Annotated in this window: 49 protein-coding genes, 2 tRNA genes, 2 other RNA genes and 1 riboswitch (1 of these 54 running past the window's edge); of the genes, 26 read left to right on the plus strand and 27 right to left on the minus strand. The window is 53.7% G+C overall.

Annotated features, from left to right (window positions below; translation table 11 throughout):
* Positions 1–66 precede the first annotated feature (66 nt).
* The 11 genes from AYI87_RS19295 to AYI87_RS19345 form a co-directional block, all read right to left on the minus strand.
* Positions 67–309 (minus strand): hypothetical protein, encoded by a 243-nt coding sequence (locus tag AYI87_RS19295; protein WP_144204264.1) that lies wholly within the window; start codon positions 307–309, stop codon positions 67–69.
* Positions 310–316: 7 nt separating this feature from the next.
* An RNA gene (locus AYI87_RS19300) (hammerhead ribozyme type II) lies at positions 317–377 on the minus strand.
* 208 nt (positions 378–585) lie between these two features.
* Positions 586–1263, minus strand: coding sequence for a hypothetical protein (locus AYI87_RS19305; protein ID WP_144204265.1), 678 nt, complete (start codon positions 1261–1263; stop codon positions 586–588).
* A gap of 7 nt (positions 1264–1270) precedes the next feature.
* Positions 1271–1342, minus strand: an RNA gene (locus AYI87_RS19310) — hammerhead ribozyme type II.
* 2 nt (positions 1343–1344) lie between these two features.
* Positions 1345–1794, minus strand: coding sequence for a hypothetical protein (locus tag AYI87_RS19315; protein ID WP_144204266.1), 450 nt, complete (start codon positions 1792–1794; stop codon positions 1345–1347).
* On the minus strand, positions 1794–2027 hold the full coding sequence (locus tag AYI87_RS19320; protein WP_186300570.1) for an ANR family transcriptional regulator: 234 nt from the start codon (positions 2025–2027) through the stop codon (positions 1794–1796). The genes AYI87_RS19315 and AYI87_RS19320 overlap by 1 nt, the downstream gene beginning before the upstream one ends.
* A gap of 36 nt (positions 2028–2063) precedes the next feature.
* Entirely contained in the window at positions 2064–2684 is a 621-nt protein-coding gene (locus AYI87_RS19325; RefSeq protein WP_144204267.1) for a DUF3164 family protein, read from the minus strand.
* Positions 2685–2687: 3 nt separating this feature from the next.
* Positions 2688–2903 carry a hypothetical protein gene (locus AYI87_RS19330; RefSeq protein WP_144204268.1) on the minus strand — a complete coding sequence of 72 codons (216 nt, stop codon included), beginning with the start codon at positions 2901–2903 and terminating at the stop codon, positions 2688–2690.
* Entirely contained in the window at positions 2903–3847 is a 945-nt protein-coding gene (locus tag AYI87_RS19335) for an AAA family ATPase (RefSeq protein WP_144204269.1), read from the minus strand. The genes AYI87_RS19330 and AYI87_RS19335 overlap by 1 nt, the downstream gene beginning before the upstream one ends.
* 16 nt (positions 3848–3863) lie before the next feature.
* Positions 3864–5870 carry a transposase domain-containing protein gene (locus AYI87_RS19340; RefSeq protein ID WP_144204270.1) on the minus strand — a complete coding sequence of 669 codons (2007 nt, stop codon included), beginning with the start codon at positions 5868–5870 and terminating at the stop codon, positions 3864–3866.
* Positions 5870–6109: a transcriptional regulator gene (locus AYI87_RS19345; protein ID WP_129978727.1), complete on the minus strand. Its 240-nt coding sequence runs from the start codon at positions 6107–6109 to the stop codon at positions 5870–5872. The genes AYI87_RS19340 and AYI87_RS19345 overlap by 1 nt, the downstream gene beginning before the upstream one ends.
* A 187-nt stretch (positions 6110–6296) precedes the next feature.
* Between AYI87_RS19345 and AYI87_RS19350 the strand changes: the two genes are divergently transcribed.
* The 3 genes from AYI87_RS19350 (at position 6297) to AYI87_RS19360 (ending at position 9883) form a co-directional block, all read left to right on the plus strand.
* Positions 6297–7235, plus strand: coding sequence for a S24 family peptidase (locus AYI87_RS19350; RefSeq protein WP_260865187.1), 939 nt, complete (start codon positions 6297–6299; stop codon positions 7233–7235).
* A 271-nt stretch (positions 7236–7506) separates the two neighbouring features.
* The gene (locus AYI87_RS19355) at positions 7507–8001 is read left to right on the plus strand and encodes a putative 4-hydroxy-4-methyl-2-oxoglutarate aldolase (RefSeq protein ID WP_144204271.1); all 495 of its coding nucleotides are present in this window, start codon (positions 7507–7509) and stop codon (positions 7999–8001) included.
* Between the two features lie 37 nt (positions 8002–8038).
* Positions 8039–9883 (plus strand): AsmA family protein, encoded by a 1845-nt coding sequence (locus AYI87_RS19360; protein WP_144204272.1) that lies wholly within the window; start codon positions 8039–8041, stop codon positions 9881–9883.
* Between the two features lie 157 nt (positions 9884–10040).
* Here the strand turns inward: AYI87_RS19360 and AYI87_RS19365 are convergent, their stop codons facing one another.
* A complete protein-coding gene (locus AYI87_RS19365; protein WP_144204273.1) occupies positions 10041–11576 on the minus strand; it encodes a LysM peptidoglycan-binding domain-containing protein in 1536 nt (511 codons plus the stop codon).
* Between the two features lie 98 nt (positions 11577–11674).
* Positions 11675–12454, minus strand: a complete 780-nt coding sequence (gloB, locus tag AYI87_RS19370) for a hydroxyacylglutathione hydrolase (protein WP_144204274.1) — start codon at positions 12452–12454, stop codon at positions 11675–11677.
* A 137-nt stretch (positions 12455–12591) separates the two neighbouring features.
* Here gloB and AYI87_RS19375 point away from each other — a divergent pair, with 137 nt between their 5' ends.
* Entirely contained in the window at positions 12592–13347 is a 756-nt protein-coding gene (locus AYI87_RS19375) for a methyltransferase domain-containing protein (RefSeq protein WP_144204275.1), read from the plus strand.
* Here the strand turns inward: AYI87_RS19375 and rnhA are convergent.
* A complete protein-coding gene (gene rnhA / locus AYI87_RS19380) occupies positions 13344–13820 on the minus strand; it encodes a ribonuclease HI (protein ID WP_144204276.1) in 477 nt (158 codons plus the stop codon). The genes AYI87_RS19375 and rnhA overlap by 4 nt on opposite strands.
* 68 nt (positions 13821–13888) lie before the next feature.
* Here rnhA and dnaQ point away from each other — a divergent pair, with 68 nt between their 5' ends.
* The 5 genes from dnaQ (at position 13889) to AYI87_RS19405 (ending at position 18451) form a co-directional block, all read left to right on the plus strand.
* Positions 13889–14617: a DNA polymerase III subunit epsilon gene (gene dnaQ / locus AYI87_RS19385; RefSeq protein ID WP_011865909.1), complete on the plus strand. Its 729-nt coding sequence runs from the start codon at positions 13889–13891 to the stop codon at positions 14615–14617.
* Positions 14618–14627: 10 nt separating this feature from the next.
* The gene (locus tag AYI87_RS19390; RefSeq protein WP_144204277.1) at positions 14628–15950 is read left to right on the plus strand and encodes a TIGR03503 family protein; all 1323 of its coding nucleotides are present in this window, start codon (positions 14628–14630) and stop codon (positions 15948–15950) included.
* Between the two features lie 117 nt (positions 15951–16067).
* A tRNA-Asp gene (locus AYI87_RS19395) sits at positions 16068–16144 on the plus strand.
* A gap of 49 nt (positions 16145–16193) precedes the next feature.
* A tRNA-Asp gene (locus tag AYI87_RS19400) sits at positions 16194–16270 on the plus strand.
* Between the two features lie 249 nt (positions 16271–16519).
* Complete coding sequence (locus AYI87_RS19405) at positions 16520–18451, plus strand: cation:proton antiporter (RefSeq protein WP_144204278.1); 1932 nt, start codon at positions 16520–16522, stop codon at positions 18449–18451.
* A gap of 106 nt (positions 18452–18557) precedes the next feature.
* Here AYI87_RS19405 and fadE read toward each other — a convergent pair whose 3' ends face one another.
* A complete protein-coding gene (gene fadE, locus AYI87_RS19410; protein WP_144204279.1) occupies positions 18558–21005 on the minus strand; it encodes an acyl-CoA dehydrogenase FadE in 2448 nt (815 codons plus the stop codon).
* Between the two features lie 240 nt (positions 21006–21245).
* Between fadE and AYI87_RS19415 the strand changes: the two genes are divergently transcribed.
* On the plus strand, positions 21246–22031 hold the full coding sequence (locus AYI87_RS19415) for a class II glutamine amidotransferase (RefSeq protein WP_144204280.1): 786 nt from the start codon (positions 21246–21248) through the stop codon (positions 22029–22031).
* A gap of 214 nt (positions 22032–22245) precedes the next feature.
* Here the strand turns inward: AYI87_RS19415 and AYI87_RS19420 are convergent, their stop codons facing one another.
* From AYI87_RS19420 to AYI87_RS19430, 3 genes are all read right to left on the minus strand, one after another.
* A complete protein-coding gene (locus tag AYI87_RS19420; RefSeq protein ID WP_144204312.1) occupies positions 22246–23049 on the minus strand; it encodes a DUF3108 domain-containing protein in 804 nt (267 codons plus the stop codon).
* A 47-nt stretch (positions 23050–23096) separates the two neighbouring features.
* Positions 23097–23423: an MGMT family protein gene (locus AYI87_RS19425; RefSeq protein WP_186300680.1), complete on the minus strand. Its 327-nt coding sequence runs from the start codon at positions 23421–23423 to the stop codon at positions 23097–23099.
* Positions 23424–23785: 362 nt separating this feature from the next.
* Positions 23786–25507, minus strand: a complete 1722-nt coding sequence (locus AYI87_RS19430) for an MFS transporter (RefSeq protein ID WP_144204282.1) — start codon at positions 25505–25507, stop codon at positions 23786–23788.
* Between the two features lie 179 nt (positions 25508–25686).
* Here AYI87_RS19430 and def point away from each other — a divergent pair, with 179 nt between their 5' ends.
* The 5 genes from def (at position 25687) to AYI87_RS19455 (ending at position 33238) form a co-directional block, all read left to right on the plus strand.
* The gene (gene def / locus AYI87_RS19435; RefSeq protein WP_144204283.1) at positions 25687–26178 is read left to right on the plus strand and encodes a peptide deformylase; all 492 of its coding nucleotides are present in this window, start codon (positions 25687–25689) and stop codon (positions 26176–26178) included.
* A gap of 295 nt (positions 26179–26473) precedes the next feature.
* Positions 26474–27286, plus strand: a complete 813-nt coding sequence (gene imuA / locus AYI87_RS19440) for a translesion DNA synthesis-associated protein ImuA (RefSeq protein WP_144204284.1) — start codon at positions 26474–26476, stop codon at positions 27284–27286.
* The gene (locus AYI87_RS19445) at positions 27287–29257 is read left to right on the plus strand and encodes a Y-family DNA polymerase (RefSeq protein WP_144204285.1); all 1971 of its coding nucleotides are present in this window, start codon (positions 27287–27289) and stop codon (positions 29255–29257) included.
* The gene (locus tag AYI87_RS19450; RefSeq protein ID WP_144204286.1) at positions 29257–32493 is read left to right on the plus strand and encodes an error-prone DNA polymerase; all 3237 of its coding nucleotides are present in this window, start codon (positions 29257–29259) and stop codon (positions 32491–32493) included. The genes AYI87_RS19445 and AYI87_RS19450 overlap by 1 nt, the downstream gene beginning before the upstream one ends.
* A 166-nt stretch (positions 32494–32659) precedes the next feature.
* Positions 32660–33238, plus strand: coding sequence for a DTW domain-containing protein (locus tag AYI87_RS19455; protein ID WP_144204287.1), 579 nt, complete (start codon positions 32660–32662; stop codon positions 33236–33238).
* On the opposite strand, the gene trhA is transcribed toward AYI87_RS19455, so the two are convergent.
* Positions 33212–33907: a PAQR family membrane homeostasis protein TrhA gene (gene trhA / locus AYI87_RS19460; RefSeq protein WP_144204288.1), complete on the minus strand. Its 696-nt coding sequence runs from the start codon at positions 33905–33907 to the stop codon at positions 33212–33214. The two genes, AYI87_RS19455 and trhA, sit on opposite strands and share 27 nt — an antisense overlap.
* Positions 33908–34340: 433 nt before the next feature.
* On the opposite strand from trhA, the gene AYI87_RS19465 reads away from it, so the two are divergent.
* The 9 genes from AYI87_RS19465 to AYI87_RS19505 all read left to right on the plus strand — a co-directional run bounded on the left by AYI87_RS19465 (position 34341) and on the right by AYI87_RS19505 (position 44212).
* Positions 34341–35270: a hypothetical protein gene (locus tag AYI87_RS19465; RefSeq protein WP_144204289.1), complete on the plus strand. Its 930-nt coding sequence runs from the start codon at positions 34341–34343 to the stop codon at positions 35268–35270.
* Positions 35271–35416: 146 nt separating this feature from the next.
* A riboswitch (TPP riboswitch) is annotated at positions 35417–35515 on the plus strand.
* A 180-nt stretch (positions 35516–35695) separates the two neighbouring features.
* Complete coding sequence (gene thiC, locus AYI87_RS19470) at positions 35696–37732, plus strand: phosphomethylpyrimidine synthase ThiC (RefSeq protein ID WP_144204290.1); 2037 nt, start codon at positions 35696–35698, stop codon at positions 37730–37732.
* Between the two features lie 2 nt (positions 37733–37734).
* The gene (locus AYI87_RS19475) at positions 37735–39513 is read left to right on the plus strand and encodes a bifunctional hydroxymethylpyrimidine kinase/phosphomethylpyrimidine kinase (RefSeq protein ID WP_144204291.1); all 1779 of its coding nucleotides are present in this window, start codon (positions 37735–37737) and stop codon (positions 39511–39513) included.
* Complete coding sequence (locus tag AYI87_RS19480; protein WP_144204292.1) at positions 39500–40348, plus strand: HesA/MoeB/ThiF family protein; 849 nt, start codon at positions 39500–39502, stop codon at positions 40346–40348. Before AYI87_RS19475 ends, AYI87_RS19480 begins: the two co-directional genes overlap by 14 nt.
* The gene (gene thiS / locus AYI87_RS19485) at positions 40341–40550 is read left to right on the plus strand and encodes a sulfur carrier protein ThiS (RefSeq protein ID WP_144204293.1); all 210 of its coding nucleotides are present in this window, start codon (positions 40341–40343) and stop codon (positions 40548–40550) included. Before AYI87_RS19480 ends, thiS begins: the two co-directional genes overlap by 8 nt.
* Position 40551: 1 nt before the next feature.
* Positions 40552–41325, plus strand: a complete 774-nt coding sequence (locus tag AYI87_RS19490; RefSeq protein WP_144204294.1) for a thiazole synthase — start codon at positions 40552–40554, stop codon at positions 41323–41325.
* 4 nt (positions 41326–41329) lie between these two features.
* A complete protein-coding gene (thiH, locus tag AYI87_RS19495) occupies positions 41330–42448 on the plus strand; it encodes a 2-iminoacetate synthase ThiH (RefSeq protein WP_144204295.1) in 1119 nt (372 codons plus the stop codon).
* 102 nt (positions 42449–42550) lie between these two features.
* Entirely contained in the window at positions 42551–42820 is a 270-nt protein-coding gene (locus AYI87_RS19500) for a chemotaxis protein (protein WP_144204296.1), read from the plus strand.
* Between the two features lie 423 nt (positions 42821–43243).
* A complete protein-coding gene (locus tag AYI87_RS19505) occupies positions 43244–44212 on the plus strand; it encodes a putative metalloprotease CJM1_0395 family protein (RefSeq protein WP_260865188.1) in 969 nt (322 codons plus the stop codon).
* Here AYI87_RS19505 and AYI87_RS19510 read toward each other — a convergent pair.
* The 8 genes from AYI87_RS19510 to cmoA are packed head-to-tail and all read right to left on the minus strand — an operon-like array spanning position 44189 to position 52949.
* A complete protein-coding gene (locus AYI87_RS19510; RefSeq protein WP_144204298.1) occupies positions 44189–45100 on the minus strand; it encodes a LysR family transcriptional regulator in 912 nt (303 codons plus the stop codon). The two genes, AYI87_RS19505 and AYI87_RS19510, sit on opposite strands and share 24 nt — an antisense overlap.
* 15 nt (positions 45101–45115) lie before the next feature.
* Positions 45116–46267: a DUF3541 domain-containing protein gene (locus AYI87_RS19515; RefSeq protein WP_144204299.1), complete on the minus strand. Its 1152-nt coding sequence runs from the start codon at positions 46265–46267 to the stop codon at positions 45116–45118.
* Complete coding sequence (locus tag AYI87_RS19520; RefSeq protein ID WP_144204300.1) at positions 46242–48023, minus strand: hypothetical protein; 1782 nt, start codon at positions 48021–48023, stop codon at positions 46242–46244. The genes AYI87_RS19515 and AYI87_RS19520 overlap by 26 nt, the downstream gene beginning before the upstream one ends.
* Complete coding sequence (locus AYI87_RS19525; RefSeq protein ID WP_144204301.1) at positions 47986–48942, minus strand: alpha-L-glutamate ligase-like protein; 957 nt, start codon at positions 48940–48942, stop codon at positions 47986–47988. The genes AYI87_RS19520 and AYI87_RS19525 overlap by 38 nt, the downstream gene beginning before the upstream one ends.
* A 2-nt stretch (positions 48943–48944) precedes the next feature.
* Positions 48945–50450 (minus strand): inactive transglutaminase family protein, encoded by a 1506-nt coding sequence (locus tag AYI87_RS19530; protein WP_144204302.1) that lies wholly within the window; start codon positions 50448–50450, stop codon positions 48945–48947.
* A gap of 15 nt (positions 50451–50465) precedes the next feature.
* Positions 50466–51203: an ATP-dependent zinc protease gene (locus AYI87_RS19535; protein WP_144204303.1), complete on the minus strand. Its 738-nt coding sequence runs from the start codon at positions 51201–51203 to the stop codon at positions 50466–50468.
* Between the two features lie 25 nt (positions 51204–51228).
* Positions 51229–52221, minus strand: a complete 993-nt coding sequence (cmoB, locus tag AYI87_RS19540; RefSeq protein ID WP_144204304.1) for a tRNA 5-methoxyuridine(34)/uridine 5-oxyacetic acid(34) synthase CmoB — start codon at positions 52219–52221, stop codon at positions 51229–51231.
* Entirely contained in the window at positions 52218–52949 is a 732-nt protein-coding gene (gene cmoA, locus AYI87_RS19545; RefSeq protein ID WP_144204305.1) for a carboxy-S-adenosyl-L-methionine synthase CmoA, read from the minus strand. Before cmoA ends, cmoB begins: the two co-directional genes overlap by 4 nt.
* Before the next feature lie 366 nt (positions 52950–53315).
* Here cmoA and AYI87_RS19550 point away from each other — a divergent pair, with 366 nt between their 5' ends.
* The gene (locus AYI87_RS19550) at positions 53316–56120 is read left to right on the plus strand and encodes a transporter substrate-binding domain-containing protein (protein WP_144204306.1); all 2805 of its coding nucleotides are present in this window, start codon (positions 53316–53318) and stop codon (positions 56118–56120) included.
* A gap of 169 nt (positions 56121–56289) precedes the next feature.
* Positions 56290–57671: the 5' portion of an aspartate--tRNA ligase gene (gene aspS / locus AYI87_RS19555; protein WP_144204307.1), read on the plus strand. 397 nt of this gene lie beyond the right edge of the window; only the first 1382 of its 1779 coding nucleotides appear in the window; the start codon lies at positions 56290–56292; its stop codon lies beyond the right edge, outside the window.

Raw genomic sequence — 57671 nt, forward strand, 5'->3', positions numbered from 1 at the left:
CGCGGCGGCGCTATCCAGTCCATCACGTACTGCAGCAATTCCCTTTGGCGCTTAGTCTGGCGAGCTCTAGTTTTCATCGACCAACAGATCCTTGTTTTGGGTGATCACCAACTGCACCTGGGTATGATCGAAAACACCACCTGTGAACGAACCAAGCCAAATCGCCTCGTGATCCACCAAATAGATTCTTTTCTTAAAATCCTCACGAAACTGTTCTAGGCCGCCATCAACCAATGCCGCGAACGTGGGCGATTCTTTGGCGATTTGTACCAGCAGTTCGTTGTCGTACTCACTATCACTAAATTCCATAACCGCTCCTTAGCTGCTCATCAGTGCCGAGCCACAACACTCGGCAGACGCCTCACGGCGTTTCGCAAAAGGTGGCGGGGTTGCCCCCGCCTGTTTTCTGCTGCACTGTTAAGCTTCCACACACAACAGAGAGCAAAAAAATGAGTCAATCTATCAAAGACAAAGTCGCCAATATCCTTAACAGACCTGCACAACACATTAAGGAATCTCCTGATAAGTTTGTTAACACGGTGTTCGGCATGGCCTGCGTTGACCTATTACAAAGTGGTCAAGCAATTAATCATCAGTCTCTGGCTGCCTATATTGAGTTGAAGATTGAGGCAAGCCAGAACTCTCCATTACTACCGATGTTCCAATCTGCACTCGACCTGCTGACTTCAGAACATCCTGACTGATGTAATCTGTCGCCATAATCAGCAGATAAAGAAAATCGATTGATTCCATCTTCTCAGACACGGCCTGGATACAACGAAACAGCCCTTGGGCCAGGTTCTCATTGGGATAAGGAATGAACTGCCACTGACCATCTTCTTTGAGTACCCAACCAGGGATCTCACCCAAGGCGGCATGGTCATTGGTATGTTCATCATCCTGCGGAACGCATAAGTATGATTTAGTGACGCTGTCGTAGACCGTTTTGCCTGAAAATGGTATTTCCTCAACAGGCCTTGCACGGCTTGCCAGCTCAATCATTTTTTGCTCATAGCGTGCCTTTGCTTCCTCTGAAAGTTTCATCGTCACCTCCGTTATCCTTGGCTGCTCATCATTTAAAGGTGCTTCGCCGTCAATGGCAGGCCTTACATAACGAGGATAATATCGATCGCATTTATTAGTTGGGTCATACACCGTCTTGCCTGCAAGGGGATGTTTACTGAGTGGCCATCCCTTTTTTTCGACGCTGCTTTTTACGCTATTTGTGGAGTCGCGCTGCACTCCTTCATCAGTTAATTTCATTTCAATTCCTTAGCTGCTCATCAGTGCCCGGCCACTACACCAGGCAGACCAACCGGCACGAATGCCGGTGGTTTCGCTTAATCAACTCACCACGGGTTCGCTAAGACATTGCGCCTTAGTCAGCTCCAGTCCCTCTAATTTTTTAAACTGGCGACAGAGTACTGAGGCTTTAGAAAAATAGGGCACTAAGTATTCAATCCTGCTATGCAGATCTGGATACTCTTTTTTGGCACGGCGCTTACCCCAAATTTTCTCAATATCTACAATGGACTTACGCTTGTAACGCGCCATTGATTTAATAACCCAGACCTTGGGCAAAATAGACGGTGCATCGGCTGGTAGGTCTTTGACCTGACACATCCAAGCACCTTTAATCACCCCATCGAGATACACCGCCAGCACAGTTGTCGACTCATTCCTTCGCTCACGGCGTATTAATAATTCAACCCCTTGGTAGCTAAAGGCGACATTAACCCAGCTACCTGCAAGTTCATCCTCTACCTGCTGCCATTGTGCTTTGCTAATCGCCATTACGCGGCCCTCATTGCTTGTTTGCCAGCCAGTTCAATGCGCCGTCCAAAGTTGCGGCAAAAATCCTCCCTGAGTCTGGCCCAGGCTTGATTTTCAAATGTATTGGCGTTCTGACGCGCCACATTCCAAAACTCAGCCGCTTGTGTGTAGCTCCCCTCACGTTCCAGCTCTGCCGCTTTTGCAGCCGGTTCCTGGTAGCGATGATTCTCTTTAAAAGCATTGGTCTTAAACACGATTTAATTCCCCTTAAAACTATGTTGAACTTGCGATTAAAGGCTGCTGATATCCATTGAGATTTGGACGTACTTGCCATTAGGCTGACGCTCATACAGGCGCAGGTATTCACTGGTGCCGGTGATTTGGATTGCATCAGCAATGGCGTCCATGGCTTGCTTCCAGTTGTCATCATCGATGTCGAGCTGTCGCAAACTGAGCACCTGGTTCACATTGATGCGACCCTGCTGGTCGACGCGAAATGCATGCTCGACCATGGCCATCAAGCGAGTATCAGCCCCACCCGACCAGGAATGGATGCACTCGTCGATTAGGGTCTTAGCGGTTTGGATGCGCTCATCAAAAACGCGATGCTCGCCCACTGCCCGGCGCACCTGATACTGACCGTCGAAACTGGTCAGGGCTACATTGCCTTTTTTACCGCCATACTTGGCCCCATACTCACTGGCTGACAACTCGACGAAGTCCGAGATCTCGCCCATGGTGGCCAACTTAAAATCCAGCATGGCCTGACGAAGCGCTTTAGCCTTAGTGACGACATTACCCACCACTTCGTCGCGCAACTTGTCTACCGGCTTAATGCGTTCTTCTGCCACCAGGTCACCGATGGCGTTACGGCGATAACCAGCAGGGATAGTATTGATTTGGTTGTTCATTGATTACTCCTCGTTCCAGCGCACAGTGACGCCATGAAATTGCACCGCGCCACTGCGACGGCGAATACCTTTAATGTTCTCGATGATGTCTACCGCCATGGCCTTAAGCTCTTTGGTTGGACGGTCAATGTGGATCACCTTGTTTTTACGACTCAGCACCTTCATACCGCGCAGGCGCAGGGCTGTTACCACGTTAAAAGCAGCTTGCTGATGTCTCATTAGGCATCTCCTTCCAATTCACGAAACGCTTGTTTAATCAGCGCCTCATCAATCGCTTTACCTACGCCGTTGGCCATGGTTGCAGCCAGGCGAAGCACTTGGTTGAGGTTACGCAGCGCTCCTGGGCGCTCTGCAATTTTTTGCAGTAAGTTACGGGCGGGTTGGTTATTGATCTGCCACGCATTGGCAATGGCATTGACGTCATTTTGCTTGGCCTTATGAATGCCAACTTTTTTACTTACGCGGCTAAACAGGCGAGCAAAGTCTTCATTACGACGTCCCCCTGTCAGTTGGCTGTATACACGGTTGTTACCGACCAAGACCAAACCTATGCCCGTTTGCTCCTGTAAAATGCGTAAGGCTTCAAGCGATGGATAATCAAGATGGTCTGCTTCATCGACAACCAGCAAGCCACCAGTACCACTAAGACGGCGCTTAATCGCACGAGACAGAGAACCTTTGCGCTTCGGCGCATCGTCCATGCCGAGTTCCAAGGCGATTTCATACAAGCATTCACCAATACCACTGACGGCGGGTGATGCGGTGATCATCCAGCAGTTGTTATTGCTGCTAATGTATTGGCGACAGGTGGTGGACTTACCCACACCGCTGGCACCAAACACCACACTGATAAGCTCTGCAGCATGGGCGTAGTTCAGCGCATTTAAGATTTGCTTAGCGGTTTGAGTTTCCACAAACCCAGGGGCTACAATCTGGCTTTTACGGGCATTGCGCAGCTGCAACCATTTATTTAGCTGTTCTGTAACCTCTGCGACACGACCGGTATAAGTGCCATTTAGGTACTGACTAACCACAGAGCCAGACTTGCCAATCTCTTTGGCTAGTTGAGTTTGATTAATGGTGCCATCATCAAGTAGTGGTTTGAGTTGGTCGATCACCTGTTGTTGGTTCAGTGATTGTTCAATTACAACGACATTATTCATAGGGCGGTTTCCTTCCTTAAAGTTCACGGGCTTTTTTGGCGGCCATGAGTTGAGCAACTCCGGCTGCAAATGCGGTTTCACTATCAAATTGTTCTTCGGTATCAGTGTCTAAGGTCACTTTGCGCACAGTGTTACCTTGGCGCAGGTGAACCAGCTCACTGGCTGCGGGGGCAGGGGTTGTTGGAGTATCAGGCTCCGTTCGGCGCATCAATTCAGCGGCCTCAATGGCGTCCATTTGCAACTGTTTCTTGGCGGCAATTTTTTCCGCTTTGACTTTACCTTTGCGATGGCGATTGAATTCGCGGGCGGCTTCTGCATCGCCAAAGGCGGTGCTATCGATACACTCAGCTTCGCCAATCAGTAAGCCGTTCAACTCGTAGCACACCACGCTGGTGTGCAAGTTGTCTGGGTCAAAACGCACCACCACTTTTTTCCCGATGTGTTGGAATAAGGCGTCACAGTGGTAACGGTTTTTACGGCCTTTGATACTGCCGCCAGCATCGAGCGAGACTTGTGCATGCCGGTCTACACGCACAGCTTCTGCGCTTAACATCAACATGCGCAGTTGCTCAATGTTAGGTTTGCGCACGACGGCGGTGGCATAGCTATTGTTAAAGGCTTCATCAAAGCTCAAGACACCACGACACACTTCGGTTTGGCGTTTCTCGCGCTGGTTGTAGTGCCGTATACCCTCAGCCAATACCTGCATAAACTGTTCAACAGGTATCGCTTTACTGCCGTAGTTATCGGGTTTGGCGTTAGTGTTTTCGCCAGTGTAGGCACCTGCGAGTGCTGGATGCTTATCCACAAACTCGTTTAAACCACCTACACCAAATGAACGTTCTACTGGTTTGGCTTGGCCATGGCCTTTGCCAAAGTAAACAGATGACCAGTGCAGCTTAATACCCATCATCGGGATCAAACCCAGTGGGTCATCTTTCTTCACTTTAAAACGGTAACGGTTACCAACACCGCCAGTCACCCATTTGTTAGCAGCGGCGCGGGTGTTATCGATGGTGATTTCACGCGGAATGCCGTACTCACGCACCACATCCATCAAACTCAAGCGGATAGTGGTGGTGTTTTCACTGATATCCGTACGCCAACCCAAGATCTTGCGGGTACGAATATCCTGCCAAAACCATGTTTTAGGGCGCACGATATCGCCGTTGTGCCAACGTACAAACACGTTGTGTTGATAGCCGTCACCGTTGATCCACTGCATAGCGTCAAGGTCTTCCACACTGCGATGCTGCGGAGGGTACAGCTGCATCAAGGCATGTTCACCTTGGCGCAGCAGTACCTGTTGCTCGTGTGGTACTTCTGCCTTTAAGCGACGCTCAAGGCTTTTCACTGACGGAACCACCCACCCCTTTTCTTTGGCGGCATCTTTAAGACGGTAGTAACAACCTTTGAATGAGGGTTGTTCGAGACGTAGGTAGTCAGCTTTAAAGCATGCCCAGGCCTGTTCATCAATATCAGCACGGCGGCTCTCAGCCGAGTTCATCGCGCCAATTTGATATTTAGTCAGCAGCTGCGGCAACCAATCGGCAGCGTCATAACCCTTCACACTCAACACATCACGAATGAGGGTGGCTTTGGCTACCGAGAACTCTTGGCAAATGTGCGCATAGGCTTCCATCTTGGCGCACCCAGTAGCGACAAGTGCATAAAAGGCACGCACGTATTCCACCTTACGCTTGGCAGTTTCTTGCGCTTTAGCGCCAGCACGTTCCCACAGCGCCCATAAGGCATCACGGTCATAACGTGGCTGCGCTGGTTTAGGCAGATTCAACAGCTTACCGTCAAACTCCAGCTTGCCTTGGCGCTTGAGTAGCGCAGCACGAGCGGCAGGGGGCAGAAGGCTAAAGTGATATTCAAAAGCTTTTGTTCCTAGTCGCTTACGTTTTAACTCAGGGTTAATGTCGGAATTGTTAAAAAGATTATTGAGTTTCGTTAGGCAGTTGCGCTCATTTTTGGGCATATCTGGAGTGCCCGCAATCTCTTTAGCTGTGAAATACATCAGGCTACCCCTTTAGACTTTTTCGATTCATCGGGGTAACGAGTTGGCCAGATATCTGAGGGATCCATATTTAGAGCATCAGCAATAAAACGCTCACCTTTCGGCCAGTGAGTGTTAAACACATTGCTAAGGGTGCCGCGATGATAGCCATGATGCTCTGAAAGCCTTGAAACACTCCACCCCTTCATCTTGAGATGAGCAACGACAAGCGCTCTAGGCATATCTGTTTGTATTTCCATTTTCGGTCCTTAATTTGCTACTATCTTTCGATTAGTACATAAACTAATTAACTACATTTAGTTCATGTACCCAGTTTTGATCCAAAAACAGTTAATGTCAAACACCAAATTTAGATCTTTTTCTATTTATGTCGTTTTAGTGATTTAAATTTGGATAAACTCAGGCACACCAAAGGGTGGAAGGAAAATGAGCGATAAAAACCCAGATTCTGCTAATGATCCGATTCGTGATACAGGAAAAGGATCGTTGGCATATAGACTTAGCATCCTAATGCGGGGGCGAACGGTAAGGCAAGCTGCGGCTGACTGGGGCATTGGCACATCAACTCTCAATGCTTATTTGCGCAATGGTTCTGTGCCAAACTTAAACATAGCGAACCAAATTGCGAACATTGAAGGGGTGACACTTCAGTGGTTAGCAACTGGAGAAGGACAAATCATTCCTGGCGATGTCAATGAAATGGAAAACCAGCGAATAATTTCCATGATGACTGATGACGATGAGTTGAAGGAAAAGCTAGATGTACTAGCCAATCAGAAAGTTAGGCATAAATTGCAGTTATACAAGGAACTAAAGGACAAAATACAACTCCCTGACTACTCAAAAGAAATTGTATCAACAGCCTTGTCTGGCTCAAAGGTTGGTCCTTTTGACGATGAAGAAATAGTCCAATTAATTAGTGAGTTAAATAGCCCATTCAGTGATGAGTTTGCATTGATTGCAGGGTACAGGGTACAGGTTTCAGCTGGAAATGGTTCCTTAAATGGTGATCAATCAGGTCCTTGCAGACATTTAGCATTCAGAAAGAAATGGCTTAAATATCGCGGCTTTAATGAAAATGATTTAGTGATCGTCTGGGCAAAAGGGGACAGTATGGAACCAACGATTAACAATAACGACACCCTAGTAGTGAACATTGCTAGAACACGACCTCAGGACGGCAACATCTATGTTTTTCGTAATGGTGATGAGTTATTTGTTAAGCGCTATCAAACTGTTCCAGGTGCATGGCGGCTAATCAGTAACAACCCTGTTTATCCACCTATGGACATAGTCAAACATGATCAGCATCAGTTTGATGTTGTTGGGCAAGTTGTTCATATAGCTAAAGACATCGGTAATTGATTTAAAGGCAATTTAAACGTCAATTTTAACGAATCACATTTTTTCAATTTGGTAGGCGCAAATCCCGATTTTCAGAATTATTTCTCAAATCGTGATTTCCCAGTTTTCCGATGATGACTGACCATTTTCTCACTGAGTCATCATCGGCTATAAACCTTGATACACGGGCTTTCCATTGAAAAATTACTCGCCAAATTTTAGCTAATTTCGTTTGTTCTCGGTTTTTATGTTCATTTATCAATACTCAAGACCCTATACAAGGGAGGCTGCAATGCAAGATCTACTGCCCGATCTCTTTGACCAGTATGAGACTCAACTGTCGTTATTGGCGCCCCATTATCGACAATTTGGCCAAAAGCGAATCTTCTGGGGAGAGGTGGTCACGGTAAAGTGTTTCGAAGACAACTCCAAGGTCAAGCAACTGCTGGCGCAGCCTGGTGAAGGCAGAGTCCTGGTGGTGGATGGTGGCGGTTCGAACCGACGCGCCCTGCTTGGCGATATGATTGCACAGAGTGCGGTGGACAATGGTTGGAGCGGTATAGTGATCAACGGCTATGTGCGTGATGTCGGGGCCTTGGCGCAAATGCCCATTGGTATTCAAGCACTTGGTGCTAACCCCATCAAGACAGATAAACGGGATCTTGGTGATGTTAACGTTACGCTTGAGATAGATCGCGTTATAATTAAGCCAGGTATGATGCTTTATGCCGACGATAATGGCGTTGCCGTATCGTCAGAGCAGTTGGATCTCTCGCAATTGGCCTAACGGGCCCATTGCTCACCCTTACCAGACGGAACCTGTTATGAAATTTGTAAAATGGCTACTCATAGTATTTGCCTCCCTTTTCCTATTATTGATTGCCTATCTCACCCTTATCTTCGATCCCAATGACTTTAAGCCGCAAATTGTCGAGGCGGTGAAAAAGCAAACCGGGCGCGATTTGGTCATTAAGCAAGATCTCAGCTGGACCTTCTTCCCCAGCATAGGGATAGCCCTTGGTGACATCAGCCTGTCGAATCCTAAGGGATTCAAACATGACACTATGCTTAAGGTCGACGGCATTGTAGCCGAGGTGGCGCTGATGCCATTGCTGAGTAAAGAGGTAGAGATTGCCCAGCTGAATTTAGATGGCCTCACCCTTAACTTCGACAGCTATAAGAATGGCCGTAGCAGCATGGATGGTTTGACGTCCGCTGGCGAGACGGCCGATAAGGCTGGCGACAAAGCCGGTAGTGATGGTGCCGCTCAGGGCAGCGTGCAGCTGAGCAGCCTGAATATCGGTGGCATCGCTATCACCAACACCCAGGTGAATCTCTATGATGAGGCGACGGGTAAAATCCAGGCGTTGACACTTGAGTCGTTAACCTTAGGCGAGTTCTCTCTGGGGAAGTTTGCCGATCTGGGGTACAAGTTCTCTATGACCCAGCCTGAAATGAAGGTCAGCAGCCAAGGTAAGGGGCAGATCAAGGTCGACCCAAGTCTTGCGAAAATTGCCATCAAGGATTTTGAGATTGAGAACAGCCTGGAAGGGGATGCGATTCCCAACAAGCGCATGAACATCAATCTCACCACTCAACTCGAGCTGGACAACAACGCTAAGACCATGGCCTTGGTGTTCTCAAGTCTGAATATCGAGCAGATTAAGGCCCAGGGTAAATTGTCGGTTAATTACGGCGGCAAGGTACCGGACGTAGTGGCCTCGATGAGTTTTGGCGATATTGATGTCACGCCCTTTATGGCCAAAGATGATGGTGCCAAGGGTGAAGATAAGACGGCTAGAGGCGAGGGCGCGGCAACTGCCAAGGAGCCCGACCTTAGTGGCATGAAGGCGGTCAACCTTAAGCTGGATCTCGATGCCAAGTCTGTGACTGCCGATAAGATCAAGACAGAAAACTGGCAGATGAAACTGACACTGAAAAATGGTGTGCTGGATGTCAGCCAGCTAAGTGCCGATCTCTATCAGGGTAAACTACTTGCCAGTGCTCAGCTAGATGGTCGTAAACCTGTGGCCAGCTATCGCTTCAACAAGAAGATCTCCGGTATCAAGGTGCGTCCTTTGCTGACCGATGCTGCCGAGGTCGACATGCTGGCCGGTACCACTAATTTTGAGGTGACAGGCAGTGGCTACAGCCTGATCCCAGATAACATCAAGCGTAACCTCGATGCCAAGGGACAGTTTGAGGTCACCGACGGTGCGCTTTATGGGGTGAACATTCCCCAGATGCTGCGTGATGCCAAGGCAAAACTCGGTGGTGACCTGAATGCGGCCTCCAGCGGTGAGAAGAAGACCGACTTCACTAGCCTGACCGGCAGTTTTACCATGGCCAAAGGGATAGTGAACAACCCGGATCTCAACATGGCATCACCACTTATCCGTTTACAGGGTAAGGGCAATGTGAATCTGCTCTCCGAGGCGATCGACTATGCGCTGAAGACTTCAGTGGTCGGCTCGTTAGAGGGTCAGGGCGGTGCAGAGAAAGATGTGCTCTATGGTGTCGAGATCCCCTTTGCCATAGCTGGCACTATCAGCGAGCCTAAGTTTTCCCTCGATACCGCAGCCCTGTTCGAGTCCAAGTTGAAAAAGGAAACCGAGAAGGCGACCGACGAGCTAAAAGACAAGCTGTTTAAGAAGTTAGGCGGTCTGTAAGCGAGCTTTATAACCGATAAACAAGCGCTAACAAAGAGCACTAACAAATAAGCACTAATAAAAAAGCGATGCCGAGGCATCGCTTTTCTGTGTGCGGTAATCGCTGCTTAAATAAAAGCTGTGATGCTTGTAAGTGCCCGAGATTACACCCGAGACTTTACACTCGAGATTTAGTCACATCCACATACAGGGTCAGCTTTTGGCCTGGCTGCAGATATTTCTTGACCGAGAGGCTGTTCCACTTCACCAACTGGCTCACGCTGACATTAAACTTAGTGGCGATTTTAGCCAGTGAGTCGCCGGAGCGAACCGTGTAATTCACCGTACGGGTCACCGCCTTGCTGTCGCCCTGTTGCCAGATCACCAGCTTCTGACCGATAGAGAGGGGATCCTTTGGCGCCATACCATTCCACTTGGCAAGCTTGGCAACGCTGACTTTGTGCTGCTTGGCGATCAGCCAGAGTGAGTCGCCAGATTTTACCTTGTAACTCAGCTTGTAACCGCTGCCGCCGGACTGACGCTTTTGCAGGCGCTGCTCGGCCGAGAGCAGATATTTTGCCGGATCCTTTGAGGAGACAGGGATCAACAGATGCTTACCTGCGATGATGCGGTTGTTCTTAATGTCATTTACCGCGCGAAGGGCCGACGGCGTAGTGTTAAAACGCTTGGCGATCAACCCCAGGCTATCGCCGGACTTGATCTTATAGCGCTGCCACTTGAGGCGTTGGTCTTGATCGCTGGCGGCCAACTTGGTCTCAAACAGCTCGGCGTGATCCAGCGGGACCACCAGACGATGTGGTCCTTCTGGCGCCGTCGCCCACTGGTTAAAGCCTGGGTTGAGCGAATGCAGCTCATTGAGCTTCATGCCGGCCATGTCGGCGGCCAGTGCCAGATCGATCTGACTGCCCACCTCGACTACCTTGAGCTGTGGCTCATTAGGAATGGGGTAGAGGGAAATGCCATAATCATCGGCGTTAGCGATCACATCGGCCAGTGCCAGTAGCTGAGGCACGTAGCGCTCGGTTTCCCGCGGCAAGTCCAGCGCCCAGAAGTCGGTTGCCAGCCCCTTGGCCTCGTTGCGCTTAACCGCGTTGAGTACCCGGCCTTCGCCCGTGTTATAGGCGGCGATGGCGTACAGCCAGTTGTTGTGCGTCTTCTGGTAGAGGTACTCCATCATATCCAGCGCGGCAACGGTGGCGGCGGGCACATCGCGGCGACCGTCGTACCACCAGTTCATCTCCAGGCCAAAGTGTTTGGCCATGGGGGCGGTAAATTGCCACAGGCCTGAGGCGGCGCCGTGGGAGTAGGCGAAGGGATCGAAGGCGCTCTCGACGATCGGCAGCAGCGCCAACTCTATGGGCAGGTTGCGCTTCTCAATTTCTTCGACGATCAGATACATGAAGGGCTCGGCGCGCTCCGATACCCTGGCCAGATGCTGAGGGTGTTTCAGATACCAGTTACGGTATTGATTGACCAGTTTCTGATCCGGTACCGGCAGGCTAAGTCCTAGGCGGATACGTTGCCACACATCGGTGATCTGAATTGGCTCAGGCTCGACAGGAGCGGTAACTTGGGGCTCGACGACCACGGGCGCAGCGGTGATCGCCGGCGCAGCCGGTTCCGGCTGGGTAAAAGTTTGACAGCCTGCGAGCAGGGAGAGTCCCCCTGCGACCAGGACAATGGGTAAGCGCATCGACAATAATTCCTTACTTTTGGGTCCCTCTGGTCGAGGCGATAACCCTAGGGCCACCTCGGTGGGGACTTAATTAGCGCGCCATTGTATAGGAATTATCAGAAATTGTCCTTCCATTGACGTAGAAGCGTGAAACTGGTGTCGTTATCTGTCACATCCTGGGCGAAATGGCGACTCAGATTCTGTCTTATGCTTGGCTGCTCAGGGCGCAGGAAGGGGTTGATCTGCTTCTCTAAACCTATGCTGGAGGGCAGACTCGGAAGATTCTGGTCACGAAGCTGTTTAACCTTGCCGGCGTGGGCGATGAGGGTCTCATTGTCACCTTCGACGGTCAGGGCAAACGCCAGATTTGCCTGGGTGTATTCGTGGGCCGGGTAGACAAGGGTATCGTCATCGAGTTGCGCCAAGGTTTGCAGGGAATGGTGCATCTGAGCTGGGGTGCCCTCAAACAGGCGGCCGCAGCCGGCGCTAAACAGGGTGTCGCCGCAGAATAGATGATCGTCAATCAAGTAGGTGATATGCCCAAGTGTGTGGCCGGGAAGATGAAAAATTCGGGCGTCACTATCGAGTTTTTCTGGCCTAACGGACTCAGTTTGCCCCGAGATAGGATGATTGATCCCCTTAATGTTTTCGTTATCCGGACCGTAGACAGTGAGTTTATGGTCATGGCTTGCCTGTAGCTCTTCGATGCCGCCAGTGTGATCCTTGTGGTGGTGGGTGATTAAGATGCCATCGAGCACAATTTGATGTTGCTCGAGATAGTCCAGCACCGCCCTGGCATCACCGGGATCGACCACATAATGGCCGCCGCTGTCTTTTGCATGAATGAGCCAGATATAGTTGTCGTTGAAGGCGGGGATGGGGGTAACAGTATGCATACTCGTCTCTCACAGGGATTGGGTGACACGGATTTAGTTTACTGAGCAAAGCTATTGCGTGTATAGCGCTTTAAGGATTTAATACTAAAATAGTCAAATCATTAGGGAAACCGGAAAAGTGAGTCGCGGAGTGGCCAGTGTCCTTTAATGTGATAAAACCCCAGGCGTGGCAGGAGTTGCCTAACGGCTTGTGGCTGCAAGAGGCCATCGAGGATAAGTTGATGCCCTGGTGGCCCAAGGTGTTTGGCTATCATATGCTCTGCATGGGGCCCCTCAGTCATGCGCTTGAGAAGCCTAACCTGCCAATCGGCCGTGAGTTTTCTCTGTGTGAGTCCGCTCTGTGCTGCCTACAGGGAGAGTATTCCCAACTGCCGATTCAAAATGGGGTGATCGATGCCGTGGTCTGTTCCATGTTGCTCGATTTCGAGGCCAATCCCTATAGCGTGCTGCGCGAAACCGACCGGGTACTTATCTCCGGCGGCTACCTGTTTATCATAGGTTTTAACCCACTGAGCCCGGCTTTTTTTGGTAAGATGCTCCCCAGTCGTCAGGAAAAATTACCCTGGAGCGGCCGTTTCTTTACCCCCGCCAGGGTCAAGGACTGGCTCGGCCTGCTGGGCTATCAGGTGGTGGGCGATGAGCGTCTGGTTTACCATCATCTGCTCAGTGAGATCCGCGGCGATTCCATCTGGCAGCATGCGCTGCAGGCCTGGCTGCCTGGCAGTGGCAGCGTCTATATTCTGGTGGCTCGCAAGTTAGATTCGCCCATGACCCCAATCCTGGACAGGCAGAAGGTGCGTCAGCCTAAATGGTCTACCGCGCCAACCGCGGGCAGGGTCAAGCAGTTTAAGCTTAAGTCATGCGGCGTTAAGTCATTAGGCGTTAAGCGCTAGCCTTTTGCCTGATAGCCGGTATCTACCTCACTAGGCCCAGCCTCGGCGGCTTCTCGCGCCAGGGTATCGCAGCGCTCATTTTCGATATGACCCGCATGGCCCTTTACCCAGCGCCAGTCTATCTTATGCTCACTGGTGGCGGCATCCAGGCGCTGCCAGAGGTCGACATTCTTAACCGGTTCCTTGGCGGCGGTGAGCCAGCCGCGCTTCTTCCAGCCATGGATCCATTGGGTGATCCCCTGGCGCATATATTGGCTGTCGCTGGTGAGAATGATCTGACAGGGTTCCTTGAGCGCCTCCAGCGCCATGATGGGGGCCAGGAGTTCCATGCGGTTGTTGGTGGTCAAGGCAAAACCGCCGCTGAGTTCCTTCACGTGGGCCTTATATTTCATCACCACGCCATAGCCGCCGGGACCAGGATTGCCCAGGCAAGAACCATCGGTAAAGATTAAGAGTTGTTTCAGTCCGTGCATCAAGTTGCTACCATAGCCAAATAGGACTGCAGTATACCCAATATTTTTTTGTAAAAGCGTGTAATTATATGAATATTATCTCCAATGCTAAGCGCCAAGTGATTCTCGATACCGAAACCACGGGTATGAACCAGGGGGCTGGTGCCGTCTATTTTGGCCATCGTATTATCGAGATAGGCTGTGTCGAGGTGATTAACCGTAAGTTGACTGGCCGCCATTTTCACGAATATATCAATCCGATGCAGGCGATCGATGAAGAGGCGATCACGGTGCACGGTATCACCAACGAGTTTGTGGCCGATAAGCCTGTGTTTGCTCAGATAGCCCCAGCCTTCCTCGAGTTTATCGATGGCGCCGAGATTGTGGCACACAACGCGAACTTCGACGTGAGCTTCATGGATCACGAGTTTTCGCTGCTCACCCCCAGGGGACCCAAAACCACAGATATCTGCCAGGTGCTGGACTCGCTGGAGATCGCCAAGTTTCTTCATCCAGGCCAGAAGAATAACCTGGATGCCCTGTGTAAGCGTTACGGCATAGATAACTCGCGCCGCGAACTCCACGGGGCATTGTTGGATGCCGAGATCCTGGCCGATGTTTATCTCATCATGACAGGTGGGCAGACCAAGTTTGAACTCTCAAATGAGAAGCCGGGGCAGGAGAGCGGTGGCATCATACGTCTCGCAAATAATCGTCCAAGCCTTAAAGTGATCGGCGCTTCGGCCGATGAACTGAATATGCATGAGCAAAGATTAGATTTGGTCGAAAAATCAGGACAATGTATTTGGCGAGGATAAACGTCATCCTATGAGAAATTGGCTGCTACGCGCGATTTTCACCTCAGGATTATTGCTGCTTACTTTGAATGCCATGGCCCAGGTCGTGCCATCGTCCCATGCGAGTGAGCTTAAAAACCGTTTCAGGATCGATCATATGGTCGATGAGCTGACCCTGTTTGTGCAGCGCGACTATGGCAGCGCGCCTGTGATCATCGTGCTGCCAGACGGCAGCAAGTGGTATGTCTCGCGCCATCCAGAGTCGGTGCAGTGGGTCGATGGCTTAAGCGGCGACATCATCACCATCAAATCTCCCATGCCTGGGCCTTGGCAGCTGCTGGGTAAAGTCGCCAAGGGCTCTAAAATCGATAAGGTCTCCAAGCTGGGGATCGAGGTCGACCCTATGCCGCAGCCGCTCTATCAGGGCGAGCGAATCAAGATAACCGCCAAGCTGTTAGGCGACGAGCAGCGCATGCGCATGCCAGGACTGGACTATTTGGTGGACTGGACGGCCAAGTTTATCAGCGAGCACAGGCCCGGCGACGAGAATTTTGCCGCCGGTACCCTAATCGTCGGCAGCTATAAGGATAACGGCGAAGGTTTGGATGGCGCCCCCGACGATGGCATCTTTACCGCCGATATCAACCTCAATCAGCCCTGGGGCCACTATCGTTTTCTGGTCAGCGCCAAGAATAACACCTTTAGCCGTGAGGTTGGCGGCGACATAGTCTTGTTGCCTATGCCGGTTTCCCTCTCAGTCATCGCCCCGGAGGATCACCTTAAAGGCCGCTGGCAGGTGGAGGTGATTGTCGATGATGAGCAGTTGCAGCTGGCAAACACCCATTTCGAATTTGAATTAGTCGGCCCCGCAGGTCTGCAGCTGACCCTCCCTGTGCAAAGTGTTACCGACAAGCGTATGCAGCTGACCCTGCCTCAGGTTTCTGAGTTTGGCAGTTATCGCATCAAGGGGATTGCCGCGGCCACCTCTGTCTCGGGGCGCGAGGTGCTGCTCACTCTGCCTGAGAAGTTCTTTAATCTGGTGCCACCACCCGAGCCACCGCCAACGGCTGAAGAGCTAGCGGCCATCGCAGCCAAGAAGGCGGCCATCGCTGAGGCCAAGGCGAAAGGTGATGCCATGTTCTGGATAGTTACCGTAAACCTTAGCCTCTTGGTCTTGGGCACGCTGGCGCTACTGGTGTGGCGTAAACGACAAAATCTTAAGCAAGCGCTGGCGGTGACCGCGGCGCGCCTCGAAGAGCAGCGGGCTAAGGAGATAGGACCGACCCTGGATGAGATCGACCTGACAATGCCGGAAGAGAGTGAGCTAAAAGGCGTCGAGCCGGATAAAAGCTAGCCGCTCTTATTGATTAATCAGGCTAGGTTGGCGAATTTTTAACTGATTAGTTTGTTTCAGGAAAAAAGTTATTGACGGGACTAGGTGGCCTAAGTATTATCCTTCGCAACTTGATGTGGAGCGGTAGTTCAGTTGGTTAGAATACCGGCCTGTCACGCCGGGGGTCGCGGGTTCGAGTCCCGTCCGCTCCGCCAGTCAAGTACCTAATTTTGATGAGATGCCAAGGCGTTTTATCCGAGTTTAGGAGCGGTAGTTCAGTTGGTTAGAATACCGGCCTGTCACGCCGGGGGTCGCGGGTTCGAGTCCCGTCCGCTCCGCCAACAACATTGAAGCCTCGTCAGCAATGACGGGGCTTTTTTGTATCTACTAGCTTACTTTGTTGCTTGCCCTCCATCCCATGTTGCTTGCCCTTGCTCTCATGTTGTTAACCACACCGAGCTATACATTTGAGCTGACAATGTTATCTTGCAAGCAAAGGGAAAGTAGGCGTGCTATTTAGTCACCCGTCTTGGCTATACTCATGCTAGTTACTGGGGCGAGTCAGCCTTAGCGCATTAAGGATGAAAATAATGGTAGAAAAGATCACGGCCATGTTGGGGTTAGTGGGGATCTTGTCAATTGTGTGTCAGTGGCTTGGTTGGCGGCTGCGACTGCCGGCGATACTCCCCTTGTTGCTCTGTGGTTTGTTGGTGGGGCCTGTATTTAGTTTGCTGGATCCCGATGCCATTTTTGGTGATCTGCTGTTTCCTGTGATCTCCCTCGGGGTAGCGGTGATCCTGTTTGAAGGCGCGCTGACACTCAATTTCTCGGAGATCCGTGAACATGGCCGCATGGTGACCCATCTGGTGTCGCTCGGCACCTTAGTCACCTGGCTCTGTATCGGTGTTGCGACGCACTTCATCATGGGGTTCTCTTGGGAGCTGGCCATGTTGTTTGGCGCGCTGGTGGTGGTGACCGGCCCTACGGTGATCGTGCCTATGCTGCGCAGCATCAAGCCAAAATCGCAACTGGCCAGTATTTTGCGCTGGGAAGGGATAGTGATCGATCCCATCGGCGCCTTGCTGGCCGTCTTAGTATTTGAATACTTGACGGTGGCCGCCGAGCCCGCCAGTCATGTGTTGCTCTCGCTGTTTTCCATGCTGGGTGTCGGCCTGGGACTTGGCGCCCTGTTTGGTTATGGCATAGGGGTGATGTTGCGCCGTGCCTGGGTGCCGCATTATCTTAAGAATACCGCCGTGCTCACCATTATGCTGGGGGCCTTCGTGGCCTCTAACCTGCTGCAGGAAGAGTCTGGCCTGCTTACCGTCACCGTGATGGGGATCTGGTTGGCGAACATGCGCGGTGTGGATATTGGTGAGATCATCGAGTTTAAGGAGACGCTTACCGTACTCTTCATCTCGGGCTTGTTTATTTTGCTGGCGGCCAGGTTGGACTCTACCGCGCTAATGCAGCTGGGATGGCAGGGGCTGGCGCTTTTGTTGGTGGTGATGTTTATCGCCAGACCATTAAGTGTCTGGTGCTGCGCCGTGGGCACCTCGCTGCCTCGCGCCGATAAATGGTTTCTCAGTTGGGTGGCCCCGCGGGGGATAGTCGCGGCGGCGGTGTCTTCGCTGTTTGCCATCAAGCTTGAGCGCCTCGGGGTGGCGGGTGCCGACAAGATAGTGCCGCTGGTGTTTTTGATCATCATAGGCACAGTGGTATCGCAGAGCCTCACGGCCGGGGCCTGGGCGCGGTTCTTAGGGGTGAAGGCGGGCTCTGCTCAGGGGCTGCTGATTTTTGGCGCCTCCAAGTTTGCCAGAGAGCTTGCCAAGGTACTTCTCCAGAAGAATGTGTCTGTGGTCTTGGCAGATAACAACTGGGATAACATACGTTTATCGCGCATGGATAATATTCCCGTGTACTTTGGTAATCCGGCCTCCGAGCATGCCGATAACGCGTTGGATATGACGGGATTGGGTCGCCTCCTGGTCTTGTCTCCCTATCGTCAGCTCAATCCGCTGGTGACTTTTCATTTTCAAGATATTCTCGGCAAGAATAAGGTGTTTGGCCTGAGAAGCGGCGAGGGTAACAGCGCCCGCCATCAGTTGTCCGAGTCTTATTTAGAGCGTCTGTGCCTGTTTGGCGACAATGTTACCTATGCAAGGCTCGCCAGCACCATCGCCAAGGGCGGCAAGATCAAGAGTACCAGCCTGACGGAGAACTTTAGCTTTGCCGATTTTAAGCAGCGCTACGGTGAAGGCGCCTTGCCGCTCATCTATCTGCAAGAGGGCAAGGTGAAGCTTATTACCCAGGCGGTGGATGACTTGCCTGTGGGCATAGAGCTTATTAGCCTACTATCCGAAGAGGCGCTCAATGTGGCGCTGCTGGCCGATGAGAAGAGGGCGGCAGCGTCCATTGAAGACGGTGAATGTGTGCTTTCTACGTCAGTTGATGGGAATCAGGAAAGTAAAAGCAGTCAGCAGCCGTCAGCAGTGACAGCTGACGAGAAAGCGGCAGGTTAATGTTTTAGCTTCAATCTTTCTCGCTTGAATAATAGAGTTTGCAGTTTTGGACATAAAAAAGGAGGCGGTTGCCTCCTTTTTTTACGAATCAGCTTTCGCCTTGAGTTCAGGCGGCCTGATGTTGAGTCTCATTGTCTAGGGTCTGGGCTCTGAGCTCGGCTGGGTCGAAGTCATCGACATTGATTGACTTCATGCGGCCGATTTCGGCGCGCTCGAGCAGCGCTACTTCCTCATCGCTCAAGATCCCCAGTGCCTTACCCTCGGCGGCTAGCTTATCCAGCCACATGAAGGGGTGGCGTTTACCGGTTGCCTTGCAGATCTTATCGTGCAGCGGTTCACAGGCCAGAATGTCTTTAAAGGTCTGCTCCTGAATACCGACGGCGTTGAATGGAGACGGTGTCCAGAACTGGCCTTTACCCAGACGGTCACGGCTTGCACAAGGGGTTTGCATGATTTTAGCCACCTTATGATCCAGAACATCGCTTGGACGTTTAATTGGACGACCAAATGGGAAGAGGATGACTCTTAGCACGCGGCCCAGTCCCATCGGGAAGTTGTTGAGCAGATCGTCCAGCGAGTCTTGCAGCTTGTAGAGGGCATCTTCAACCGCCCATTGTACTAGCACAAGATCTTCACTCTGACGGCCTTCGTCCTGATAACGCTTCAGGGTCGCCGAGGCCAAATACAGCTGACTTAGCAGGTCGCCAAGACGGGCCGAGACGCGCTCTTTACGCTTAAGACCACCACCAAGGGTTGCCATGGCCAGATCCGATAGCAGGGCCAGGTTGGCACTGAAACGGTTCATGTGCTGATAGTAACGCTTAGTCTTGTCCTTGTACGGGCTGTTCGAGAAGTAGCTCGAGGTCAAGCCCAACCAGAAGCTACGCACCAGGTTGCTGGTGGTAAAGCCGATATGACCAAACAGGGCAGAGTCGAAGTCGTTCAGCGACTTATGCATGTCAGGATCAAATGCCGCTTCCATTTCGGCTAAGACATAAGGATGGCAACGGATCGCCCCTTGACCATAGATGATCATAGAGCGGGTCAGAATGTTAGCCCCTTCAACGGTAATGGCGATAGGCGCCGCCTGATAGCCGCGACCCAGGTAGTTGTTCTCGCCCAGACAGACACCTTTACCACCGTGAATATCCATGGCGTCGATGACGCATTTCTGCATTCTGTCGGTCAGGTGATACTTAACGATGGCCGAGATAACCGATGGCTTCTCGCCAAGATCGATACCTGTGGTAGTCAGGGTAGTGACCGCATCCATCAGATAGGCGTTGCCGCCGATGCGAGCCATTGGCTCTTCGATCCCTTCCAGCTTACCGATAGGCAGCTTGAACTGACGACGAATGCGGGCGTAGGCACCTGTGGCCACTGCCGCTGTCTTAATGCCGCCGGCTGAGTTAGAAGGTAGGGTGATGCCTCGTCCAACCGAGAGACACTCGACCAGCATGCGCCAGCCCTGACCGGCCATCTCTGGACCACCGATGATAAAGTCCAGGGGAACGAACACTTCGTTTCCACGTGTCGGACCGTTTTGGAACATACAGTTAAGCGGGAAGTGACGACGACCGGTTTCGACGCCGGGTACATCTGTAGGGATCAGCGCGCAGGTGATGCCTAGCTCTTCCTTGTCACCCAGCAGTTTGTCGGGATCTTGCAGCTTAAACGCCAGACCCAGCACGGTCGCAACCGGTGCCAGGGTGATATAGCGCTTGTTCCAGGTCAGTTTCATCCCCAGTACTTCTTCGCCTTGCCATTGGCCTTTACAGACGATACCAAAGTCAGGGATGGCGCCAGCATCCGAACCCGCTTCCGGGCTGGTGAGGGCGAAACAGGGAACTTCCAGGCCTTTGGCCAGGCGAGGCAAATAATGATCTTGCTGCGCCTGGGTACCATAGTGTTGTAGCAGCTCGCCGGGGCCGAGAGAGTTAGGCACGCCAACGGTTGAGGCCAGCTCGCTAGAGACGCCCGCCAGCTTTTGCAGCACGCGAGACTGGGCATAGGCAGAGAATTCCAGACCACCGTACTTCTTCTTGATGATCATGGCGAAGAACCCGTTGTCTTTGAGGTACTGCCAGATAGATTCGGGCAGATCGCCGAGTTGATGAGAAACCTGATGCTGGTTGAGCATCTTACACACTTCTTCAACCGGTCCTTCGAGGAAGGCCTGCTCTTCTGCGGTCAGGCGAGCGACCGGATAGTTGTGCAGCTTCTTCCAGTTAGGCTTACCGGCAAAGAGATCCGCTTCCCACCAGGTGGTACCGGCTTCGATCGCTTCTTTTTCGGTGGAAGACATCTCCGGCATGATCCCTTTATAGAGTTTCAGCAGCGGACGGGTGATCACGCTTTTTCTGAAGGCACCTATGTTAAGCGGTAGGGCGATGGCCAGAAAGACCAGCCAGGCAAGGGGGGAAATGCTCGCGGTTGCTGTACCCAGTGCCATCACGATAGCCGCGATGATGGTCGAGGTCAGCAGGGATACTCTAAGGTAGGCTAAGGCGCCTAACGCAAAGAGCATCACAAAAATCCAAAGTAAGCTAGTCACGGTAATTCTCCTTCAATAGCGACCGAAAGCTGCTCTATGTCAGCAATTTTTATATGACCATAATCACAATTATAGATGCTGGTCAGACCTGTGTCGCATAAAATCTAACCCTATGGCGGGTTTTATACAAGCATTTTTCAAACAATTGTTTAACTTTTTTGTTGAGGCGAGGATTCCACAAATTGGGTCAAGTCGTTAGAATTAAATAAGATAAGCAATTTAGAGTTAAGGTGTCTGTTTATGTGTGAGTTGCTGGCCATGAGTGCCAATGTGCCCACGGATATCGTGTTTAGTTTTACCGGGCTGGCAGAGCGTGGTGGCGTTACAGGTCCCCATGTAGATGGTTGGGGGATTACCTTCTATGAAGGTAAGGGCAGCCGCACCTTTAAGGATGCCTGCCCCAGCAGCCAGTCCCATGTGGCGCAGTTGATCAAGTCTTACCCTATCAAGAGTGAAGTGGTTGTCAGTCATATCCGCCAGGCCAATCGCGGCTGCGTGTCGCTGGAAAATACCCATCCCTTCACCCGTGAGTTGTGGGGACGCTACTGGACCTATGCCCATAATGGTCAGCTCAGCGATTATCAGCAAAAATTTGCGGTGCGCCGTTATCAGCCTGTGGGTGATACCGACAGCGAACTGGCGTTTTGCTGGATTTTAGAGAAGGTGGTCGAGCGCTTCGGCGATCAGGCACCTGCGGATCTGCTGCCCGTTTATCGGTTTATCGCCACCCTGGCCGATGAGATCCGCGCTCTAGGGGTGTTTAATATGATCTTGAGCGACGGTGAGCATCTGATGAGCTATTGCAGCAATAACCTGTGCCACATTACCCGACGGGCCCCCTTTGGTAAGGCCAAGCTTATCGATACCGATGTGGTGATCGATTTCGACAAGGAGACCACGCCCAACGATATCGTCACCGTTATCGCGACCAGGCCGCTGACCGATAACGAAGACTGGCATATTCTGAAGCCCGGAGAGTGGAAGCTGTTTGCCCGGGGTGAGCTTGTTTTAACTCAAGAAGGCTGAAGCCAAGAGAGTTGAAGCCAAGAGAGTTGAAGTCAAGAAAGCTGAAGCCAAACGAGCTTAGGTTAAAGGGCTTAGGCCGAGCAAACACTAGTTGTAAACCGTGGAAAAAGAGAAGGGGCCTAAGGCCCCTTTTAATGCTGATGTTGGGAATGCCAATCCTTTGGGCAGAATGTGCGAGTGATTCAGACAAGTAACTAAATCTATGGCTGACTTTCTATGGGTGAGATTGGTTTTGTCTGTCTACGAGGGCCTTGGCCTGTTCACCTGTCTGTTGATTCGTCTGTTTACTCGCCTGTTTATTGGTCTGCTCGCTGGTTTGTGCCATGGTCGGCTCGTTGTACTGATAATTAAGCAGGGTGATATCCAGCTGTTTGCTGCCCTTCTCGAAGTGGGTGAGCCTGATGGGCAGATAGCCGAGCTCGGGTGACATCCAGAAAAAGGTTTGGCGTTTATCGTTATCCCGCACCACCTCTATCTTGACCGTCTCATAGGTGCCGCTCGCGATCACCATGCGCTCCTGGCCGACCACCTTAAAGTCATACCCATCTATCTCGCCGCTCTTGAGCATCTTGTAGTGCAGTTTATTGCTGCCCTTCATGATATCTAGCCTAAACTGCAATTGGACCATCAAGGGGTCGAAGAGATCTGGGGTATAGGGAAACTTTGCCCGTTCGTCCTTGTAGCGGCTGTGCACCAGTTTCTGATCCAGCACATAGGCGGATTGCTCCTGATAGTCGGAGCCTGTACCGCTGCGATTATGGGTGAAACGCATGGGGATTAGCTGCTCACCCTCCTTACTGAAGGTGCTGATGACGGTGCGTTTATCCCACAGCATCAAGAGGCTGACGTCGCTGTCGAAACGATATTGGTACAAGTTGCCCTGAGGCGCCGGCAGCTGATAGCGCGCCTTACCCAACTCTATGCTGCCGTAGTTCACCTGATACTCGGCCGTGTGGGGGGTTAAGGGGTATTCATCGGCCTGTGCGGTAAGGGCAATGGCACAGAAAGATGAAATCATGAATGCGGATTTGAATATCGACAAGGCCTTCTCCCGGTAACTATAGGCTAAAAGGGTAATGCAAACACTAGGGTCGCCAGATCCGGCTGCCACTCATACTTGGACAGCTTAACCCTACCTCGGTTCACTTCTATCGCTTCACTTCTTAATCTCTGCATCTGCTCGATAAAATGGGGGCTGGTCTCGGGAAAGGCGATCTTGCCTTGGCTGTTGATCACCCTATGCCAGGGAAGCTCCAATGTATCGGGCGCCATCTTGAGGGCGCGGGAGACATAGCGTGCCCGCCCGGGTAGCCCCGCGAGATCGGCTATCTTGCCATAGGAGCTGACCTTCCCCTCGGGGATCAGGGCAATCACATGCCATATCTTGGCCATGGGTGATAACTGTGTCTGATCCACGCGTTCTCCGTTTGGGCCCTAAGGCCTCTGCTTATTTAGGTTAGTGATCTATTGTTTAAGCCCAGAGCGTTTAACACAAAGTGTTTAGCTCAATGCGTTTAACTTAAGCACGCCTCTGTCTGGCTCAAGGCTATGTTCTGATAGTAAACCAGATTTTTTATAATTTCTAAGGTTAAAAGGAGAGTCAATCTATCCGAGAGCCTGAGCGGCGAAATGGGTAAGTGAGGTGAAAAAGCCGAGGCTATGGGTTTGCAGGGGAAAAAGAACAGACAGGTTCTTGTCGCTCGGCCTGTCTGTTCAACTGTCTGTTTACTTATCTGCGTGAAGCGGCGGTTTCGCTAGCCTTGAGCGCCCAAGGCGGTTGGTTGCGCCTGTGATAACGCCTGTTTGGCACCAAAGCGATGAAACAGCACCAAGCCTATGGCGGCCAGTAGGCCGAATCCGCCTATGATGTACCACATCAGGGCGGGCTCACCAGCGCCCTTAGCCACTTCGGCGTAGAGGTAACCCGATAGCGGGCCCGCCAGCAGGAAGCCGATGGCCGATGAGACGAAATAGTAGCCCATAAACATCGCCTTCTTATCCTGGGGCGCGAAGCTGGCCACATATTCCTGGCTCTTAGGAGACGCCACCATCTCGCCGATAGAGAAGACTAAGATAGAGGTGAGCACCATGGCGCCGCCCATGAGTATGCCGTGGGCCAGTCCGCCCAGTGCCGTGCCCAGTGCCAGGATGAGGGTGCCGGCTACCAGTACGGGTAGTGGACTGAAGCGCTCGGCGATGCGACTTACCATCACCTGCATCAGCACGATGGAGAGAAAGTTCAAGCCGATAAGGTATTCGGGGTTAACCTGACGATACTGCTGGGCGAACTGCTGACTATATTGACTGGCCAGCTCTGGGCTTTGTGCGATTGCGCCAAGGGCTGCGCCCAGCTCCTCCCGTGGGATCATTACCTTGGCATGCACCAAGTCGAAGTAGGCCTCTGACAGACTCAGACTCCCGGTGGTGTAGGCTTTTGCCGCGCTCAGAAGCTCGTCGCTAAGCAGAGTGATATCCACGGGGGCGAAGAAGTCGAGCAGTCCGGGCCAGGAGGCGAGCATAGCGACCAGGTCTGAGGTATCGACAAAGTCACGGATATAGATGGGCAGGGTGATAAAGATCTGCTGGTAGACCATCCAGAAGCCGGAGAGGATAAGCAGGTAGATCACGAAGGGCTTGTTGCCCAGGGCGATCTTTTGTTGATACCAGGGCAGTTGCTTGTCTGATTTGGCCAGCGTGTTCCAGAGAAAATGCAGACTAAACCACACCAGATAGATGGTGAGGCACTGCTCGCCACTGATCCACTTGGCGCCGTAGGAGAGCAGGATCACTAAGGTGCCGAAAAACAGCAGGGCGAAACGGGCATTGCCCAGTACCTCCTGAATATCGCGTAACACCTGAGACAGTGGCTTGCCCCGTTGCTGGTGGGGATCCGTTGGCTCGCGATAGAAGAAGGTCGCCGGTATGAAGTTAATACCTATCCAGATCGCCGACATGATGAAGACCCAGTCCCAACTGATGGCGCGGACATAACCTGCGATGAAGGGGCCGAGGAAGCCGCCCACATTGACCATCATATAGAAGATGCCAAAACCCAGGCCGCGGTTGGTGTGATCTGTGGTGCGTGCCACAGTGCCCGTCACCACAGGTTTAAAGCAGGCCGCGCCTATGGCGACCCCCATGAAGGCGATGAAGAAGCCGCTAAAGCTGCTCACCTGACCCAGGAGGAAATAGCTGGGGCACATGATAGCGTAGGCGATCAGGAACATCTTACGGTAGCCATAGCGATCGGCCAGTGCGCCGGTAAGTACAGGAAACAGGTAGAGAAAGAAGGGGATCATTCCCTGCAACAGGCCACGCTCCTGTTCGCTAAAGCCTAAGCCTCCCTGGTGGGCGGGAGAGGTCATGTAGAGGGAGGAGAGGGTAAAGAAGCCATACCAGGCGAGGCGCTCGAAGATCTCCATGGTGTTGGCCACATAGAAGGTACTGGGCAATGGGGTACGTGTAGGGGTCGTCATTATTACTCTCGTATATTGTATACATTTGTCTGGTCATGCTATCGACTTGGGCGATGAAATACAAGTCGGCGGCAAGGCTTGGCCTGAAGGGAAAACCCGATTGCGGTTGCCTTTAATGTGATTTCGGTCATAATGGCGCCACTTTATATGCCTAATTTGATTAACCAGAACCTGAGACTATGCCTGTACTCGATATATTGACCATTCCCGATGAGCGCCTGAAACGTAAGGCCAAGCCCGTAGAAGACATTGCTGCCGTGCAAGGTTTTATCGATGATCTTATCGAAACCATGTACCACACAGACGATGGCATAGGGCTCGCCGCTACCCAGGTGGGCAGCGAACACGCCATCTTAGTGATTGATCTGTCTGAGGATCGCGATCAGCCCTTGGTGGTGATCAACCCAGAGTTCGTCGAGCGTTCGGGTGAGATCGTCGGCGAGGAGGGTTGTCTCTCAATTCCTGGTTACCGCGCCAAGGTGACACGCTTCGAGAAGGTGAAGGTCAAGGCGCTTAATCGTCAGGGTGAGGCCTTTGAGATCGATAGCGATGACTTCCTGGCAATCGTCCTGCAACACGAGATGGATCATCTCGATGGCAAGGTCTTTATCGAGCACCTGTCCCCACTCAAGCAGCAGATAGCGCTCAAGAAGGTAAAGAAATACCGCTAATCGATAGTGATAGCCGATAACCCATAACCGATAAAACCACCCTAGGGTGGTTTTTTTGTGCCTGTCTGCCGCTTACTGGCTCGATGCATTGAGGTGATCTTCCACTCAAATCTTAGCTTTCTCTGCTTGCGATCTGCCAATTTATAAATATACTGTATTTATATACAGTATTTGTGTGATATTTATTTTGAGTGTTGCTCGGACGTCAGGCATGGCGATAGCTTAAGTCAGCTCTAAGCCTATAGTTCGATTTCCGAGGGGGCGTTTAACCGAACCGAATGAGAGCGGGTGCATCATGGCCTTGGCAGATCTTCAACTTGAACGTTTACTCCAGCGCAGCGATCTCTGGCGCGGCGATGCCTATCATCCCCTGCAAATGGGGCTGGACAGCGGCTATCCCGAGCTTAATCGTCATCTGGGACAGGGAGGCTGGCCCAGTCAGGGGCTGTGCGAGATCTTCTGCTCCAGCGAAGGGATCGGCGAGCTGAGCCTGGCGCTGCCTCTGATGCGCCGCCTGATCCCTAGGCAATCGAGAGAGGGAAGTTCTGCCGGGTTGGTGAGTCTGGTGACGCCGCCTCACGTACCTTATCCCCAGTCGCTGGCGATGCAGGGGATAGATGTCAGCCGTCTCTTATGGGTCGATACTCAGACGCCGAAGGAGCAGCTTTGGGCGCTCGAGCAGATCTTAACCAGCGGCGCTTCGCCTCTGGTCTTATGTTGGCTCGAGGATCTCAGTGTCAGTCAGGCCAGGCGTTTGCAGCTTGCCTGCGAGAAGGGCGAGAGCCTGTGTCTCTGTTATCTGCCAAGCAAGGTCAAGGAGCAGGCTCATCCCGTGCCACTGCGGATCGCCTTGCAACCCAGCACAGAAACCAGCACCGAAGCCAATACAGAAACGGGGAATGCGAGGTTTTTCGAGACCCAGGTGGATATTCTAAAGCGCCGTGGTGGCTGGCCAGCGCCGCGCTTCTCCTTATCCCTGCTACCCGAGCTACTGGCCCAGAGTCTGATGCTCGATGTGACTAAACTGCAGGAGCAGGATAAGAGATTGGAAAACGAACTTAATAAGCAGCAGAGCGGTCAGATCTTACAAGGTCCCTGGAGTGCGTAGATGTTGTGGCTGGCGGTCTATTTTCCCCACTGGTTACTCCAGTATCAAAGCTATCATCAAGGCTTGCCCCAGGGCGGCGAGCTGGCACTCTTTGAGCGTCAGTCGAGTCAGATCCTGATCGCATCGAGTGCCGCGGCTAAGCAGGGCGTGGAGTCGGGGCAGAGCCTGGCTACCGCCCAGGCGCTCTGTCCATCGCTGCAACTGCTGGCCTATGAACCCTCCTTGAGTCAGGAGGCCAGCCATTGGCTGTGCCAGTGGAGTTATGGTTACAGTGCCAGGGTCGTGCCGCCTGTCTGCCCGTTCGAGCAGGCCCAGCAGCATAGGCTAAATAAGCCGAGTAAGCCACATAAAGCAAGTAAACCCACTGGTGCGCCGAGTGTGGCAGACACCCTGCTGCTGGAGGTGGGCTCCATGGCGAAGATCTTCGGCGGTCTGGACAGGCTCATTAGCCAATATCAGAAGAGCGCCCAAGGCTATGGCCTCGAGTGTCAGTTTGCCCTGGGGGAGAATGCACTGCTGGCTCAGCTGGGAGCCAGGTATCTGCCGCTCACTGTGCCTGTTGAAGCTGGGTGTGATGAGCATAGGAATGCGGAACATAGGAATGCGGAACCAGGCCCTGAGCCTGAAAGAGGTGTCACGGCATCTACTCATCTTGCCAAACGAGAAGTGAGAGAAGCAGTCCAAGAAGATAAGGCACAAGGAGAAGAAGGCCAAGGAGAAGAAACCAAAGCCCAATCGAAAGATGATCAAGCGGGGGCGTATTCGGTGAATTTACCTCAGATCGCGCTCAAGCAGATCGCGCCTCTGCCGCTCTCTGTCTTGCCACTGCCAGGGCATGTGCTGCAGTCTTGCGAGAACATGGGGCTGACTCAGGTGCAGGCGCTGCTCGTCTTGCCCCTCAAGGAGCTTGGTGAGCGCTTTGGCGAGAGTGTCTTAACCCTGCTGGCTCAGCTTAAGGGGCAGCTGCCTCAGGTGCACGAGTTTTACCAGATGCCAGAGTCTTATCGTCATAAGCTTGAATTGCTCTATGAGGTGAGCCACCTCGAAGGCTTGGCCTTTCCTCTAGGGCGCATGCTAGGAACCCTATCGGCCTATCTGATGCAGCGCCAGCAGGCGGTGCTGGCCCTGTCATTAACCTTAGTGTTTCGCGATCTGGATTTGGCGCCACTGCGCTGCGAGATCCGTTATCCCTTCGCAGAGCATAGGGGGGATGCCTTACTTAAACTCTGCCGTGTGCAGCTAGAGAGCCTCACCCTGGCGGCGCCGGTGATCAGTCTGGCTATTCAGGCCGATACCCTGGTGCCGCTATCTGTGCAGACATCCAATTGGTGGCAGGGCGAGGGGAAGAGTGATGCCAGCATGCGTTTGCTCTCACTGCTTGAGGCGCGTCTAGGTGCGGATAAGGTCAAGGGGCTTGAGCACTGCAGTCATCATCTGCCGGAGCTGAGTTGGCAGAGCCGCTCGCTTTCTCAGAGCCGAGCCTCTCAAAGCCTAGTATCTCAAAGCCGCTCGGCTGCCCCGGGGGGCAAACTATCTAATCAAGCTGTTTCTCAAAACACTTCTAGTCAAAACACTTCTCGTCAAAGTATTTCTAGTCAAAGCGTTTCTACTCTAGGTGCTTCCAGCCAAAAGTTTGAAAGCCAAGCGCTTGAGCGCCAAGCGTATGATCGGTGCGCCGAGCCGAGGGCAAGCTATCAGGGCAAGACCCGGGCGCTGAGCGAGGAGGCGATCTTACTTGCAGATCTGTTTCATGGCCTGTGCGATGGCCGCATCCGGCCTAATTGGCTCCTGCGCCAGCCCGAGCCCCTGGAGCTTGAGTCGGTGAGCCTGCTTAAGGGGCCGGAGCGGCTGCACAGTCCCTGGTCGGCGGCCTCGCCGCGGGATTATTACCTTGCCCGCATGCATCAGGGGGGGCTCTGCTGGGTATTTCGCTCGCCTGAGGGGTTATTCCTACAGGGATGGTTTGGCTAATGTACAGCGAATTACAGTACGCCGAATTGCACGTCCTTTCGAACTACAGCTTCTTGCGCGGGGCTTCCCATCCTCACGAGCTGGTGGAGCAGGCCAAGCGCCTTGGTTATCAGGCATTGGCGCTGACTGACGAATGCTCCTTTGCTGGTGTGGTCAAGGCCCATGAGGCGGCCAAGCGCTGCGATCTTAAGCTGATCCTGGGCGCCGAGTTTCATCTCGACGAGGGGCTGTTTGTGCTGCTGGCGCCTTGCCGTCTCGCCTATGGTGAGATCAGCGCCCTGATCACCAACGCCAGGCGAAGTCAGGGCAAGGGAGAGTACAGGGTGAGCCTGGAGGCCATCTTGGCTCAGCAGCAGAGCCTGCTGCTGTGGCGCCCGCCCACGCTGGCGCAGTTCAGGCAGGCTGGCGAGGCAGGGAGTGACGAGGCTAGGAGCTGCGTGGTAAGGAGTGACTTAGCTGTAAACGATACGGCAGAGAGTGATTCGGCAGAGAGTGATACGGCAGGGAGCCATGCTGCACATAGCGATGAGCCTAATCTGTTGTCCCGTTATCGTGAGCACATAGCGAGCATCGCCTCACGGCTGGTTGTAGCCTTCCCGGACCGCCTGCATCTGCTGATGGAGCGGCTCTTACTGCCGGGAGAGGCGCTTAATCTGCAGCAGTGGCAATGGCTGAGTCAGACTCAGAAGGTCCCCTGTGTGGCGGCCGGTGGCGTGCGCATGCACGAGGCGGAGCGTCAGCCGCTGCTGGATATTTTAACTTGTATCGCCCATGGTCGGGATATCGACAGCGGCGTGGCGCTATGCTCCATCAACGCCGAGGCCAGCCTCAAGCCGACTGCGGCGCAGCATAAACGTTATCCTCAGGAGTGGCTCGATAACGGCTTGGCCCTGGCACGTCGCTGCCACTTCTCTCTGGATGAGCTCAAGTATGAGTACCCGGCCGAGGTGGTGCCCGCCGGCATGCAGGCCCGTGACTATCTGGCGCAGGCGGTGCGTGAAGGCGCCAGATGCCGCTTTCCTAATGGGGTGCCTGATAGGGTGAAGGCGCAGTATGAGAAGGAGCTAGAGCTGATCGCGGCGATGGCCTATGAATATTTCTTTCTGACCATCTATGACATCGTCTGTTTCGCCAAGTCTCAGCAGATCCTCTATCAGGGAAGGGGCTCGGCGGCCAACTCTGTGGTTTGTTACTGCCTGGGGATCACAGAGGTGGACCCCACCAAGATCAACATGTTGTTTGAACGTTTCATCTCCAAGGAGCGTAACGAGCCACCGGATATCGACGTGGACTTCGAGCATGAGCGGCGCGAGGAGGTGATCCAGTACATTTATCGCAAATATGGCCGTGAGCGTACGGCGCTGGCTGCGGCGGTGATCTGCTATCGATTCAAGAGTGCCATGGGCGATGTAGGTAAGGCGCTGGGTATAGATGCCGAGCAGGTAGCCTTGATGGTGAAAAATATCGATCGCCGGGATCCCAAGCATCACTGGACGGCTCAGCTTGCCGACATGTTGCCAGAGGCTGGGCGCGGGCGCATGTTACTGCCCTTGGTGCAGACGCTGATCGGTTTTCCCCGCCACCTGTCCCAGCACGTGGGAGGCTTTATCATTTCGGCAGGGCCCTTGTCTGAACTGGTTCCCATTGAAAATGCGGCCATGGCGGATCGCACCGTGATCCAGTGGGATAAGGATGACCTGGAGAGCCTAGGGCTGTTAAAGGTGGATATCCTGGCCCTGGGGATGCTGACGGCGATCCGTAAGACCTTCGCCTTGCTGAGTCGCCCAGAGAAAGCCTTCTCCATGGCCGATGTGACATGGGAGGAGGCCGAGGTCTATGGCATGTTGCAGGCAGGCGACAGCATAGGGGTGTTTCAGGTCGAGTCCCGAGCGCAGAGTGCCATGCTGCCAAGGCTTAAGCCAGCTTGTTATTACGATCTGGTGGTGCAGATCGCCATCGTCAGGCCTGGGCCTATTCAGGGGGATATGGTGCATCCCTATCTGAGGCGGCGGGACGGCCTGGAGGCGGTGGAATATCCCAGCCCTGCGGTCGAGTCCGTGCTGTCTCGCACCATGGGAGTGCCTATCTTTCAGGAGCAGGTGATCCAGCTGGCCATGGTGGCCGCGGGGTTCAGTGGCGGCGAGGCGGATCAGCTGCGCCGGGCGATGGCGAGCTGGAAGCGTACCGGTGAGCTTGAAAAGTTTGAGGCTAAACTGCTCCAGGGGATGGCGGCGCGGGGTTACAGCCAAACATTCGCCGAGCAGATCTACAGACAGATCAAAGGCTTTGGTGAGTATGGCTTTCCCGAGTCGCATTCGGCCAGCTTTGCCCTGCTGGCCTATGTGTCGGCCTATCTTAAACATCATTATCCGGCGGCCTTCTGCTGCGCCTTGCTTAACAGTCAACCCATGGGCTTCTATAGCCCGTCGCAGCTTATTCAGGATGTGCAGCGCCGCGACGTCATGGTGCTGCCGGTATGTGTCAATCATAGTGACTGGGATAATAGCCTGGTGACCCTGCTGGAGGCTGAGCAGCCTGCGATACGTCTGGGATTTAGGCAAGTTAAGGGACTCAGGCTGGAGGAGATCAAAGCCCTTATCGCGGCTCGCCCCGAAGGCGGTTTTACCCGGGTCGAGCAGCTCTATGAGCTAGGTTTATCTCAGGGCTGTTTGACCCTGCTGGCCAGTGCCGATGCCCTGTTGACGCTGGCCGGGCATAGATATCAGGCGCGCTGGCAACTCAGTGCCTATCAGCCGAGCCTTCCGCTGTTCGATGACTTGCCAGCTGTCGCCAGTGAGGTGGTGCTGGCACCCCCAAGTGAGATGGCGGCCATGCAGAGCGACTATCGCCATCTGGGGCTCAGCCTGGGGCGCCATGTGATGGCTCAGCTCAGAGATAAGGCGCCTTTCGTGGGCTGTCGCCGCGCCTGCGAGTTAGCCGATTGTCGTCACGGGCAGCTTGTGCGTGTGGCGGGCGTGGTGGTAGGGCGTCAGCGCCCCGGTACCGCCTCTGGGGTCACCTTTGTGACCTTAGAAGATGAGACGGGTAACATCAATGTGATCGTCTGGAGCGCCACGGCCAGGGCGCAGCGACAGCCATTTTTGACATCAAAAATTTTAAAGGTAACCGGGGTGTTAGAGACTCAGTCTGGCGTGTCACATATCATTGCAGGCAGGCTGGAAGATCTATCTGCTATGGTGAATGATTTTGAATCGAGTTCGCGGGACTTTCGTTAGTGGTCGCACGTTAATCATGCCATCCGGGCGAGCCACAGCAGGCCTTCTAAGCTTGTTCCTGTCATTGTCCTCGTCCTAGCCCTTTGAGGTATACTCATCGCCTTTGGTTTAACGATAGGCGTGAGTTTAGGCTCCAAATACCAGCAAAATGACCGGGAGAGAAAGAGTGAAGTTTGTCTTGTTAACGCACGAGCGGGAGTACGATCGTCCCAGCAACACGGGCCAGCTGGCGTTAGCCGCATTCCCTGAGCTGTGTCGTCGTGTGCTCTGGTCGCGGGTTACGCCCAATGAGGCGTTGAAACAGGCCTGCGAATCGGGTGAGGCATTATTACTCTTTCCAAAGGAGCACGATGCAGACGAGACGGACTCAGGCTCGAGCGTGGGCCCGATTGTAAATGCTTCGGCCGTGAGCTCGAGCGAGAAAGAGACTATCATGCCCGAGCAGCTTCTGCTTAAAAAAGAGGGGGAGCAGGGCGTGCGTCAGGTGATCATTCTTGATGCCACCTGGCAGGAGGCCAGAAAGATGGTGCGTCAGAGTCCCTATCTGCAAGCGGCGAGAAGGCTGACGCTGCAGGAGAGCGAGCCATCACGTTATCGCCTGAGGCGGAATCAGTTATCTCAAGGTCTGTGCACCATAGAGTGCATCATCAGCCTGATGCACAGTTTAGGGATGAGCCAAGAGGCGCTGCAACTCAATGAGGCGTTTGCTCTCTTTATGTTAGATCACCGTCAGGTAGACGCATAGGAAGTGGCTGAGGGCGCCGGCGAGGACAAACAGATGCCAGATGGCGTGATTAAAGGGGATGCGTTTACCCACATAGAAGATCACCCCGACGCTGTAAAAAATTCCGCCAGCCAGGAGAAGCTGAAAGCCTAATGGACTCATGGCCGCAAGCAGCTGCTTCATCACTATGACACACAACCAGCCCATCACCAGATAGAGTACCAGGCTAAAGAGCTTAAAGCGGTGAATAAACAGCGTCTTAAACAGGATACCGCCTAGGGCCAGACACCAGATGGCGATGAGAATGGCATCGGCCTCGACACTGTCGAGCAGGATCTGCATCAGCGGCGTATAGGTGCCGGCGATTAACAGGTAGATGGCGCAGTGATCGGCTATCTTGAGCTTATGCTTTAATTTAGGCGCCGAGACACTGTGATAGAGCGTTGAGCAGAGAAACAGGAGTATGATACTCAAACAGTAAAGCGCCAATCCGCTCAGTTGTAGATCGGTTAGCCTGTCCCATCCCTTGTGCAGTGAAAACGCTAGCGCCAGAATGCCTGCAATGACTCCAAGACCATGGCTGAGGGCGTTTGCCAACTCTTCTGCTCGGCTGTAGGGGGCTACCGTGGTTGCTAAGCAGGGCTGATCACTCAGGTCTATCTCTTGGGGCGGCAGGGTTTGTGGTGGCATTAGACTCTCTAAAACTGGTTAGACCTCGTTAATGGTGAGTCTAACAGCATGCTGGTGCAAAAGAAATAGTTAAGCGTACATGTGTACGCTTAACTTGGGTTTTGTTTTGTTAGCAATTGAATTTATTGCGCTTTAAGTTTCATGCTGTCCACTATCCATCCTTGATTGAACTAATAGCATCTCTTCTTCTCTAAAATGCTAAGTTTCCTAAGGAAAGGATGAGTTGCTATTGCGAGTGCACCCTAAGGATAGTCAATCTTCCTGGCTTGACCTCAATCTTAATCTAAACCTTAATGCTGATATTGATGTCGAGCAGTTAGCCTTCTGCCGTCTCGTCAACGATCCATTAGCGAGAGAGCCTTTAGCGAGTGAGCACGCCGGGCAAGGCTATTATGATAAAAGTCCTCATGCTAAAAGCCCTCGTGTCGAAGCTATGGCGGCGATGATTGGCTGGAGAGAGTTGTTTATCTTCTTGGTTGTCTTGCTGGCGCACCTTGCATTGCTGGCCCTGCTGAGTTGGCAGTTTAAGGGACCATACCTGGCTCAGGGTTCAATTAAGCAAGGCAAGCAGGCCATCAGCGCCTATATGCTGACTCAGGCAGAGTTTGATGCCATGAAGGCCAAATCTCGCCCTGCCGAGGTACCAGTAAAAGCACTTCTGACGAGCGAGCCAAAGCAAGATACGCTTAATCAAAGGGTTGAAGTGACAGAGGACAATCCGGCGCCAGTTTCCGCTCAGCAAAGTACCGCGTTGATTAAGCCGAGTCCTGAGAAAGTGGCGTCAGCTACTCAAATTACTCGTTTCCAGCCCAATGTTGTCCAAACAAGTGTTGAGCCTTCCCTTGATTCAGCAGTTGAGCTCTCCGAGCCTAACATCGTCTCTAAAATCGAGGTGCCCGCTGACACTCAGAAAAAGAATGAAGCATTCTCCTTCGATGGTATGAAAGGTCTTAATCTGGAGAGGGGAGCAGCAGACTCGGGAGCGGTAAGCGCTGCAACTGGCGATTATATGGCGAGGCACAGACAGGCGCAGCTGGACAAGTTAGTTGAGCACGCCGCCGACAAGGCCACCCAGAAGCAGTCGATGAGCGAGATGGATGGCGAGATGAGGGTGTTAGCCTTGCCTAAGGAGAACGAGTATGAGACGGCAATCACCTTAGACAGCAAGTTGGACCCTAATCGCATCGTCAAGATAGGGGATACCTGTTATCGCGTGGTGAGTGTGGCGACGCCAATCAACCCCCATGGGGAAAACTTAGGCTTCCCCTTTAAGTGTGGTGGCGACAAGGTGAAACAGGCGATTAAAGATTCCCTCGATAAGCATCTGAGTATGATGGGAGTAGAGATTAAAGATAAAAACTAGTGTGATATATTTTCATGCTTAAATTAACATGATGCTTTAAATTTTATATAAGTGTTTGATTTTTAATTATTATGTGTATCGATTAATTTGATGTCATCATTCATTTAAAGGGGCTTGCCACCCTCAATCTCTTAGGTCTATACTGAGCCCTCTTGTCGGAGTGCCATTAGGCTGAGACCGTTTATTCGGGATCCGTTGAACCTGATCAGGTTAGTCCCTGCGAAGGAAACAAGCATAATATGACCTTAGTGTCCCGCCGTTTTTTATTGGCCAATGGGATTGAAATCGCTGCAAATTTGGCGAGTGAAATCCCAGTGACACCCAGCATATTTTTGAATCAGGCGATTTCTTGGCCTGGCTCAATGCCCTCAACGCCAAACTTCTCCAGACAAGCAACTTCATCTAACCCTATAGTGAGATTGCTTATGTCAACACGTCGCGAAATGCGAGCAGAGGCCCAGGCCTTTATCGATAACCTCAAACCCTTACAACACCCTAATTCGCAAAAACTTTATCTCAGCGGCAGCAGGCCGGATCTCAAGGTCGCCATGCGGCAGATCTTTCAGTCAGACACCCTGATTGGCGGCACGGCTGAGGCGCCTGTCTATGAGAAGAATCCCCCTATCACCGTCTATGACTGCGCCGGGCCCTATTCAGATCCCGAGGCCGATATCGATGTGCGTCGTGGTCTTGTTAAGCTGCGCAGCGAGTGGATTGCCGAGCGCGGCGATACCCAGGAACTCGAGCAGGTCAGCTCAGGTTTTACCCAGCAGCGTCTGGCCGATGAGGGGCTAGATCATCTGAGGTTTGAGCAGCTGCCCAAGCCAAGACGCGCCCTTGAAGGTAAGGTGGTGACTCAGATGCACTACGCCAGACGTGGCATCATTACCCCAGAGATGGAGTATGTGGCGCTGCGTGAGAACATGGCTCGAGAGACAGTGACCGACGAGGTGCTCAATCAGCGCGCCCCGGGTGAGAGTTTCGGTGCCAAGCTAGGTGAGCCTATCACGCCAGAGTTTGTGCGTCAGGAGTTGGCGGCGGGCCGGGCAATCTTACCGCTTAACATCAACCACCCTGAGGCTGAACCTATGATCATCGGCCGTAACTTCCTAGTGAAGGTCAACGCCAACATAGGTAACTCGGCGGTTACCTCCTCTATCGAAGAGGAGGTGGAGAAGCTGGTGTGGGCCACCCGTTGGGGCGCGGATACCGTGATGGACCTTTCTACCGGTCGCTATATCCATGAGACCCGCGAGTGGATCATCCGCAACTCGCCTGTGCCCATCGGGACCGTGCCCATCTATCAGGCGCTGGAGAAGGTCAATGGCGTCGCCGAAGATCTCACCTGGGAGATCTTCAGAGATACCCTGATCGAGCAGGCAGAGCAGGGGGTGGATTACTTTACCATTCACGCCGGTGTGCTCCTGCGTTATGTGCCTATGACAGCTAAGCGCCTCACAGGCATAGTCTCTCGCGGCGGTTCCATCATGGCCAAGTGGTGCCTCTCTCATCACAAGGAAAACTTCCTCTATGAGCATTTCGATGAGATCTGCCAGCTGTGCGCCGCCTACGATGTCTCCCTCTCGCTGGGGGATGGCATGCGACCAGGCTCCATCGCCGATGCCAACGACGAGGCGCAGTTTGCCGAGCTGGAAACCTTAGGCGAGCTGGTTAAGAAGGCCTGGCAGTATGATGTGCAGACCATCATCGAAGGGCCGGGCCATATCCCGATGCAGCTTATCAAGGAGAACATGGATAAGCAGCTCGAGCTATGTGACGAAGCGCCGTTTTACACCCTAGGCCCTCAGACTACCGACATTGCCCCAGGCTATGATCACTTCACCTCAGGCATAGGCGCGGCGATGATCGCCTGGTATGGTTGCGCCATGCTCTGTTACGTGACACCCAAAGAGCATCTTGGTCTGCCAAACAAGGAAGATGTGAAGCAGGGGCTGATCGCCTATAAGATCGCGGCCCATGCTGGCGATGTGGCCAAGGGGCATCCCGGCGCGCAGATCCGCGACAACGCCTTGTCTAAGGCGAGGTTCGAGTTCCGCTGGGAAGATCAATACAACCTGGGACTGGATCCCGACACCGCCAGGGCGTATCACGACGAATCACTTCCTCAGGAGTCGGCTAAGGTAGCCCATTTCTGCTCTATGTGCGGCCCCAAGTTCTGCTCGATGAAGATCACCCAGGAGGTGCGCGAATACGCCGCGGCCCAAGCGATCGAGGTGAGGGAGATTGAGGTTGAGCAGATTGACGTTACTGCTAGCGCGCCGAAGGTAGATATTCAACAAGGGCTGGCGCAGATGTCGGCGCAGTTTAAGCAAAGTGGTAGCGAGCTCTATCACAGCGCGGTGAAGCAAAGCCCCGCCATTGAAAGTGCCTATCTCGAACGTACCGCTCTTGAAAGTACAGCTCTTGAAAGTACGGTTCTCGAAAAAGCAGAAGAGGTGTAGCCATGTCCGCTGAAAAACCTATCGTCTGGACCATTGCCGGTTCAGACAGCGGGGGCGGTGCGGGCATTCAGGCAGATCTTGCGACCATGGCGGACCTGGGCTGCCATGGTTGCAGCGTGATCACCTGCGTCACCGCGCAAAACTCGGTGGCGGTTAACGGTGTCGAGCCTGTGAGTGAGGCTATCTTGCTCGCTCAGCTCGATACCTTGCTGGCAGACCTGCCGCCAAGGGCGATCAAGATAGGCCTGCTTGCCAATCAGCGTCAGATTAACCTTGTCGCCGATTGGCTGGCGACCCATATTGCGCCACTGAAAACGGATGATGGCCAGCCTATCCCGATTATTCTGGATCCCGTGATGGTGGCCTCCTGCGGCGATGCCTTGACTGGCGAATCTGCTGTTCAGGCCTCCGCTCAGCCCAAAACTAAGCTCAAAACTAAGCCCAAGCACCTTGCCGGATTGGATTTCAGCCCCTTCGCTAAGCTGCTTACCCTGATGACGCCGAACGCCAGCGAGTTTGGCAAGTTGGTGGGAAGTGAGGCGACATCAAGTGATGAGATGCTAGGTCAGGCAAGCGCACTCTCAAGGCGCTTAGCCTGCAATCTGCTGATCACCGGCGGTGACAAGGGCTCGCTCTGGCGTAGCGATAAGGCGGAAGATCTCTTTATCTGCAACGCGGTGGCGCATACCTCGCCGCTACATCAGCACACCAGTTTTCGCCTCAGCGGTGAGCGAGTGGATAACCGCAATCATCATGGTAGCGGCTGCACCTTGTCATCGGCGATCGCCAGTTTTCTTGCCCAGGGGCTAGTGCTACACGATGCTGTTCTGCTCGCTAAAACCTATGTGGGCCAAGGCATAGCGTCGGCCAAAGGCTTGGGCGCCGGTGCCGGGCCTTTAGCCCGCTGCGGCTGGCCTTCGGGCCTGGTATCGCTTCCCCGTATCACAGAGTTGACCGGCGGGACTCAGTTAAGCTCTTCAGATAGCGCTAGTGATTGTTCTTTACTAGGTTCTTCATTAAGTTCTTCGGCAGCTAAATTTTCAAGGTATAGCTTTCCAAGGCATAGCTTTCCAAGGCTTAGCTTTCCAAGGCTGAAGCGTCCCATCGGGGTGTATCCCGTGGTGGATAATCTGAATACTTTGGAGCTGGTACTGGCTGCCGGTGCAAGCACGGCGCAGCTGAGGATCAAGTTTGAGGATGATGGCCAAGCAGGTCGTAAAGGAGAAAAGAGCAAACAAGGGGAGGGCAAACAAGAAGAGGGCCAAGGCGCTGCCGCGTTAGAAGCGCAGATCCAAGGGGCTATCGCGCTGGGGCGCAAGTACGATGCTCAGGTGTTTATCAACGATCACTGGCTACTGGCGTTAAAGCATGGCGCCTTTGGCATCCATCTGGGGCAGGAAGATCTTTTTGAGGCGGATCTCAATAGGATCGCCGAGGCGGGGATCGCCCTGGGTGTCTCCAGTCATGGCGTGTTCGAGTTGGCGCTGGCCAGTCAGCTTAATCCATCCTATCTGGCGCTGGGGCATATCTTCCCCACACCGACGAAATCTATGCCTTCTAATCCTCAGGGGATGAGTATGCTCGCTCGTATGGTCGCGCTTTGGAAACCCTATTGTCCCAGAGTGGCCATCGGCGGTATAGACGCTTCGCGTTTAGAGCGGGTTAAAGCAACAAACGTAGAGGCGGTGGCCGTTGTGCGCGCAGTGACCCAGGCAGACTCGCCGGGCGAGGCCTATAAACAGCTGGCCAGGACGTGGGAGAAAGTCTATGTCACTCAATGATAGGGCGTTTATCCGATATTCGCGGCAGATCATGTTGCCCGAGGTCGGCGAACTGGGTCAGCAAAGGCTGATGAATGCAAGCGTCGCCATAGTGGGGCTTGGCGGCTTGGGCCAGCTCTGCGCCCAGTATCTGAGCGCGGCGGGGATCGGCCGCCTGATCCTGATCGATGATGACAAGGTGGAGCAGAGTAACCTGCCCAGGCAGCTACTGTTCTCCCATGACGATTGCGGCCAGTACAAGGCGGAAGTCGCCAGAGATAGGCTGGTAGGAAAAGGCACAGGTGACAACAGCCAGGTATCGGCTTTTGGTCAGATAGCGGCCAAGGTTGTGCGTCTGGAGCTCCACAACGCCGAGTCTCTGCTCTCAGATGTGGATCTGGTGCTCGATTGCAGCGACAACTTTGCCACGCGCCAGCATATCAATGCCGCCTGTGTGGCGCTGAGCACGCCTAACGTGGTGGCGGCCGCGGCCCACTTTGCCGGTCAGTTGATGGCGTTCGATCAGAGCAAATCTCCAGACAGCGGCTGTTATCACTGTCTGTTTCCGGCCGAACTTAGGGTGAGCGAGAGCTGCAGCACTATCGGCATACTTGGGCCCATGGTGGGTACCATGGCCTCGATGCAGGCGCTGCTGGCGATAAAGCTATTGCTGGGTTTACCGGGTCTAGGTCTGCTGCATAGGTTCGACGGATTAACCGGCGAGATGCGAAAGTTCACGCTGCGCCGGGATCCCAAGTGCTCGGTCTGTGCGGCAATTAAAGAATTGAATGAAGAGGTTTATGCGACACATGACGAGACTACCTGTTCATCGGCCTTAGGAGAGATAGATGAGTGAGATCAGCTTAAGTTTGAATGGTCAGTTAATACAGGTGCCAGATAACGCGAGTCTGCTGTCCATGTTGGAGAGCCAGCAGGTTGCTTTAGACAGTGTGGCCCTGGTGCGGGCTGGTGAGGTGGTTCCCAAGTCACAGTGGGCGTTGACCCTGTGTGAAGCGGGCGATGTGATTGAACTCTTTGGCGTAGTGGCAGGAGGTTAATATGTTAACGATAGGCGATAATCGGTTCTCTTCACGCCTGTTTACCGGCACAGGCAAGTTTGCCAGTGCCGATCAGATGTTGGCGGCCTTGGCGGCCAGCGGTTCACAGTTGGTGACACTGGCGATGAAGCGGCTCGACCTTAAGGCGGGCTTCGATGATATTCTGGCGCCCATACGTCAGAGCGGCGTTAAGCTACTGCCCAACACCTCGGGAGCGCGCAATGCCAAGGAGGCGATCTTCGTCGCCGAACTGGCCCGAGAGGTGTTGGGTACTTCCTGGATAAAGCTTGAGATCCATCCCGATCCTAAGTATCTGATGCCAGATCCCATCGAGACCTTTAACGCCGCCAAGGTGCTGTGTGAACGCGGCTTTACCGTATTGCCCTATGTGCATGCCGATCCTGTGCTCTGTCGCAATCTGGAGTCTGTGGGTTGCGCGGCCGTGATGCCGCTGGGTAGCCCCATAGGCTCAAATCGCGGACTGGAGACGGCGGCATTTTTGAAGATCATCATAGAGCAGGCCAAGGTGCCCGTGGTGGTCGATGCCGGGATCGGCTCACCCTCTCAGGCGATGGCGGCGATGGAGATGGGGGCGAGCGCCGTACTGGTGAACACGGCAATTGCCGCCAGCCGCGATCCAGTGAAGATGGCGCTCTGCTTTGCCGATGCCGTCGCCACGGGGCGTAAGGCCTATGAGGCGGGCCTGGCCCAGGTGCACCAGAGGGCGATTGGCACCAGTCCCCAGCAGGCGCTCACCGCCTTCTTATCGGAGTAACCCAATGAGTTTCTTCGATACCTTGAGTGGACTCTCTCGCGAGCAGTTGCGTATGGCGCTCTATTCCACTACGCCGGCCCAGGTAGAGGCGGCGATCGAGGGTGAGCAGGGCAACTTGGGTCATCTGTTAGCCCTGCTATCGCCTGCCGCCGAGGCCTATCTAGAGCCGATGGCGCAGCGTGCTGCCGCCTTAACCCGGCAGCGATTTGGTCACAACATTGGCCTTTATCTGCCGCTCTATCTCTCAAACCTCTGTGCTAACGAGTGTGACTACTGTGGTTTTACCATGAGCAACAAGCTTAAGCGCAAGGTGCTCAGCCATGATGAACTGGCGGCCGAGATGGCGGTGATCAAGCCTCAGGGATTCGATTCCATCTTGCTGGTTTCTGGCGAGCATGAAACCAAGGTCGGCATCGACTATTTTGCCGAAGTCTTACCCTTGGTGAAGGCGGAGTTTAGCCATGTGGCCATGGAGGTACAGCCGCTGAGCAGTGAACACTATGGGATTTTGGTGGAGAAGGGGCTGGATGCCGTGATGCTATATCAGGAAACCTACGATCCTGAGACCTATCGCAAACATCACCTGAGGGGCAATAAACAGGACTATGGCTATCGTCTCGAATCGCCGGAGCGGATCGCCCAGGCGGGCGTGGATAAGATAGGCCTAGGTGTGTTACTGGGTCTCGATGATTGGCGCATGGACGCGCTCTTGATGGGTTATCACCTGGATTTTCTCGAGCGCCGCTTCTGGCGTAGCCGTTACAGTATATCCTTGCCCAGACTTAGGCCCTGCGTCGGTGGTATCACGCCTAAGGTGCAGTTGACCGACAAGGGCCTAGTACAACTCATCTGCGCCTTTCGTCTCTTCAACGAGCAGCTCGAGATCAGCCTGTCGACCCGGGAGACACCTAGTTTGAGAGATAACCTGTTAGGGCTCGGAATTACCCAGATGAGCGCCGGTAGTCGCACCGAACCGGGCGGCTATGTCAATCCGGCCGCTGAGTTAGATCAGTTTGAGATCAGCGACGAACGCAGCGCCGCCGAGGTTGCCAGTGTCCTTCGAAACCGAGGCTTTACCCCAGTTTGGAAAGACTGGGAGGCAGGCTGGGTAGGCGCAGGCTAACGAATTCAAGACGTTAGCCAAGCCCTCTGTAAAGCTGTACTTTGCTTAGCTTTTGATTAATAATTAGCCATAACTGAGACTCATGAATAAGGGCCATTAACTATGGAAATACCATCGAGCTTTTCATCCGGTCTGGCCGGCTTGCAGAGCGCCCAGTCTGGCCTGACTCAGGCTACTGTGGATGTCGCCAAACCCAGCCAACCCCAGGTGAGTGAAGCAGGCGGCACAGAGACGACTAATGCGGTTAGCGCCACAGATAAAACTGAGGCCCTGGTCTCAGCCATCGAATCGAAAAACCAAGGGGAAGCCGCGGTTGAAGTATTAGAGACCGCAAACGAAACCCTAGGTACAGTGATAGATATCAAGGTGTAGGCCATGGCTGGTGCCATGACAACGCCATCTCTTGCGGCGATGCGCCTCGGTGCATTGCCGTCTTCTTCTGCTTCAACTTCTTCATCCTCTACAGCTTCTTTATCTTCTTCAAATAGAACTTCAAGTTCTGTAAGTGCTGTTTCAAGTTCCATAAGCTCCGCTTCAACGCCAGCAGCCTCTCATCAAACGTCCCATGCCAGCCTAAAGGCCAACACCGCGGTTTCCTCGACGCCTTCGGTTGCAATCAGTGTTCTTACATCTGGTCACTTAAGTTCTAGCCTGTCAACGCAAAGTGGCTCAAGTAAGAGCCAGCATATCTTCAATGGCAGTTCGTCGGCTCAAGGGGGGTATAGCCTCTCCAGCGGGCCGCTCGGGGTAGGTGGCCTACTCAACCAAACGGCGAGCTCTGGGTTTAGCAGTGGCTTGAGCAAAGGCATGGGCAATGGCGGCGGGACCAATGTCGCTTCTACACTAGCGGATGCGGGACGTAGCGCCGCAGGCTCTGGTTTACCCCCTGGTTCGGGAGGTAGCAATGGCAAACCAAATGCGAGTACACCAAGCGGACAAGGCGGCGTTGACGTTAGTCGCGGCAGCGCAATTGAGGGCGAAAAACCGGTAGTCGATATCTTTGGTGGGGCCGAGGAAACCCGCGGCGAGTCATACAACCCATTCGCGGATAAGCAAGAGGGGAAAGCCACACCAGGCGATGAGAGTCGCTCACAAGACCCGGAGCTTGCCCGCCAGGAAGCCGAGCTAAAAGAGCTGTCCAGACGTGACGCCGAGGTGAGAGCCCATGAGCAGGCCCATGCTAGCGTTGGGGGAACCTTCGCGCGCAGCCCAAGTTTTAAGTATGAGCAGGGGAGCGATGGCAGACGTTATGCGGTGGATGGCGAGGTGGCGATCGACATATCAACCGTGCCAGGAGATCCACTTGCAACGTTGAACAAGATGAAGCAGGTTTACGCGGCGGCGATGGCGCCCGCGACCCCTTCGATGGCAGATATCCGGGTGGCCAGCGAAGCTCTGCGTAAGATGAATGCGGCCAAGGCCGAGCTTGCCAAAACGCGTCAGCAAAGCGCTATCACCCCAGAGCAGATGAAGCCACTTATCGATGCCGGTAAGAGTGAGCAGCAGCGTCAGCTGCCAGAGCCTGTGACGCCTAAGGTGAGCGGTAACGTGGATGATAAGGGCAAGATCTCTGCGGCCAGAGTCGATTCACTCTCGCCGCTGGATGATGACAGGAGCCCTTCACAATCGATAGAGCGGATAAGTCGCCAGATCTTGGCGGCCGATGGTCTTTTGTTTACCTCAGAAGCCCTGTCGATGCGCTACCAAGCGGGCGAGTCTGACTCTTCTTCAACATCCTCCTCATCCTTCGCCTTCTCCCTCTAAGACTGAATGATTCTTGAGGATCAACTGCTCCAGCAGCTGTGAGGCGGGTCCTTGCTTGTCGCGGTTGGGGATAACCAGGCTGAGCGGTACCTGACGATGACTCGAGCCCTTGAGCGTCAAGCGGGTGAGGCGACCTTCTTTGATGGCATCGCAGATCAGATGACTCGGGATCCAGCAAAAGCCAAGTCCCTTGGACAGCACTACAAGGGCCTCATGGAAATTGGCTACTGTCCAGCGCCGCTCCGCCTTGAGCCAACCCAGCTCGCCGCGGGCGATCTGACCCGTATCTTTGATCACTATCTGTAGCTGCTCAGCCAGAGTTTGGTCGTCCAGCGGCAACTCCATGCTCGCCAAGGGGTGAGAAGGATGACAGACCAGGTGAAAATCGACGTTGCACAGAGGCTGAGCCAGATGACCCTTCGGCGGCGCGCCGCCTATGATGGCGAGATCCACGGCTTCCGACTCTACCAGCTCTGCGCTGCCGCTGATCACCGAATCTAAGATGGTGATCCGGGTGCCGCGCCCCTGAGGCTCAAATTCGGCCAGGGCGTCGATGAGGTGCTCCATGGGATAGATCATCTCGCGGGAGATCATCAGGCTCGGTTCCCAGCCTTTCTCCAGGTTGCTGGCTAACTGCTCCAGCTCACTCACCGAGCGGGTGATGTGGCGAGAACGCCTGAGCAGCACCTCGCCGCTCTCGGTGAGATAAGCCTTGCGTCCTCTGACTTCCAGCAGCGCGACTCCCAACTGGGTCTGCAGTTTGGCCACCGCATGGTTAAGGGAAGATTGACTCTTGTTGAGCTTCTCTGCTGCCTGGGCGTAGCCTCCGCAGTCGACGACTGCCTGTAGGATGCGCCACTGCTCGAAGGTCGATTTTGCCTGACTCATACTGCTCCTGCGCTCCTAATGCTTTTCGGCTTTAGATTTTGCTTTATCGGTTTTTGCCTTTGCAGCATCAGCCTTGATGCTGACCAGCTTAGGCAGGTACTTCTTGGTCGCCTTAAGATTATGGAAATAGGGGCCCTGATGCAGGGTCTTAGGCCAATCTAACAGCATCATGGCTAACACGTTGCGGTGCTCACCCAGGGCGAGATCTGGGTTGCCACGGGGTGAGGGTATGGTCTGCACCTCAGGATCGAAGGCGGCCATGATGTGGGCTTGGGTCTTCTTCACTACGGGATTGTCTGACATTCCCGCCAGATGGAAGCTGATGCCCACCTCGGCGATGATATCGTCGGTGGCATCTTTCAGGATCTTGTCTATGTTGGCCTCGAAGTAATCTAAGATCCAGGCAAATTCCGCTCTATCGACCGGATGCTGATAATACTCACTGGCGGCAAAGATAAAGTGGGTCATGCCGTAGATCTTATTGCGAAACTGCTTCTTGTCGAGTTTGGCGTCGCGACGCTGAGGATAGACGCGATTGAATCCGTCCTTATACTCCTGCACATAATCGCCAACGCCAAGCTGTTTCGCCCAGTAAACATAGTTCACCAGCTGCGCCGCCCAGGCTTCGATCATCGCCTTGTCGGTGAGCCCGCGTTTAAGATCGGTGGCCTTTAGCGCCTTGACCAACTTGTCGTGGCAGGGACCTTGTAGACCAAACTCATCGATGCGGCTTGAGAACCTTAGTAGCACGTCGGTATAGAAGAGAAATTCGGGGAAGGGAGTCAGCGCCTTCTTGCGTGCCTTGGCTCTGGGGCCTTTACCGAGCACGTCGATGGCGGCCTGAGCTTCTTGCTCGACAAACCCCGGTTTATCCAGCTGACAGGCGTAGAAGGCCTGAGACTCGGTAACGGCGTACAGATCCACCAGGGCCGCATTGGCATACTTGTCATCGCCCGTCATGCGATAGAGGCGGATGCCGTAATGTCCCTGCACCCTTGGTGGCAGCTGGTAGAGGTTATCTTCCAGATTTTGTTGGATCGCCTGTTTGACGCCCTGTGCGTCCAGTGATGCTGTCGTCTTAGCCGAGGCAGGTAGAATAGGGAGCAGCAGGGAGGAGCTGAGTGCGAGTGCCCCAAAGATTCTAGTGTACGGGCTTAAGTTGATCATGTTGGCTCCTTTCTAGGATGGTGGCGACAGATTGCGCGCTGCCAAAAATTGCGGTGAGTTGCTCATCAAGGGGCTGTTGCTGCTCGTTGATGAGAAGGAGATGAAAAACGCTTGTTGCCTCCAGCTGAGTGTCACTCAAGATCTGCTCTGCCAGGCGCTGATGCCACAGCGTGAGGTAATAGAGTGGCCCTTGAGTCACCACACCGGTAAAGCTGTAGAGGGCGTCATCGGCATCTGGCCAGGGCGCGCCGAAACTGGCACCAAACTCCTGGTTGAGATCCCGGTAGAGTCGATTATCGAAGTTTTGATACGCAGACAAAGCTAGCTTGCTGCGAAAGACCTTTAGCTGCTTGGAGAAGGCTTTAAGTTGGGCTTCGCGGCTGTTTGATGGCAACTCGGGAAGCAGCTGTTGGCTCAGATATTGACTCAGCCAGAGACTGGCGATCGCCTGGCCATCGCCTAAGGTGTTGTTGAGATAGTAGCGCCCACCAGTGAGCAGGCGAGACACCATCTCGGCCACTGCAGCGATGAGCTGCTCCTGACTGCGATAATCATTTAGCTGATCTGGTAGGGTCAGGGTCAGCTGACCAAATTGTTGCCCGACCACGGTTTGTCTCAGGGGGCTCAACTGGGCCTTATGTTCCTTAAACGTCGGCGTCTTAAGTGTCGGCTTCTTAAGTGTCGGCGTCTGTGCCTTCTCTGTTGGGGGTTGCTCTTGTTTTCCTAGCGGCGGATTAGCTCGCTGCGAACCTGCTAATTGAGGTTTGGGTGGGCGATCGAGAAAAACATCCCCCAGCAAACGCCCCTTATGCCAAAGCCGCAGCATATTGGCGTTAACGGTTTCAAACTCAAGGCCGAAAGGCGAAAGTTCGGCTTGAATATCATCCAGCAACTGCTCACCCGAGCGCGGTGTTACCTCCACCTTAGGCAGCTTTGCAAGTACGGCCCCGAGTGCCCAAGGGGCAGGAGCGAGCTGGGTCTGGCTGTCGAGGAAATGCTTGACCTGTGCGGGATTGGCGAGCAGCTGATGGCTCAGGGCCCAGCTTGCATAATCGTCGGCGCCATGCTCGAGTGCTATCGTCTGCTTGGTCGTCAATATGAGGGAGATGGCCGCCTGATTCTTCTGCTTGGCCCTTACCTGGTAGGCTAGCCACACCTGACGCTTACAGCTTTCATCTTGTTGATGAATAAGGTAGCTGGCTATCGAATTATCGAAGGCCTGTTCAGCTTGTTCAGCTTCGCCATCAGTAAGGCGGCACTGACTTTGCCCCATGCTGAGCGACAGAGCTTTCTGCTTCAGGCCGTGGGCGACGCTGGCCTGGGCGGTATGGATCTTCGCCTTCTGCTGCTGGTCAATCTGCTCGGCGATCTGCTGCGTAAGCAATTGACCAAACTGGCGCAGCCCTGGCGCGTCGCTTTGAGACCAGTTCTGGCTTTGGGTCTTGAGCCAAGGCTCCTGTGCTAGTCGGTCAAACTCATCGGCCAGATGCAGCTGACATTGCAGCAGCGCCTCTTTATCTTCGGCATTTAAGGGATAGTGGCGATAGAAGCGCACGCTGTCTTTGAGGTTAAACAGGCCGATCAACTCGCGTTCGAGTCGCACACTGGCATCGAGCGGCGTTGGGCTTTCCTGTGCCTGAGACAGGGAAACCCGATAGTCGAGACACTGCTCGCTGAGCAGTGTAATAGGAGAGGCGGCCAGGGCCGCCGGGCTGAAGTTAAGCGCTAGGGAGACTGCTAAAATGCGTTTTAGCATAGGCGACGCGCTCTTCCACTGACATAGATTTGTTCTTCATCTGCTCGACATGTTTTAGCCTTGGCAGCAGGCCCTGGCCGTTGGCGATCTGAATCGCCAGACCCGGACGGGCGTTGAGCTCAAGCAGCAGAGGACCAAGCTTTTGATCCAGCACCATGTCGGTACCCAGATACCCTAGCTCACTCATCTCATAGGCCTTAGAGGCCGTATGCAGTAGGGTACCCCAATGGGGTACCTGGATCTCGGTGAGCCTCTTGTCGGTATCCGGATGCAGATCGAGCGGACGGTCAAACTGCACCGCATGCAGGCCGCGGCCGGTGCCGATATCCAGGCCGACGCCCACGGCGCCTTGGTGCAGGTTAGCCTTACCGTCGGACGCCGCGGTGGATAGCCTGAGCATTCCCATCACGGGGAAGCCCTTGAAAACGATCAAACGAATATCGGGTACCCCTTCGAAGGAGTAGCCGTCGAATACGGGGTCGAATTCGATGAGTCCCTCGACGATGGCCACGTCTGGCTTGCCGCCCAGGGAAAAGAGACCGCTCAAGATGTTAGAGATATGGCGGTCGATCTCGCTTGGGGTCACCTCATGACCGTTAGGCTTGAAATAGTGGCCATTTTCCACCTTAGTGATCACTAAGATCCCTTTACCGCCCGAGCCCTGTGACGGCTTGATCACGAAGCCGTCACGGTTGTTGACCATCTCGGGAATGTGCATGATCTCATGTTGCTGACAGACGGTGCCGATAAGCGCCGGCACGGCGATATCGTTCGCCAGAGCCAGTTGCTTGGTGGTGAGCTTGTCATCCACTCGCTTGTAGAACTTGCGCGGGTTATAGCGACCTATGTAGTCGATATTGCGCTTGTTCATGCCAAGTACGCCGTTTTCCTTCAGCTTTCGGGGCTTTGCAAACAGCATAGTTATTCTCCCGCTAAAGGTCTAAAGCGTCTAAGTTCCAATAACTTATAACCTGTGTACTGGCCCATCAGGAGCACAGTTGCCAGGATCACCAGATGGATACCCAGGAAGTTAAATACCCAGTGTTGTACCCAGGTGGCGCTCATGGCCAGGTAGGCTAAGGTGGCAACAAACAGGCTGCCGCCACCCTGAACCATTACCTCTTTGGCGCCTTCCTCTTCCCAGAGAATCGACATACGTTCGATGGTCCATGCCAGGATGATCATCGGGAAGAAGGTGATGGTGAGACCCTCGCTTAAACCGAACTTATATGAGAGCAGGGTAAACAGGCCTATGATGCCGATCACCACTATGATCACCGCGGAGATCCGCGAGATCAGTAAGAGGTTGAGATCTGACAGATAGGAGCGGATCATCAGGCCGAAGGCGACGATCAGCAGGAAGCCAACAAGGCCGGTCAGCAGGGTAGTCTGAATAAAGGCCAGGGCGATCAGCACGGGCATGAAGGTACCCGAGGTCTTGATGCCGATGATCACCCGCAGGAACACCACCACTAGCACGCCGATCGGGATCAGCAAGATACCCTTAAACAGGCTCTGCTCTTCCAGCGGTAACTGATAGAGGGAGAAGTCCAAGGCATTCTTGTTCTTCAGCATATCGATAGAGGTGGCGAGCGCCGAGCGGGTGTCTTGCAACATGGAGAAGTTAACCTGAGAGTTAACCCCGCCCACTACGTCCAGTGTCGACTTGGCGGTTCTGTCCCAGATAAGCAGGTTGTCAGGGCGTCCCTGAGTGCCATCGTTAGGGTTGAAGATGATCCATTGACCCTGATGATAGACCTCAACATAGTTGGTCAGCTGCTGACGACGACGTTGATCTTCTAAAAACAGACCGCTGACTTTCTTGGCCGGGATCCCCTTGCTGTTGAGCATGCGGATAAACAGTTCGGCGCGGGAGTTACTGGTCAGCAGTAGCTCAAGGTTCTGGCTGCGCTCGGTGGCGTTGAAGCTCTTGTTAAGCTGCTGGGCAAATGACAGGTTTGTGGCGCTACGCGACCAGATCTCGTTCATCACCTGCTCTGCGGCGGCCAACTCGGTGGCGGGCCAGTTATAGGCTTGTGGTGCGTCGGGTTCTTTGTCGGCCGGGATCTCATTCTTGCCGGTCGGTACCAGGGTGACCTTATAGTAGAGATCTTGCTGACCGATCGCCTCGCGGGTCGACCAGGTGACCTGACGGCCGGTGTCATCTTCTGTGGCTGACAAGCCGTAGCCTGGAGAGGTGGCGTTTTCCGCTAAGATCTCAAAGGCAGGATCCTTGGGCAGCGAGAAGGTGACCTCGGCAGGCTCGCCGGTGCCCTGAAAACTCACCTTGGCATCCACGGCCCAGCTCTGTACCTGCTCGCCCGGGAGGAAGGGGACATTATGTTCTATGCCGCGATAGACGCTGGCGGCCATGCCCGCAATAAACAGCAGGGCCACTAAGATATAAAAAGGTTTTTTAGAGTGCATCGAATTTACATCCTGTTATTTGGCTGTTTTTGATGGATTGTTCTTACCGTGCACAAAAGTCTGTCCTACATCGACGACGGCAATGTCTTGCATAAACTTACGTCCTAGCAGCAACTGATAGTCGAGGTGACTACGATCGACCAGGTTGAGATCGGTTTCCGCCTTGTAATTGCCAATCTGCAGATGGGCATGGATCACCGGGCGTCTGTCATTCTTATCATCGGCATCTTGCTTGATGCGTACGAAGCGCTCGACCTTAGACTCGAAGGTCTGTGATGGCTTATCGGCGCCTTGAGTGAAGACATCGAAGCGCACCCACTGCTTGCCATTACGTTCGAACAGTATGATGTTGTGGGCATCGAGCGATGAGGATTCGGCGCCGGTATCGATACGGGTCTCAAAGCCAGCCTTGATCTCATCGACATAGACGTGTTCAACCGCGCCTAGGATAAACTTGTCACCGATAGGGGATGGGTCGCACTGCATAGGGACCTGTACCACCTGCTTTTCGGGATGGGACTTGACGGCCGCCACCTGCTTAGACAGCTGATCAAGCTGGGCAGACAGGGAAGTCAGCGCTGCCTGCTGCTCGCTTTGGCTGGTGCTGATCAGGGTGACTAGTTCGCTCTTTTGCTCGCTCAGGCTCGCATTGAAGGTGTCGACATCGACAGGCGCGGGCTGCTTAGGATCTTGGGTGGCTGCGCAACCTACCAGGCTGGTTACCAGGGCGAGAGTGGTCATCTGTTTTAACATAGTGCTTCCCGTTTACTATTTTTGTTTAAACCAAATCTTTGTTGGGTTGATTTTTTACGGCGATAAAAGTGGCGCGTTTGGGCGCCGGATACCCCTCAACCGTCAGGCTGACATCGTTAGGATCCAGGTAGTCCACCAAGGACTCATTAGGCATCCATTCTGTGCTGCGTTGCTCCGCAAGTGAGGTAACGTCGATATCGACGCAGCGAACATCGACAAAATCCGCCTTCTTCAGCCAGGCTTCCAGCGCCTTGGCAGACGGCAGGAACCAGACGTTGTTCATCTTACCGTAGCGCTCCCCTGGGACCAGTACGGTATTTTCATCGCCATCGACCACTAAGGTCTCGAGGACGAGTTCACCGCCGGTTCTCAGTTGATCCCTCAGTTGCAGCAGGTGATCTATGGGGGAGCGTCTGTGATAGAGCACGCCCATGGAGAAGACAGTGTCAAAGGCATCCAGTGGCGGTAGCTGCTCTATGCCAAGTGGCAGCAGATGCACAGGGTGTTCGTTGCCCGCCAGGCGTTTTACCGCCTCAAATTGACACAGAAACAGCGGCGAGGGGTCGATACCCACGACGCGTTTGGCGCCGTCACCCAGCATACGCCACATGTGATAGCCGCTGCCACAGCCGACATCCAGCACGGTACGATTCTTCAGCGGTGAGATATGGGGCTGAACCCGCTCCCACTTCCAATCTGAGCGCCATTCGGTGTCGATATGGATGCCATGGAGATCGAAGGGACCCTTGCGCCAGGGGCAGAAGAGTTTAAGCAGGTTCTTGAGTTTCTCCTGCTGTCCCTTGCTGAGCTGCTCGCCACTGCCGACCTCTACCTTAGTGGTGAAATCGATTCTGTCCGGCGCAGGATAGTGCAACTTATTGAGCACCTTCTCCCACTTGGGTAGGTTGCCATGCTTATGTTCACGTTGCCACTGGCCGAGGATCGCCGGCAGCTCTTCTAACCAATGTTGAAGATTGGAATCGGCGATTTGTTGATAAAAGGAGCTGAAGCTGATCACTTGATGGCCACCATAGATGCGAAATTAAAACATTGGAACCAGACGCTGAAATGGCTAAAGCCTTGGGCCTTAAGCCTTTGCTGATGCTGGGGCAGGGTGTCAGGTTTCATTACATGCTCGAGCGAGCTGCGCTTTTGGCTGATCTCAAGCTCGCTATAGCCGTTGGCGCGCTTAAAGTCGAGGTGTAGCTCATCCAGCAGATGCTGCACAGGTTCATCTTCGAACACTAATTTCTCTGATAGCACCAGAATGCCGCCGGGTTTGAGTCCCTGATAGATCTTGGCGATCAGCGTCTGTCTGTCTTCCGGGGCCAAAAACTGCATGGTGAAGTTTAAGATGACCATGGAGGCATCTTGGATCTCGATATCGCGTATATCGGCGCAGATAAGGTCGACCGGGGTTTCGCTGACATAGGCGCTGAGGTTCTGTTGACAGCGCTCGATCATAGATTCGCTGTTGTCGACGGCGATGATCTCACATCCGCGACCTTCGATGCGGCGACGCACACTCAGGGTGGCCGCACCCAAAGAGCAGCCCAAATCATATATTTTGCTATTGGGGGTGACACATTTGTCGGCGAAATCGCCCAGGGTGTTGATGATCTGTCCATAGCCGGGAACAGAACGGCGGATCATATCGCTAAAGACGCCTGCGACTCTATCGTCGAATTGAAAGTCACTGATATGTTCACAGGCCTGCGCGTAAATAGTATCTTGAGTTGAGTTCATCAGAGTTTTTTGAGTAAATTCAATATTTCATTCTAGCTAATGATAACAGTTCGCAGCAAGTCTGGTACTGGTAATTAGGAATAAAATTCTGTCTAATATCCTAATAACAACATATATTTTACAGCGCGGTGACTTTGCGCTCGACGCAGGGATGCTAAGGTTATTTTTTGTAGCCAGCTTGTAATATAAGCTGCCTTTTATAAGCCCTTTTTATAAGGGACTGTTCTTAGAACAAGTGATAGCTTGGCTTGATATAAAAATGATAATAGAAACTGGGACCTACCTTTGACACCACTACACTCTTTTGCTTCGGCCTGTGTTGCCTGGCGACGTCTCCTGTCGGCATGCATAGTCTTTGCACCGCTTATGATGGCCCGTTTTGTGCTGGGGACGGCCGCGTTAGCGCTGAGCCTACTGGTTAGTTTTCAGGCGTCTGCAGAAGAGCAGCAAGGCCCGCTAGTCTTGGTAATGGGGGAGGACAGCTACCCTTATCAGTTCGTCGATGAGAATGGCGATGTCAAGGGTGTCTTGGTGGATCTTTGGCGTGAGTGGTCGTCTCAGACTCAGGTGCCCGTTGTATTTGTTGCCCGTCATTGGCAGGACTCCTTGAAACAGCTGGCGCAGGGGGATGCCGATATTCACATCGGCCTTGGGATCACCAAGGAGCGGGATAAAGATTTCGATTTCGCCGCGCCCATCGCCTATGTAAGCACCTATCTCTATGTGCGTAACACGCTAAAGGGTAAGAAGAGTTTTAGCGATCTCCAGCCCTATCGCATCGGCATAGTGACGGGGTCATCCCATGAATCCATACTCAATCAGCAAGTTAACGGATTAAGTTACCGCTACTATAATAGCCGCGCCGAACTGCTTCGTGGCGTGGTAGCCGGTGAGGTCGATGTCTTCGCCGGCATGGAAGGCTACTTAAAAGATAACGCCGTTAGCCGTGCCGTCCTGGAAGAGTTTCCCCTGGATAATCGTTTGCTTATCAAGAAGACGGCGCTGGTGCCCGCCGTCAGCAAGGGACGGCTGGATCTTATCACAGAGATCAACCGCGGCTTTGACCGCTTGAGCCAAACCAGCCGCGCCGAGATAGACAAGCGTTGGCTAGGTTTTAGCCATGATGCCAACACCTTAGTGATTGCCACCACAACAGGTATTCAACCCTTTGTCGATACCGGCGGCGATGGCGAGCCACACGGTCTCTATATCGATATCTGGAAGCTCTGGTCTAAGAAGACGGGCATAGAGGTGGAGTTTCGCCCGGCCGCTATGGAAGATGGCCTGGATGAACTCAAGTTTCACCGCGCCGATATCCATGTGGGGTATCCAGAGAGCGACACCATGAAGACCAATCTCACCCGTGCCTGGCGCACCTATCAGGTGAAGAGCCGACTGTTCAGTTATGGTAAGGCGATCAATAGCCTGGATGAGCTAAAGGGTATGCGTGTCGGCGCGGTGCCCACCGCGCCTTATCTGGATAAACTCAAGCAGGCGCTGCCAAACTCTGAGCTTAAGCTCTATACCGATGTGACTCAGATGATAGAGGCCGCCCAGCAGGGGCATATCGCTGCCTTCGTGGCTGCGTCTGCCTGGACCCAGCACTATCTACTGCGCGCCGAATCCTGGTCTGACTTTCACCAGTATCGCAAGCTGGCCTTTACCACAGATATCTATGCCTTGACCCGCAATGAGGACAAGGGGCTGGCCCAACGTATCGCAGCGGGCTTTCGTCTGATCAGCAACGCCGAGCTCGCCGCCATTGAGAATAAGTGGATCTTGGATAGAGATGACAGGAGCGTGCAGTCCTTGCTTAATCCGCTCTCAATCACTGAGGAGCAGCGCCGTTATCTAGACAGTTTGGGTACGCTTAAAGTGGGCTACCTTGCCGCCTGGGCACCCATGGAGTATCGAGGACCATCCGGTGAGTTTATGGGGATCAACAGTGAGATCAGCCACTGGGTCGCCGAGCAGTTGGGGTTAACCATAGAGGGCGTACCGTTCGATCGCTGGAGCAGTCTGCTAGAGGCGCTTAAACAGGGTGACATCGATATCGTCGGCAGCGTCGCCCATACGCCAGAGCGGGAACGGGAGATGCTCTTTACCACCCCCTATTGGCCATCGCCCTGGGGCCTGGTAACCAACCTTAGTCAGGTGACGGTATTTAACCTGAGTCAGATGAGCGGTAAGCGCCTGGCGATTGTCGAGGGGTATCATCTGATTGCCAACCTGATGAACAAGGCGCTGGGCATCGAACTGGTGATTGTGCCCAACAGCCGCGCTGGCGTCGATGCGGTGGCCCAAGGCAAGGCCGATGCCTTCATCGAGAAGGTGATCAACATGGCCATGGTGCTTAAGGAGTCAGACTACAAGGCGCTTAAGATGTCTGTGTTGGCAGATTTCTCCCAGCAGCAGAGCCACTTCGCCCTGAGCCCTAAGTATGATGCGCTGGTGCCACTGTGGGATCAGGCCATCGCCCAGATCACGCCAGAAAGGCAAGAGGAAATTTATCAGCACTGGGTAAAAGAGGAACCCAGCAGTTGGAAGGCCTGGGTCAACTATCAGAGTGCCTTCTATCTTCTGGCGCTACTCAGCTTTGTGGTGTTTGTCTATCTTATTTGGCGCGCTCAGCGTAGCCGCTTGGCGGCGGCCAAGGAGCTTGCCCATGAGCTGACGCGGGCAGGGCAGTTCGATGCACTCACCGGTTTGCCGAATCGCAGCCTGCTCGATGACAGATTGCAGCAGTCAGTGCTGCTACATCGCCGCGAGATGCAGCCCTTTGCCGTACTCTTTATCAGCTTCGATAACCTGCGTGAGATCAACCAGACCTATGGCCATCAGGTTGGTGACAGGGTGCTGGCCAAGGGCGCATCGCGACTCAAGGATGCGGTGCGTAAGTCTGATACCCTGGCGCGTTTTGGCGGCAACGAATTTGTGATGGTGCTTAATCGCAGCAAAGACCTCGATACCGTGTGTCAGGTGGCCGATGGCATAGTAGGCGGCTTTAGCGCCCCCTTTGCGATCAACGGTCTGGATGTGGCACTATCGGTCAGCATAGGGGTGGCCATGTTCCCGAATGATGGCGACACTGTGGTGGAGCTACTCAAGACCGCCGACAAGTTGATGTCGCGGGCGGTGAAACAGGGCGGGCGCTGTTACCAGAGCGCCTGATCTGTGACCCCAGTTCAGGATTTGATGGATATTTATCCAACCCAAAGGTTTACTTCATTTTAAGCGGATGAAGTTGTTTTGAAATCGGCAATATTTCACTATAATGCCGCTTTTGTCATGTATTGAATATCCTCAAGCACGGCCTTGACGGATGAAAGGAAAGTGTTAGATGCGCAGTCATTATTGTGGAGACGTTAATCGGTCTCATGTTGGGGAAGAAGTTACTCTCGTAGGTTGGGTAAACCGCAGTCGCGATCTCGGCGGCGTGGTTTTTCTGGATTTGCGCGACCGTGAAGGCGTGATTCAGGTAGTATATGATCCTGATCTGCCAGAGGTATTCGATGTCGCCAGCACACTGCGCAGCGAGTTCTGTGTTCAGGTGAAAGGTTTGGTACGCGCCCGTCCCGACAGCCAGATCAACGACCAGATGCGCACAGGTGAGATTGAGGTGCTGGGTAAGGCCCTGACCATACTCAACAGCGCACCGGCACTGCCGATCAACATGGACAAAAATCAACACAACACCGAAGAGCAGCGCCTGAAATATCGCTACCTGGATCTGCGTCGCCCAGAGATGGCCGAGCGCATCATCTTCCGCTCTAAGGTGACCAGCGCCGTGCGTCGTTTCCTCGACGGCAATGGTTTCCTCGATATCGAGACCCCAATTCTGACCAAGGCAACCCCAGAGGGTGCCAGGGACTATCTGGTGCCTAGCCGAACCTACAAGGGCCAGTTCTTCGCACTGCCACAATCGCCACAGCTGTTTAAGCAGCTGCTGATGATGTCTGGCTTCGACCGTTATTACCAGATCGTGAAATGTTTCCGCGACGAAGACTTACGTGCCGACCGTCAGCCTGAATTTACCCAGATCGATATCGAAACCTCTTTCATGACCTCAGCGCAGGTGATGGACAAGACTGAAGAGATGGTACGCGGTCTGTTTAAAGAGCTACTAAACGTCGACCTAGGCGAGTTCCCTAAGATGACCTTTGCCGAGGCGATGCGTCGTTACGGTTCAGACAAGCCGGACCTGCGTAACCCGCTGGAGCTGGTCGATGTAGCCGACCTGGTTAAAGATGTCGACTTCAAGGTGTTCCAGGAGCCAGCCAACGACAGCGAAGGCCGTGTTGCCGTGCTGTGTGTACCGGGTGGTGCTAGCCTGTCACGTAAGCAGCTCGATGAGTATGGTAAGTATGTCAACATCTATGGCGCCAAAGGCTTGGCATGGATGAAGGTCAACGAGCTGGAGAAAGGCCTGGAAGGCATTCAGTCACCAGTGCTTAAGTTCCTCAGCGAAGAGGTGGTTAAGGGGATCCTGGAGCGCACAGGTGCGGCCAACGGTGACCTAATCCTGTTCGGCGCCGACAAGGCGAACATAGTGGCCGAAGCCATGGGCGCGCTGCGTCTCAAGGTTGGTGAAGATTTCGACCTGCTTCAAGGCGAATGGAAACCACTATGGGTGGTTGACTTCCCAATGTTCGAGCGCACCTCTGACGGTGGCCTGCATGCCATGCACCACCCGTTCACCGCGCCAAGTGGTATCACGCCAGC

The sequence above is a fragment of the Shewanella sp. KCT genome, assembly GCF_007636505.1.
In the GTDB taxonomy this organism is placed as follows: domain Bacteria; phylum Pseudomonadota; class Gammaproteobacteria; order Enterobacterales; family Shewanellaceae; genus Shewanella; species Shewanella halotolerans.

Excerpts from the sequence above, each read along its gene's own strand:
- AYI87_RS19295 (WP_144204264.1), bottom strand. The coding sequence starts at position 309 with ATGGAATTTAGTGATAGTGAGTACGACAACGAACTGCTGGTACAAATC.
- AYI87_RS19305 (WP_144204265.1), bottom strand. The coding sequence starts at position 1,263 with ATGAAATTAACTGATGAAGGAGTGCAGCGCGACTCCACAAATAGCGTA.
- AYI87_RS19315 (WP_144204266.1), bottom strand. The coding sequence starts at position 1,794 with ATGGCGATTAGCAAAGCACAATGGCAGCAGGTAGAGGATGAACTTGCA.
- AYI87_RS19325 (WP_144204267.1), bottom strand. The coding sequence starts at position 2,684 with ATGAACAACCAAATCAATACTATCCCTGCTGGTTATCGCCGTAACGCC.
- AYI87_RS19330 (WP_144204268.1), bottom strand. The coding sequence starts at position 2,903 with ATGAGACATCAGCAAGCTGCTTTTAACGTGGTAACAGCCCTGCGCCTG.
- AYI87_RS19335 (WP_144204269.1), bottom strand. The coding sequence starts at position 3,847 with ATGAATAATGTCGTTGTAATTGAACAATCACTGAACCAACAACAGGTG.
- AYI87_RS19340 (WP_144204270.1), bottom strand. The coding sequence starts at position 5,870 with ATGTATTTCACAGCTAAAGAGATTGCGGGCACTCCAGATATGCCCAAA.
- AYI87_RS19345 (WP_129978727.1), bottom strand. The coding sequence starts at position 6,109 with ATGGAAATACAAACAGATATGCCTAGAGCGCTTGTCGTTGCTCATCTC.
- AYI87_RS19350 (WP_260865187.1), top strand. The coding sequence starts at position 6,297 with ATGAGCGATAAAAACCCAGATTCTGCTAATGATCCGATTCGTGATACA.
- AYI87_RS19355 (WP_144204271.1), top strand. The coding sequence starts at position 7,507 with ATGCAAGATCTACTGCCCGATCTCTTTGACCAGTATGAGACTCAACTG.
- AYI87_RS19360 (WP_144204272.1), top strand. The coding sequence starts at position 8,039 with ATGAAATTTGTAAAATGGCTACTCATAGTATTTGCCTCCCTTTTCCTA.
- AYI87_RS19365 (WP_144204273.1), bottom strand. The coding sequence starts at position 11,576 with ATGCGCTTACCCATTGTCCTGGTCGCAGGGGGACTCTCCCTGCTCGCA.
- gloB (WP_144204274.1), bottom strand. The coding sequence starts at position 12,454 with ATGCATACTGTTACCCCCATCCCCGCCTTCAACGACAACTATATCTGG.
- rnhA (WP_144204276.1), bottom strand. The coding sequence starts at position 13,820 with ATGCACGGACTGAAACAACTCTTAATCTTTACCGATGGTTCTTGCCTG.
- dnaQ (WP_011865909.1), top strand. The coding sequence starts at position 13,889 with ATGAATATTATCTCCAATGCTAAGCGCCAAGTGATTCTCGATACCGAA.
- AYI87_RS19390 (WP_144204277.1), top strand. The coding sequence starts at position 14,628 with ATGAGAAATTGGCTGCTACGCGCGATTTTCACCTCAGGATTATTGCTG.
- AYI87_RS19405 (WP_144204278.1), top strand. The coding sequence starts at position 16,520 with ATGGTAGAAAAGATCACGGCCATGTTGGGGTTAGTGGGGATCTTGTCA.
- AYI87_RS19415 (WP_144204280.1), top strand. The coding sequence starts at position 21,246 with ATGTGTGAGTTGCTGGCCATGAGTGCCAATGTGCCCACGGATATCGTG.
- AYI87_RS19420 (WP_144204312.1), bottom strand. The coding sequence starts at position 23,049 with ATGATTTCATCTTTCTGTGCCATTGCCCTTACCGCACAGGCCGATGAA.
- AYI87_RS19425 (WP_186300680.1), bottom strand. The coding sequence starts at position 23,423 with ATGGCCAAGATATGGCATGTGATTGCCCTGATCCCCGAGGGGAAGGTC.
- AYI87_RS19430 (WP_144204282.1), bottom strand. The coding sequence starts at position 25,507 with ATGACGACCCCTACACGTACCCCATTGCCCAGTACCTTCTATGTGGCC.
- def (WP_144204283.1), top strand. The coding sequence starts at position 25,687 with ATGCCTGTACTCGATATATTGACCATTCCCGATGAGCGCCTGAAACGT.
- imuA (WP_144204284.1), top strand. The coding sequence starts at position 26,474 with ATGGCCTTGGCAGATCTTCAACTTGAACGTTTACTCCAGCGCAGCGAT.
- AYI87_RS19445 (WP_144204285.1), top strand. The coding sequence starts at position 27,287 with ATGTTGTGGCTGGCGGTCTATTTTCCCCACTGGTTACTCCAGTATCAA.
- AYI87_RS19450 (WP_144204286.1), top strand. The coding sequence starts at position 29,257 with ATGTACAGCGAATTACAGTACGCCGAATTGCACGTCCTTTCGAACTAC.
- trhA (WP_144204288.1), bottom strand. The coding sequence starts at position 33,907 with ATGCCACCACAAACCCTGCCGCCCCAAGAGATAGACCTGAGTGATCAG.
- AYI87_RS19465 (WP_144204289.1), top strand. The coding sequence starts at position 34,341 with ATGGCGGCGATGATTGGCTGGAGAGAGTTGTTTATCTTCTTGGTTGTC.
- thiC (WP_144204290.1), top strand. The coding sequence starts at position 35,696 with ATGTCAACACGTCGCGAAATGCGAGCAGAGGCCCAGGCCTTTATCGAT.
- AYI87_RS19475 (WP_144204291.1), top strand. The coding sequence starts at position 37,735 with ATGTCCGCTGAAAAACCTATCGTCTGGACCATTGCCGGTTCAGACAGC.
- AYI87_RS19480 (WP_144204292.1), top strand. The coding sequence starts at position 39,500 with ATGTCACTCAATGATAGGGCGTTTATCCGATATTCGCGGCAGATCATG.
- thiS (WP_144204293.1), top strand. The coding sequence starts at position 40,341 with ATGAGTGAGATCAGCTTAAGTTTGAATGGTCAGTTAATACAGGTGCCA.
- AYI87_RS19490 (WP_144204294.1), top strand. The coding sequence starts at position 40,552 with ATGTTAACGATAGGCGATAATCGGTTCTCTTCACGCCTGTTTACCGGC.
- thiH (WP_144204295.1), top strand. The coding sequence starts at position 41,330 with ATGAGTTTCTTCGATACCTTGAGTGGACTCTCTCGCGAGCAGTTGCGT.
- AYI87_RS19500 (WP_144204296.1), top strand. The coding sequence starts at position 42,551 with ATGGAAATACCATCGAGCTTTTCATCCGGTCTGGCCGGCTTGCAGAGC.
- AYI87_RS19510 (WP_144204298.1), bottom strand. The coding sequence starts at position 45,100 with ATGAGTCAGGCAAAATCGACCTTCGAGCAGTGGCGCATCCTACAGGCA.
- AYI87_RS19515 (WP_144204299.1), bottom strand. The coding sequence starts at position 46,267 with ATGATCAACTTAAGCCCGTACACTAGAATCTTTGGGGCACTCGCACTC.
- AYI87_RS19520 (WP_144204300.1), bottom strand. The coding sequence starts at position 48,023 with ATGCTAAAACGCATTTTAGCAGTCTCCCTAGCGCTTAACTTCAGCCCG.
- AYI87_RS19525 (WP_144204301.1), bottom strand. The coding sequence starts at position 48,942 with ATGCTGTTTGCAAAGCCCCGAAAGCTGAAGGAAAACGGCGTACTTGGC.
- AYI87_RS19530 (WP_144204302.1), bottom strand. The coding sequence starts at position 50,450 with ATGCACTCTAAAAAACCTTTTTATATCTTAGTGGCCCTGCTGTTTATT.
- AYI87_RS19535 (WP_144204303.1), bottom strand. The coding sequence starts at position 51,203 with ATGTTAAAACAGATGACCACTCTCGCCCTGGTAACCAGCCTGGTAGGT.
- cmoA (WP_144204305.1), bottom strand. The coding sequence starts at position 52,949 with ATGAACTCAACTCAAGATACTATTTACGCGCAGGCCTGTGAACATATC.
- AYI87_RS19550 (WP_144204306.1), top strand. The coding sequence starts at position 53,316 with ATGATGGCCCGTTTTGTGCTGGGGACGGCCGCGTTAGCGCTGAGCCTA.